We start from the raw sequence: 57,671 nt of genomic DNA, 5'->3' as shown, positions 1-57,671 counted from the left end.
TCGAAAGCGTAGAAAACATGCAAGCAGCTTAATGGTAATTAATGCAAATCGCTCACTTTAGAAAAACGACACAGCTGTCTTTTTTAAAGCGGCGGGCCAAGCCGGCGCCCTACTCAAATCAGCCGACATTCTTTTTAATTTTTTAAAACAGCTCTTCGATTTCTTCCTGAGCTTTCGTATAACTTGTAATCGTAATTTGCTCCGTTCTTTCCACAGCATCGTTAACATACTTCTCGGTCTCGACAAACTGTTCGAACTTATGGGCCTGATCACGTCTCGGTCTCGTTTTTGAATCAGGTGGCAAAAAGATTGTACAGCAATCTTCATATGGAAGAATGGAAATATCATAGGTATCAATTCGTCTGGCGATTTCAATGACTTCCAATTTATCCATCGTAATCAGCGGCCGAATGATCGGCAAATTCGTCACTTCATTAATCGTATTCATGCTGTGCAGCGTCTGACTGGCGACTTGTCCCAGACTTTCCCCTGTTGCCAGGGCGAGAATCTTTCGTCGTTCAGCAATTTTTTCGCTGATTCTCAGCATCATTCTGCGCATAATCGTCATTTGAAAATTACTTGGGATTTGCTGATGTATATGCTTTTGCATATCAGTAAAGGGAACAAGATGAACGACGACGCTGCTGCCAAATTTCGTTAATGTTTTAGCGAGATCAAGCACCTTCTGCTTCGCTCTTTCATTCGTGTAGGGCGGACTGTGAAAATGAATCGCTTCGATTCTCGTCCCGCGCTTCATTGTCAAATAACCGGCAACCGGGCTGTCAATTCCGCCTGACAGGAGCAGCAACACTTTTCCTCCGGTTCCAACCGGCAGTCCCCCCGCTCCCTGATACGTCGTTGAGGTCAGATATGTCGCTGTTTCCCTTACCTCGAGACGAATGTCTAAATCAGGCTGATGAACATCGACTTTCAGTTGATCGGACGAATGACTCAGCACATAGCCGCCAACGTGATGATTGAGCTGCTGCGTATCATATGGAAACTGTTTATAAGCACGCTTTGTCGTAATTTTAAATGTGTTCACCGGCGTTGGATGATCGTTCAAAATCTCCAGCGCTCCTTTTTGGATCTCAGCAAGATCGTTCTCGACCATTAACGCCAGGCTGAACGAATGAATCCCGAAAATATTTTTCAGCTTCTCAATGATCGCTTCATGGTCTTCCCCGTTTAATTCAATGATGATCCGGCCAAACGTCCGTTTATAGCGCAAAGCGGGAAACATCTTTAGGCTCATTTTTATATTCTCCTGGAGGTGCTTTTCGAACAGGGAACGGTTCTTCCCCTTCAAAGCAAGCTCTCCGACACGTACTAATATATGATTATACTTCACGTTTTACTACCTCCAACAATTCAGGGATAACTGCTTGCAGTTCCTTCTTTACCTGTGCAATCTCAGCATCTGTCGTTTCAAACGACAGGCTGAGCCGGATTCCCGCACTTGCTCTCTCCTCGCCAAAGCCCATCGCGGTCAAGATTTGACTCGGCGCGGTCAGCTTCGAGGAGCAGGCTGATTTCGTCGAGACATAGATCTCCTTCGCACTTAACGACTGAACAAGGACCTCCGGCTTGATTCCGGGGACGGAAAAGTTAATAATATGCGGGGCGGCGCTCCCATTTTCAGGTGAATTCACGTAAACCCCTTCTATTTCATGGAGAGCGGCGCGCAATTGCCCGCTTTGCCGAACCAGCTTCGCCAGCTTCTGCTCCTGCTGCTCAACCGACATCCGTAACGCCTTCGCCATCGCCACGACGCCTGCCACATTTTCCGTTCCGGCGCGAATCTGGCCTTCCTGCTGCCCCCCCTGAAAGAGCGGCGTCAGCTGCAGTCCTTTGCGGACATATAAAAAGCCCGTTCCCTTCATACCATGGAATTTATGGGCTGAACAAGTGCATAGATCGACATTCGACGCTTTTACGTTCAACGGCACCTTCGTAATCCCCTGAACATAATCAACATGATAATAGACCTTCGGATATCCCGCGAGTCGTTTTCCAATTTCTTCAACCGGCTGAATCGTGCCGACTTCATTGTTGACATGGATCAGGGAAACGAGAATCGTATCCGGCCGCAGCGCCCGGCTAACATCGTCAGGATCAACCCTTCCTTCCTCTGTTACTGGCAAATATGTCACTTCAAACCCTTCACGCTCAAGCTGTCGGAAGCTTTCCAGCACGGAAGGATGCTCCACTTGACTCGTGATGAGATGCCTCCCGTGACTCCCTCTAGCATAGGCTGTCCCTTTAATCGCTAAGCTGTTTCCTTCTGTTCCTCCAGAGGTAAAGATAATTTCCTGTGCCTCAACCTCAAGCAAATCAGCAATCCGGTTTCGCGCTTCTATCAGCAAATTTTCGGCCTTCATTCCTAATGAGTGCAGGGATGAAGGGTTGCCGAAATAGCTTGTTGCCACCTTCATGTACGCTTCCGCCACTTCTTTATATGGCTGAGTTGTCGCGCTGTTATCTAAATAAATCATCTGACTGCCCCCCTATATCCCCATCTATGTTAGCACAAAATCGCCAAATAACAAGCTTGTTACCTTCAAAGGAAAAGCACGTGGCGCCTTATCTTTTCAAGCCATTCCTGCTCGATTTTATGAAAAAAAGACTTGTTCTAAAAGGTAAGCATTACCCTTTTTAGGACAAGTCCAAAAAAACCGGTCAAATCGAGGGCACTGAAAAACGTCCCTTTTGTCACTCGAAGAACGAAAAAGCTGCTGAAAAAGTGAAAATCGTACTTTTTCAGCAGCTCCATCAAATCTCCTGCTTTAATCCACTTTTCTTGTACATGCTCACATATTCCTCGACCCGCTCCAGCACGTCAGGGTCATAAGGCTTAATAACAGTGACGGCCGTTTCAACCGCTTGTTCATATTCAAACTGACGGAAATGCTGTTCCGCATTCGTCAAGCCTTGCTGCACCTCATGGGAGCGGCTGCGGAAGCGGTTGCCGAATTGAATCACATATTCAGCAAAGGTGGCCAGTTCAATCGTCTCATTGATCAGCTCTTCGCTTTCCTCAACCGCCTTTACTGCTTCCTCGACAAGGACGGTGACCCGGCCCAGCTCCAACGGAACCTGATGCAGCTGCTCGGACGCTTCATCCAGTTTCTGCTCGGCCTTCTGAAGCGTCTTCAGCGCTTCTTCCGGTAACCCGGGAATATTGCTTTTTTTGATCGTCCGCTTCGTATCCAGCAATGTTTCTTGTAAAGAGCGGAGCGTTTCCTTTGCCCGCCATTCGTCTTCGCGCAAAGCAAACAACGCCTGCTTGTCCTCGGCGATGGCCTGGGACAGCTTTGTGATCTCCAGCTTCCATTCCTCTACCATCTCACGGATGGACGTGAATGTCTGGCTTTCATTGGCCGTAATTTCCTGTAACACATCCAGTTGCCTGGTGAGATCAAGCACAGCTTCCTCCATCTTTTTCCTTGCTGCGAGCTTCTCTTTCGAAATATGATAGCTCTGCTGAACCTGAACCGTCTCTTCAAATAAATCATTGATCTGATTTTTGACCTGCTCGCAAAGCTGTTCGAGTTCCGGCAGCTGCTCGGTCACAAACTGCTTGGAATCAACTTCAAATTCGAGCAGCTCATAAATCCCTTCCATTTGAGCGGACACCTCGTGCAGCCGCTGTTCAGCCTCATCACACTTCAATGCCAGCAGCTCTTCCTTCAGCTTATCTAGCTCGCTTTTGATGCCGGCAAGCTGCTTTTCCAATGAAAATGCCTCCAGCTTATAGCCAGCCTCCTCCATTCCCTTCATGCCCTCTTCAATCTCTTTAAGTTCATTGGGAATGGTCGCCTCAGCCTGGACCAGAAGCTTTGGATAGCGTTCCAGGAGGGATTCTGTTTCCTGAAGCCCTTCATTTGCTTCAAGCAAATGATCACGCGCCTTCAGGTAGCTCCCTTCTGCCGTCGCCTCTTCAAATGAGTCCAGCAAGGCCTGGATCTGCTCCATTCGCTGATCAAATCCGGCAACACCCGCGCCAAGAGAGCCGCGGCGTTTCAACAAGGCTGCCTGCAAGTCCTTATAGCGCCTTCTGACATCATCAATTTCAGTCCGGTTTTGCTCTTCACTTTGAACGAGATGATCGATTTCCTCGAGCATTTGCTGTAACTGATTCTCAATTCCTTGAAGTCTCTGGCGTACCGTTTCAGTTTGCAGCTTTGCTTTTTTAAAGCGGTTTTTTGCTGCCAGTTCCTCAATGTCGAATAATTGTTCTTCTATGTTCGGTAAAATGGTTCCGACAATGTCATCCCATTCATTCCGCCACTCTTCGAACTTTTCTTCCGTCTGACCTGACATATGTAATTGTTTCACCTTACCGATTTCTTCAGGTATTGTCCGGTTTAAAATGTCATTTTTCCATTCTTCCAGCTGGTCCACTTCTTTATACGTTTTCCTGCGCAAAATGGCGCTTATTACAATTAAAACAAGGATAATAGCAATTGCTGTATAAACTACATAACGCATGTGAGGACTCCCTTCTATAGCTCCTTGGAATGTTTTGTATTGAAGACCTCAATTTGAGCTTCTGATAAATGTAGCGAATAACTCATCGCACTTTTGTTTTTCTCTACAAAACACAAATATCCTTTATAAATTGACAAATTTATTATTTTTCACGACTTCAATTATGTATTATGATACCATGAAAGTAACACTTTGTACGTTTTTTTCGCGGTTCTTATTTAATTTTAGAAGGAGATTCTACCATGTTACACGATGGACATATTCACAGCCCACTTTGTCCCCATGGCACAAAGGATGATTTTGTCGATTATTGCGAGAAAGCCATTGCGCTTGGCCTGGAGGGAATTACCTTCACCGAACATGCCCCTCTCCCCGCTTCCTTCAATGACCCCACTCCACAGCAGGACAGCGGGATGGACCCGGCCAATTTGCCAAAGTATATCGAGCACATTCAATTGTTAAAGCGAGAATATAATGGAAGGCTCAACATTTTGCTGGGCCTGGAGGTTGATTATATTGAAGGGTTCGAAAAGGAGACGACAGACTTTTTGAACGAGGTTGGCCCTTTACTCGATGACAGCATACTTTCTGTTCATTTCCTCCGCCTTGGAGACGAGTACCTTTGTCTTGACTACAGTCCCGATGTCTTTCAGGCGGCGATTGACCTGCTCGGCTCTACGTCAAAGGTTTATGAGCATTATTATCAAACCGTCTTCGCTTCGATCCAGGCCAAGCTTGGGCATTACAAGCCAACAAGAATCGGGCATATGACGCTCGCCCGGAAATTCCAAAAGCGCTTTCCGGCTCCCGATTCCCATTTGTTCTCAGATGAGATTACGCGGATCCTGACTGCCATACAGCAAAACGGATATCAGCTCGATTACAATGGCGCAGGCTGCGTTAAGCCGCTTTGCCGTGAGCCGTATCCTTACGCAAGCATTATTGAAGAAGCGGTTCGGTTGAATATCCCGCTTGTTTATGGCTCGGACGCCCATTCAGCCAATGCGCTGCTCAGTGGATACGATCAGCTTGTCGCCGCTCCGCTTGCAAAGCCTTAGCTTTCCGAACGACCCTGGGAGACTTAGGCGATTCCTGTTTCCGGCTTTGAACGGCAAAGGGCGGCCTTCACCCATCTTGTAATATGCTCCATATAGCGTTCAACAAAATATGGTTCTTTTGGTGACAGCTGATAAAGCTCCTGAAAATAATGCGGCGTCAAATAAGGCATATTCACCATCGTGCGGATCTGGATGATCACATAGTCGACAGACTGGCGCTGAAACTCTCCGGTTTTCATCCCAAGCTTGATGATTTGCTCATAATCATGCTTTTCCTTCCGTAAATAGGTAGTCATGATTTCCCTGACGAGCACCGAATCGAGCGTCATTTCGCGATGCACCATCCGTGCCGTGTAATGATTTGTCGCCTGATAAAGCAGGAGCTCCCTGATGACCGTAAGCAGGCTGTCCTGAACGGAGTTTGCCTGCTGCCTGATCGCTTGATGCATCGTTTGCAAGTATCCTTCGAGAAATTGAATCAAAATTTTTTCATAAAGCGCTTTTTTCCCTCCGAAATAGTAGGAAACCAAAGCGATGTTTACATTGGCTGAGGAAGCAATATCTCTGACAGAGGTGCCATCATATCCTTGGGTATAAAAGAGTCTGATCGCGGCATCTACCATTTTCTCTTTCGTTGATCCCTTCATGTTTAGTTGTCCCCTTTGTCATAGTCTTCTTCCCCTTCTGCTTCGCCCCGGCGCTGATCAATTCCTCCCATAATCCGTCGACATTGCCTAAAGAACTTTCTACATGTTTTTCCGTCAAAACCAGACAAAAACCTGTTCCCAAAAGGCTCGGGTTTACCTTTTGAGAACAAGCCTGAAGCCATATGCTTTATTTCACAACGACGCGATTTTTCCCTGTTTCTTTCGCTTCATAAAGCGCGGTATCGGCCTGATTGAACAGCAGCTTTAACGACACTTCGTTTTCTCTTGAACTCCAGTGCGAAAGCCCGATCGATACCGTCACCCGGGGACTTGTTTCAATTTCAACTGCTTTAACGATCCGTGCGGCGATCTGCTTCCCGATTGACACGTCAATGTTAGGCAAATAGATGGCCAGCTCTTCTCCTCCCCATCTTGCCGCAATATCCTTCTCACGAATGTTCCGTTTCATAATATTGGCGACCTGGATAATGATATCATCGCCTACTTGATGACCGTACGTATCATTGATTTGCTTAAAGTTATCAATGTCAAGCAGCAAAAATGTCCCCTGGTTCTGCTTATACATCGACTCCTGAATACGCTCGTCTAAATGGTTACGTGAAAACAGCTTCGTTAAGTGATCGGTAATCACAAGACGCTCCAGTTCCTCATGCAGCATTGAATTGGAGAAAGCCAGAGTGGAATGATGGATCAAGGATTGCAGAAGCTTGAAATTATCAAAAGTAAAATGATAGGAGCTTTGATGAACCGTGACAACCATCCCTTTTAGTTCATTATTCTGAATCATTGGTACCATCAGAACTGACTTATAGACATCAAGCTGCATATCCTCATGAAGCTCCGTATCCCCGATGTAAATCGGGTCTTTATCGCGTTTTACCTTTCTTATTAACGGCTCGAGGGCGTCAAGGGAATCCTCATTCATGAAAAATGGTGTACTTCCGTCAAGAACTTCAGCTTCACCATTGGCATGGAACATAATAAAGCCAACCTCTTCCGCTTTAAATGATTCAATGATCTGCTGCGTCATAAAGTTTATCGTATCAGCGAGGCGCAGATTGGAATTAAGCTGGTGGGAGGTTTCGTTAATAAGCTGTAAATCATGAATTAGATTTCTCGATTGCTGATATAGCTCAGCATTTTCTAATGCATTCCCTCCTGTGTCGGCGAGCATTTGAATGAAGTCAATTTCGTATTGGGGCACATGTACATTTTCAGAAGTCATAATTTCCATCACCCCGTATACACCTTGCTTGCCGCGTAAAGGGGCGTAGAGAATTTTTGAATGATCGTCCAGTCCTTTGTCCACCTGGATCTGGCCGGTCAAATAGGCATGTTCCGCTGTACTGTTGCCGCTTTCTGTTCCATACTTCAGCGGCTTAATGGAGATGTTTTCTTTAACTTCCCATTCCTGTGAGAGGAGGAGATGGACATGATAATGAGGATAGGCCCGTTCAATCGCCTCGACGATCTCTCCCAAAACTTCACCGATATCCATCGTGGAGTGGAACTTCTTCGTTACTTGCAGTAGAATATCACGTCTTTGTGCTTCCTGGACATCTTTTTCCTGGATATATGCTTTTTCAAGAATCGGCAAAATTTCTTTGATCGACTGCGCGTATTCATCCATTGCTTTTTGAGCTTCCTGCTCAGTTTCAAATGTAAACAAGAGCAAGGAAACGGGCTTGTTTTCCATTTTAATTGCACAAGTGACGTGGTAGTGGTAATTATTATCAAACAGCTGACTGTCTTTGAACAGCACCAATAGCTCACCGCCGATTTTGCTCTCATAGTGCTGTTGTTGAAAGACCGCGTCAAAATGCTCAAGATTCCAGTGGGACGGATAAAATAAAGGAACGAATCTTTCTTCATTTCGTTCAACGATAATTAGCTTGCCGGAACCGCTCTCGCTTTTCTTGTAACAAGTGTTTAACGCGTTAGCCAGGGGCGTAAACTCCATCTGATAGCCGGCCAAATCCAGCAATTCATTAATTGGAAACATCTTTTTCTTCTTCAACCGGTTCGTCGTCATCCCTAATCCGATCACGATTCCTTCTAAATAGCTGATAATCGGTTCTTCTTCTGTCATATCAGAAAGAACAACACCTAAATATAACGGAACCTCGGTATCAGGGACAGAGAAGGGAACTGCCAGCAAAAGAGAGTCTTTACACTTGCATTTTAGCTTTTGTGCCGAAAAGTTGCTTTCAAAATGGGAAAATGCCTCATCCATCGAAGCCGGCAAATAACCCATCTTGTATGCGGAGAGAATTCCCTCATTTGATGCAATAAAAAAAACAGCAGGTTCAAATAAAGCTGTGTTCTTGTAACCAATTGACACAAGCTCCTCCAAAAATGGTCTATATTGACTATTTTTGCTGTTTCCATTCAGAATATTATCCATTCTCTTACACCACCACATAACATGCATGTTAAATGACTCACATTTGCATTAATTTTTAATGATATACTTAATTTCAAAACTGCAAGGTAGGAAAATATGCCCCTGCCCTTCTTAAAAGATATGAATCATTTACTTCATTAACTGTTCATTCTTTTGGGTCTTTCTACATCTATTATAAAACAACTTATTCCATTTTACTATGTAAGTAGAACGTTCCGATACAAAAAATTATGAATTTTTTTATCCTCTTCTTTAACATCATTCCCTTTCTTGACAAGAGGCGCGCAAATTAATATAATGGAATTTGTGTAAAAAGACAGCCTATGTAAACATACTATGTTTTTCATTTTGTTCCTCGGTGCGGCTGCATAATCGAGGTGCATCTGTAACTTCTAGCTGTCGAAGCGAACATGCATGAAGACAAAATGAACGTAGCTATGAGATTACAATGCGGTTGTTATTTTGCAACAAACAAAATAACAAGGAGGAGTCTATTCATGGCTCGTTATACAGGTCCATCTTGGAAATTATCCCGTCGCTTAGGCGTTTCACTAAGCGGAACAGGAAAAGAATTAGCAAAGCGTCCGTATGCTCCAGGGCAACACGGTCCAAACCAACGTAAGAAGCTTTCCGAATATGGTTTGCAATTACAAGAAAAGCAAAAGCTTCGTCATATGTACGGTGTCAACGAGCGTCAATTCCGTCGCACGTTTGATACAGCTGGCAAAATGACTGGTATCCACGGTGAAAACTTCATGATTCTTCTTGAATCACGTCTTGACAACCTTGTTTACCGCATGGGTCTTGCCCGCACTCGTCGTGCAGCGCGTCAGCTTGTCAATCATGGTCATATCCTAGTTGACGGCAGCCGCGTTGATATTCCATCATATCGCGTAAAGCCTGGTCAAACAATCGGTGTGCGTGAGAAATCCCGCAACCTTGAAATTATTAAAGAAGCGTTGGAAACGAACGATTTCGTTCCTGGTTACGTATCTTTCGACGCTGAAAAGCTTGAAGGCACATATACTCGCCTTCCAGAGCGCGCTGAGCTTCCTTCTGAAATTACAGAAGCGCTTATCGTCGAGTTCTATTCTCGTTAATGAGAACGAACTGAAAAAGAAATGCAAAAAAGCCTTAGAAACGTTGTTATATCAATGTTTCAAGGCTTTTTCTGTTTCATGGTGTTTCGTATTAAAATGCAGAAAAATGAACCTGTTTTCGGCTATATAAGATTACTTAAGAGTTTCACCTAAATAACGAACGTACATTCCTAGCTTTAACCTTCTCAGTAACGTGCTGGGGCAACTAAAAACCTCCATTTAATCAAGTGACGTTTTAAGCACTGGGGCATATGCTGATTTTATAGTCATATGAGTTAGGAGGAATAAAACCATGAATAACCGTTACTATCTGTATCCTTATCATAACTATTATTATGGAAATACTCCAATTCACAACCAAGGAAACATACGTCACTGGCATACACCATCTCCACCCCCATACACTCGAAGCGATACGAACGCATCAGTGGATCACGGAAAGAATCCATTTGTCGTGAATATTAACCAAGCAGCAAAACAAAACGAGACCTATCGTACTGCCATATGGACCGGGGATCATCTTCAAGTGACTTTGATGAGCATTAATGTTGGAGATGATATCGGATTGGAAATTCACCCTAACGTTGATCAGTTTCTTCGTATTGAAAGTGGTCAAGGTCTTGTTAAAATGGGAAAAAGCAAAAATCAATTAACCTTTCAAACACATGTCTCTGATGACTCAGCAATTATGATACCTGCTGATACGTGGCATAATGTCATCAATACTGGCAACACCCCGTTAAAGCTTTACTCAATCTATGCTCCACCTCATCACGCCTTTGGTACTGTTCACAGAACAAAAGCAGATGCCGTTGCAGCTGAAGATTAGAGACCCCGCACTCTACCATAAACAAGAGCTTCTACTTATCATCCAGACGATATTTTTCGGAGATGCTTAAGCTCTTTTTTCTTTGCCTGCAGGATGTCGTTCTACCCTCTGCTTTAGGCGTCGACTCCGCTCTCTGGAAGATGCCTGCCTTTCCCATCGGCAAAAATAATTACTTTAGCGCTTAATAGCAATAAACAGCCCCGCCGTCCCAATGGCTGCAAACATTAGAAATACGAACGGGTATGACGTGCTGGCAATCAATGCTCCCCCAGCTAATGAGCCGAGTGATTGCCCGAGACCGAGCGCCAAAAAAGACAGGCTGACGCCGATGGAAGGCACCGCCGGGAACAAGCGCGTCGCCCAGACGATTAAAGCACCCGTCAACGCGATATACGCGCTGCCGAACAGCAGGGCGGAGGCATAAACCGACCATACAGCCGGGATCGTAATGAGGCCAATCGCCAGCAGCATCAAAACTAAAACGACCCGATAGATCACATCCAGACCAAACTTCCTGATGATGTTTCCCGCCAATCCCCCGATGATACCGGCGGCTCCCATCACCATCCAGAAAGTAATGCTCTCCCGTGTAGTCATCTGATGTACAACAGTTAAATAGCTGCGGGAAAATGCCCAAAAAACCGCTGAACTGAGACCGATCACGAGGGAAGCCGAAAGCAACCCCTTTGCTTTGCTGATGGAACGCCACGATACCTTCCACTCCCAATTGCCCGCTTTCTCCTGCCGGACTGGAAGTGAGAGTGAATTCCAGAGGAACACCGCTAAGGCGATCATGACAAACAGGAGATAAGCCAGCCGCCAATACTCCGTAAACAAAAGAGCGACGGGACCGGTTACAAGCAGGCCGAATCCCGAACCGCTGTTTATCCATATATTCGCGCGATCCTTCTCCGCTTCCTTCAGCGAGTTCGTAGCAATCTGGCTTAATGCGGGCGAGGCCCAGCCACTGCCGAGTCCAGCCACAAACGTACTAAGCACGAGCAAGGAAAGACCTTGTGCCAGCGCAATTCCACTCATCCCGACAATCACTGTGAGGCCAGCTGCCTGAACGAGCCGGAAGGCGCCCACCATTCGAGTTAAAAACGGAGCAGTCAATAGCGCTAATGAATAGGAAGCAAACGCAGCCGATGCAGCGATGCCGGCGGTGCTTTCCTTCAGCTGAAGTGAAGCCGAAATATCAGGCAAATACAGACCAAAGCTAAACCTTGCCAAAGCATAAGTAACAGCAATCATCGCCACACCAGGCCAGACGATTTTCCCCATATTCTCATCTCCTTTAGATAGAACGATCACTCTATTTTGAATCAAAAAACTAAGCCCGTTCTCTATTCTGACTTAGCTTTTTGATCGCTCTCCTGTCTGATTTGTTTCACAAAAAAGAGACATTCCTCAGCAACTTCATCAAGCGGCCTCGTTTCCGCCAAAGCAGTCGCTCCTTCAAAAAGCAGCGCGAGCTGGATCGCGTTCCGAGTTGCATAGCCCTCCGCTTTAAAAAAATCGATTAGCGCCTCCTTATGAGCATCGACATAATCGACAATTTCCTGATTGACATTCGCAAACTCTTCCTTCGCTCTTAAAAACATACAGCCATTCGATCCGTACCTCCGTGTCCAGACAAGATGCGCTTCCATCAGCGCCATAGAAGGCTCCCCATTGGCCTGGTTTATGCACGCCTTCAAGCTGGAAAAGTACCGTGCTTCTCTTCTTTTTAATACTTCAATAATTAAATCCTCTTTCGATTGAAAATGATTGTACAGCGTCATCAGCGCGACTCCAGACTCTGTAACGATTTTCTTCAACCCAATTGCATGAAAGCCGTGCTCATAAAAAAGCTGTTCCGCATGCTCCAGTAAATCCTCTTTTTTCCGGCTCATTTCAACCAACCACCTTTATATAGAACGATCACTCTATTTTTGCATATTCATTTTCTTTTTGCAAGAGAAAACAGTGGCTTCAGGACTGTTCTCCCAAAGCCACTGTCTCACTTTCCTTACAAGCTTAGTTTTACAAACTTACGCTTTCCAACTTGAATCACCTGCCCGTCCTCAACTTGCAGCTGCAACTGAACATCGGTTACTTTTTCTTCATTTATTTTGACTCCGCCGTTCTGAATCATCCGCCTTGCTTCCCCTTTTGAGCTTAGCAGCTTCAGCTCAACAAGCAAATCGACGATCCAGACCGGATTATCGCCCGTCCACTGCGCCTGCGGGATATCGCTCGGTAAAGCACGCTTCTGGAAGACGGTTTTGAAATAATCGACCGCTTCATCCGCCGCTGCTTTGCCGTGATACATCTCCACAAATGTAGCGCCAAGGCGCATTTTCGCGTCTCTTGGATGGACGCTGCCGTCTTTTATCCCACGCTCAAGCTCTTCAATTTCTTCCATTGAAAGATCCGTAGCCAGCTTATAATATTTCACCATCAGCTCATCAGGAATCGACATTGCCTTCCCGAACATTTCATTAGGCGCTTCATCGATGCCGATATAATTGCCAAGTGACTTTGACATCTTCCGTTCCCCATCAAGTCCTTCAATCAACGGCAGCGTCAGCGCGACCTGCTTGTCCTTCCCATAGGCTTCCTGCAAATGTCTGCCCATCAATAAATTGAACTTCTGATCGGTTCCCCCTACTTCAATGTCAGATTCCATTGCCACGGAATCATATCCTTGCATGAGCGGGTAGAAAAACTCGTGAATCGAGATCGGTTGCCCCGATTTATACCGCTTTTCAAAATCGTCACGTTCAAGCATCCGGGCCACCGTCATATTTCCGGCCAGCTTAATGACATCTTCGAACGTCAGCTCTTTTAGCCAAGCTGAGTTGTAGTAAAGCTTTGCTTTATCCATGTCAAGAATTTTTCCATATTGCTCAACATAGGTTTCCGCATTTTTCTTTACCTCTTCATCAGTCAGCTGCTTTCTAGTTTCAGATTTACCGGTCGGGTCCCCGATTCTGCCGGTGAAATCACCGATCAGCATTTGAATCTCGTGACCCAGCTCCTGAAATTGTCTAAGTTTATGCAAGACGACCGTATGGCCTAGGTGAACATCGGGAGCGGACGGGTCCATCCCGAGCTTGATTTTCAATGGCTTCCCGGTAACAACGGACTTTTCGATTTTTCGGCGGAAATCCGCTTCCGGAATAATTTCAACCACTCCGCGCTGTAAATAAGCAAGCTGGCGCTCCACCTCGGTCTGTTGTTCAGCTGTTAACGTTATCTCTTTTTCCATTTGTCTTCCTCCTATTTCGATTCACTTTTACATCAAAGCAGAAAAAAACCTCCTCCCTGAGAAAGGGACGAGGTTTTCGCGTTACCACCCTTGTTGAAGAAGTCAGCCTTCTCCCACTTCATTTCAATAACGGAAAGTTCCGTTCTTTGCTTATCACAAAGAAAGCTCCAGATTGTATTTCATCGTTGCCTGTGTACTGATTCGCACCACCCATCAGCTCTCTAAAACAGGGAAGCAAAGATTACTTCGATCCTTCGTTGCCTATATATATGCTCCATTTACGATGCTTCTTTTTTACCACAATGATTCCCCCATGTCAATATAACCTTCTACATTTTTTGCGGTTTTCATACCCTCCGTCGACATCATTATGCTATAATGTTTCTGATATATAGGAGGTTTGCTATGAAACAGGATTCTGCACTTATAGAGAAACTCAAAGCGTTTACAAGAAGACTCCATGAACTGAAGATCTTTCGGAAAATCGGGATTACATATCAGGTATTCTGGAATCTTTTTCTCATATGTTTAGTCGCAGGCTTTATGTCCCTTTTCTTCATCGGCGGGACAGCAGCCGGATATTTCGCCTCTCTTGTCCAGGACGAAACATTGCGCAGCGCCGATGACATGAAAGCACGGATTTATGACTACGAGGAAACGAGCCAGGTCTTTTTTGCTGACAATGTTTATCTCGGTGAGCTTCCTTCCGAAATCGAGCGGCATAAGGTGGCGCTCGAAGATGTGTCCGATCATTTGAAAAATGCGATTATCGCGACCGAGGATGAGTATTTTTATGAGCATGAGGGCATTGTCCCGAAGGCGATCATGCGGGCAACCTTCCAGGAATTCGCTAACACCACCGTCCAAACCGGGGGCAGTACATTAACACAGCAGCTAATCAAGAACCAAATTTTGACAAGTGAAGTCTCTTTTGACCGGAAGGCAACGGAGATCCTGCTCGCTCTAAGGCTGGAACAATTTCTGGAAAAGGACGAAATCCTTGAAGCTTATTTAAACATCGTGCCTTTCGGGCGTAATTCCTCGGGTCGGCATATTGCCGGTGTGCAGGCGGCCGCCCAGGGGATATTCGGGGTCGACGCAAAGGATCTTTCTATCCCGCAGGCCGCTTATATTGCCGGCCTGCCGCAAAGTCCGTTTGGCTACACCCCTTTTACCGGGGACGGCTCAATTAAGGAAAATCTCGACCCCGGTCTTAACCGGATGAAAACCGTTTTATCAAGAATGTATGAGGGAGGCTTCATTTCGGAGGCGGACTATCAGGAAGCCTTGCGCTACGATATCCGCGAAAATTTAACCGCAAGTACTCCGGCTCCAATCGATCAATATCCTTATCTCACATACGAGGTAATGCGGCGGGCAACCGACATTCTGATTTTGCAGCGCCTCGAGGAGGAAGGAATTTCACTTGATGAGCTGAACGAAGAGGAACGGCTCGAAACCTATAACCGCTTCCGCGATCAGGCTTCGACCCAGCTCAGAAGCGGGGGCTACAGAATTCATACGACGGTTGATAAGAACATGTATATTGCGATGCAGGAGGCCGTGCAAAACGATGCTCTCTTTGGTCCAATGAAGGATGGTGAGCAGGAAGAAGTCGGCGCCATCCTGATTGAAAATCATACGGGAGCGATTAAAAGCTTTGTCGGCGGCCGGGATGAAGGCGGAGACCTGCAATACAATCATGCAACCCAGGCATACCGGCAAAATGGTTCAACGATGAAGCCGCTGTTGGCTTATGCACCCGCGATGGAGATCGGCGCCGTCCAGCCGGGAATTGTCGTCCCGGATACGCAAGCATATTATTCCGGCGGACAGGAAATCACAAACTTTGACAACCAGCACCAAGGCTTGCTTTCCGTCCGGGAGTCGCTTGCCCGCTCACGCAACGTTCCGGCGATTCGCTCCTTTAAGAGAGTACCGCATGAACAGGCGCGGGAAACTTTGCTTAATCTCGGCTTCCGCCTCAACAGCGGCGAGCCTTATGAATCCGCTCCGCTCGGCGCTACTGAGAACAATGTTACTGTCGAACAGAACACGAATGCCTTTGCCACCTTCGCCAATGGAGGGACCTATGTGGAATCCTATCTCATTGAGCGGATTGAAACAGCTGACGGGCAATTGGTATATGAGCACGAGCCTGTAACCAGGGATGTCTTCACACCGCAAACAGCTTATTTGACGCTTGATATGCTGCGGGATGTCCTTCGTCCGGGTGGAACAGCAAGCTCTCTTCCAGGCCGGTTATCATTTTCAGCTGATTGGGCTGGAAAAACGGGGACAACGAGCAATGTCTACGATTCGTGGTTTGTCGGGTTCAACCCGAATGTAACGCTCGGCGTCTGGATTGGCTATGATACGCCGAAAGAGATTCAGCGCACCGTTGGCGGATTACGCTACGGGCCACGGACGCAGCAAATATGGGCCAATCTTGCCAATGCGGCTCACTCAGTTAATCCGGAGCTGCTGGCGCCAAGCGAAAGATTTGAGATGCCGGATGGCATTGTCAGACGTTCCATTTGCAGTTTGACAGGTCTCTTGCCATCGACGATTTGCCAGCAGGCAGGGCTTGTCACAACGGATCTCTTTAACGTCAAATTTTTGCCGTCCGAAACCGATGACAGCTTGGAAAGCGCGCGCTATGTGACGATTGACGGACAAAACTACCTTGCCTTGTCATCGACCCCTGCTGAATTCACCGAACAGGGAGTGGCGATATCAAAGGACTTTTTAGATATCGGCGACCTTTCCAGTTATTTGCCGGAGTCGATGAGAAATATTATTCCTGAAAGGGAAGCGCCAAACAATGGACGGACCCCAGGACAGGTTGGCGGGGTAGCTTTAAATGGACAAACATTGAGCTGGAATAAGCACCCGGACAATGACATCGTCGGCTACCGGATTTACAGAGCTGGCCATGGACAGGACAATTATCAGCTTTTCACAAGCGTGCGTGAAAATACGAATACAAGCCTGACTGTTCAGGCAGGGTCCTTTTCGTACTATGTCACAGCTGTTGATTCGGCAGGACGTGAATCGGCGGCCTCAAACGCCATAGCCGGCAGCGAACCGGAGCAAAATGACGATCAGCCGGATACCGGACAGGAAGAACCGGATTCTGACAACGGGGACAACTCGCCTGGGGGTTCTAATAACGGTAATAACCAGCCTGATTCAGGCAACGGAAACGGCGGTAATACGCCGGGGCAACCGACTGAACCGGATTCAGGCAATGGAAATGGGGGTGGGAACGGAAATAACGGTCCTGGCAATAACCCGCCACCTGACGAATCCCCACCAGAGGATGAAAATAATTAGCTTTAAAAAGGAGCATGTCTTCGCCCTGCTACTCGCCTAGGGCGGAGAACTCTGTTCCTCTCTATGCATCTTTGCAAAAAGGGCTGGGCAAAAGGTAGAAAAAAACACCTTTTGCCCAGCCCTTACGCAATATGCGGACTTATGGCGTGTGGAGCCACTGCCAATAAGTGAAAGCCCTTTTTGCTCAAGTTCTTTTTTGTGTCAATCAAACGAAAGACTTTCGCCCCTTTTTCAGGCAGCAACCGCCCTTCCCTTCCTATCATTAAAGCAACGAAAGAATGAGACTGATGACGACAATCGCTCCTATAATCATCAAAATCGTTCGAATCATAACTAAGCACCCTCTCTTCTACGACTTATTCTTGTTACTGGCTATTCCCTTCCCCAGGCGTTCATAAACCTTACAGAAATGTAACAAGGGTGAGGCCGTAAAAAGCCACAACCGGTGCACTGCTTCATCCCGCATTCTGACAATGTGGCGGCATCAATAAGCCGCAAAGAGCAAAGGTACTTCTACCGAACAAGCTTCGCTGACAAATCCCCACTCACTTCCATCCTGCACACAAAAAAAGAGGATGAGCCACCCTCCTACCCATAAGGAAAGGCTGGGCAAAAGGTCAAAAAACAACCTGTTGGCCCAGCCCCTGTATTTGCCGTTAATCCTCCATTGTCGATAAGTCGCCTGTTGGAAGGTCAAGCTCCCAGGCTTTCAGGACACGACGCATAATTTTCCCACTTCTCGTCTTCGGTAATTTATCCCGGAACTCGATTTCGCGCGGTGCGGCGTGTGCCGCCAATCCTTTTTTGACAAAGTTCCGAATGTCTTCCTGCAGCTCATCGGTCACTTCATAGCCGTCACGCAATGCGACAAAGGCTTTAATAATTTCACCGCGGACCGGATCCGGTTTGCCGATAACCCCGGCTTCGGCTACAGCCGGATGCTCAACGAGCTTACTCTCGACTTCAAATGGACCGACTCGCTCGCCCGAGGTCATGATCACATCATCAATCCGTCCCTGGAACCAGAAGTACCCATCCTCATCCATATAAGCCGAATCGCCTGATACGTACCAGCCCTCAATTTCAAAATAGCTGTTATATTTTTCCTCATTGTTCCAGATCGCACGCATCATTGACGGCCAGCCTTTTTTAATCGCGAGATTCCCCATCCGATTCGGCGGGAGCTCATTGCCCTGATCGTCAATAATCGCCGCTTTGACACCCGGAATCGGTTTCCCCATTGATCCCGGACGAATGTCCATGGACGGGTAGTTACAAATTATCTGCGCTCCCGTTTCCGTCATCCACCACGTATCATGAATACGGAGGTCAAATACTTTCTTGCCCCAGCGAACGACTTCAGGATTAAGCGGCTCTCCTACACTTAGAATATGGCGCAAGGAGGACAGATTATAATTTTTCACGACTTCATCCCCGGCACTCATCAGCATCCGGAACGCGGTAGGCGCACTGTACCAGACCGAAACGCGGTAACGCTCCAATGTCTCGTACCAGTCCTGCGGGCTGAAGCGTCCGCCGCGCACGACATTTGTCGTACCGGTCAGCCACGGACCAAAAATACCATAGGCGGTCCCCGTCACCCAGCCCGGATCAGCGGTACACCAATAAATATCATCATCCTTAAGATCGAGCACCCATTTGGCGGTCTGGTAATGCTGGAGCATTGCGTTATGAACATGCAACACGCCTTTCGGCTTCCCGGTTGAACCAGAGGTATAATGAAGAATCAGGCCGTCTTCACGGTCCACCCATTCAATGTCGAGCTCATCGCTTGCCGCGTTCAAGCGCGTTAAGAAGTTTAAGTATGAACCATTCTCCTCATAGGCTTCATCAACAATTAAAATCGTTTCGAGCTTCGGCAGATCATCAACCGGAACACGCTCAAGCAATGTAGGCGTTGTAACTAATACTTTCGCCTCGCTATCCTCCAGCCGGTCACGTACCGCTCCTTCCATAAATGCTTCGAATAACGGCCCGACAATCGCCCCGAGCTTAATCGCGCCGAGCGTCGCAAAATAAAGCTCTGGCGAACGCGGCATAAAAATAAACACCCGGTCCCCTTTTTTCACGCCCGTTTCCCGCAGCACATTGCCGGCTTTATTGGAATACTGTTTCATTTCATTAAACGTATATTGTTCATCTCTGTTTTTATCGCTATAGTAAAGGGCGACTTTCTCTCCCTTCCCTTCCTCTGCGTGGCGATCAATCGCTTCATAAGCGAGGTTCAGCTTGCCAGTTTTACTCCAGGTGAACCGTTGTTCAACAGAGCTCCAATCAAAGGAAGCAGCCGTCTCTTCATAGTTAACGAGGTTGCTATTTTTGTTTTCAGATGGAAGCGCTTGCATTTTCATTACACATCTTCCTCTCTCTATGTATTTTCATAAACTATTATAATACAGATAGATCCTTTATTCAAATTAAAATTGTTCCACGGAAAAATCTATGAGAAAATAAGCTTATACCCTAGATAAAATAACGGGCAAATTGAGGTGGGGAAAACAGATCATGATTCACTCCAAAACCTATTATTGTGTAGAAGTTTTATTTGATGGGCGTCCTTTGCAAATTGAAGGTCCTGTTCCCGCCGGGGAGCTTGCAACTTACGACTTTCATCCAGGACTTGTCTCGTTTCGTCCGCCGCAGGAGCAAAAGGAAGCGCTCTTAGGCATCGCTGATTTACCGGAAGGTCGAATTAATATTATCCGCGACCAGCAAACGGTTGTCGGCTATGTCACTTTCGTCTATCCGGACCCGATGGAACGCTGGGCTGAAGGCAGGATGGAAAACCTGCTTGAGCTTGGCGCGATTGAAATTGCTCCCGATTACCGCGGGGCCCAGCTCGGAAAGAACTTACTGCGAATGTCGATGCTCGATGACGCGATGGAGGACTATATCATCATCACAACAGAATATTATTGGCATTGGGACTTAAAAGGAAGCGGCCTCGATGTATGGGAATACCGCAAAATGATGGAAAAAATGATGAACGCCGGCGGTCTGGAATGGTACGCGACTGATGATCCGGAGATCTGCTCCCATCCGGCAAATTGCCTTATGGCACGGATCGGCAAACGAATTTCCGCCGAGTCGTTACAGAAATTTGACCAGCTTCGCTTTCAAAACCGATTTATGTACTAGTACAACGAAAGAGGTGGTAATGGTATGCTTATTGAACAGATTATGACGCGGGACGTGATTACATTGGATGCTGATGCGACAATTAAAGAAGCGATGCGTCTGATCGAGCTTCATAAAATCAAACATATTCCAATCGTCGACGAGGATCACCATATTATCGGCATTGTCTCGGATCGTGATATTCGCGATGCAAGCCCCTCAATTTTCCATGCAACCGATCACCTGGAAGACTTTCATAAGCCTGTTTCCACTATTATGAAACGGGGCGTGATTACTGCCCACCCGCTCGATTTCGTCGAGGAAATCTCGAATATTTTTTACGAGCATCATATCGGCTGCCTACCGATTATCGATAGCGGCAGATTAGTCGGCCTGATTACCGAAAAAGATGTGCTCCACACCTTGGTTGAACTGATCGGTGCCAATCAGCCAAGCTCTCATATTGAGATTAAGGTCGAGAATATTACCGGGAAGCTGGCCGATATTGCCACCATCTTCAAGCTCAACAAGGTCAATATTACGAGCGTTCTTGTCTACCCGTACAAAGACCCGGCCTATAAAGTATTAACCTTTCGCGTTCAAACGATGGATCCGCGCCGCCTAATCGCTATTCTTGAGGAACAGGGCTACGAAGTCCTCTCGCCCGGCGAACCGAGGTTATCTTGATGAAGCATCAATCCGTATTTGTATTTTCAGACGAGCAGCAGGCATATCGCTTTAACGAAAAGCATCCTTTTAATCATTTGCGGCTTGCTCTAACCTATGATTTATTAAAGAAAAGCGGCGCCCTTTCTGATGACCAGATCATAAAACCGCGAATGGCAAGTGAAGATGAAATCGCTCTCATTCATGATCAGGCCTATATTGAGGCGGTAAAGGAAGCAAGTGAAGGCCGACTTGCGGAGTCTGTCGCCGGCAGCTATGGTCTTGGAACCGAGGATACGCCGATCTTTCCGCAGATGCATGAAGCTGCTTCCCTTCTCGTCGGCGGGACACTGACAGCCGTTGATCAAGTCATGAGCGGCTCCGCCTTACACGCGCTTCATCTCGGCGGAGGTCTGCATCATGGATTTAAAGGGAAAGCATCGGGATTTTGCATCTATAATGACAGCTCGATTGCGATTGAATACATGCGAAAGAAATACGGGGCCAGAGTGCTGTATGTCGACACTGACGCTCATCATGGCGACGGGGTTCAGTGGGCTTTTTACGATGATCCGGATGTTTGTACGTTAAGCATTCATGAAACCGGGCGCTACTTATTTCCGGGTACCGGGCAAGTGCATGAAAAAGGATCGGGAAAAGGATACGGCTTTTCGATTAATGTTCCGCTTGATGCGTTTACAGAGGATGATTCCTTTCTCGAAGTATATGAGGCATCCATCCGCGAAGTGGCCGACTTTTTCAAGCCGGATGTCATCGTAACGCAAAACGGAGCTGATGCCCACCATCTCGATCCGTTGACTCATCTATGCTCTTCCATCCGGACCTTTCATGAGATTCCAAGAATCGCTCACGACATCGCCCATGACTATTGCGGGGGAAAATGGATCGCTGTAGGCGGTGGTGGCTATGACATTTGGCGTGTCGTACCGCGTGCCTGGGCTTCGATTTGGCTTGAGATGACCGGCCAAACCGCGAAGCGTAGCGAACCTCTCGTCAAAGAGTGGTTACAAGCCTGGGAAAAGCAGGCTGATGTCGAACTGCCGTCCTCCTGGGATGATCCAGCCGACCTGATTCCAGTCATCCCGCGCAAACAGGAAATTACAGAGAAAAACCGAAAAACATTGGAAAAAGCGATTTTTCATATTCTCAATGAAAAAAAGCGATCGTCCTAGCCAAGTGCAAAGCAGAAACCTCGCACGACTAAAAAGCCAGAAGGAAAGTGATTTCTTTCCTCCTGGCTGGTGCAGAACGGAGCCCGCCTCATACTGGATCTCTATTCAGGACTGACCTGATTTAGAACGTTTGATTGTCTTCACTGTTCGGATCAGAAATGACAATGACGACGCGGCGGTTGGTCTGCAGGTTTTCAACCGATGTATTCGGTACGACCGGGCGCGTATCCCCATACCCCGTCGCTACAAAACGCTTCGGATCAAGATCATATGTATCGAGTAAATGGCGGATTACACTGCTCGCTCTCGCTCCGGACAGCTCCCAGTTTGACGGGTAGCGAAAAGTGGATATCGGCCGGCTGTCCGTATGCCCTTCAACCTTGACCATGTTTGGAATCGCTTCAAGTAATGTTCCGACCTTTTCTAAAAAAGGAAGCGCCTCCGGAAGAATATCAGCTTCAGCGGTTTCAAACAGCGTCCGTTCTTGCAGGACTAATACGACCCCGCGGTCATCTCTCGTTGCCGAGATCCCCTCGGTCAGATTGTTTTCCTCAAGGAAATTTTGGACTTCGGCCAGAAGAGCGTCCATATTCACTTCAGCCGTTTCAGCTCCGCTTTCCCCGAACTGTCCGTCCTCAAAAGGATCTTGCCTGTCCCCTTCACGCTCTTCGGCAGTGTTATCAAATTCAATCGCTGAAGGGAGAAACTCGAAAATTTGTCTTTGCTGAAAAGATTCAGCAATCGCGCGAAATTTCTGAGCATCGACAACAGACATCGAGAATAAGAGAATAAAGAATACGAGAATAAGAGTCATCATATCGGAAAAGGTGACCATCCATTTCGGTGCCCCCTTATCGACTTGCCGGCGCCTTCTACGCTTGATCATACTCATCACCTAAATCTTCTTCTTTTTGCTTCGTTTTCAAAATGAATGCACTCAGCTTTTCTTCAAGAATTTTAGGGTTTTGACCAGATTGCACGCCAATAACTCCTTCAATAATAATTTGCTTCACAAAAACTTCTTCATCAGTCTTGTTTACTAGTTTCGTAGCCATCGGCAAAAAGACAAGATTGGCCAGTACCGTTCCATATAACGTCGTTAAAAGGGCGACCGCCATGCTCGGCCCCAATGAACTCGGATCATTTAAATTTTGCAGCATCAGAACAAGCCCGACTAGTGTTCCGATCATCCCCCACGCCGGAGCATATTCTCCCGCTTTTTCGATGATGGCCCGCCCTTTACGGTGACGTTCTTCCATCGCCACGACCTCTGCCATCATAATATCCTTAATGACATCGGGCTCAATCCCGTCAACAGCAAGGAGCACTCCTTTTTTGATAAACGGATCATCCACATCATCAAGACCCGCTTCCAGCGCCAATAATCCTTCACGTCTTGCCTTTCCTGATAACTCGACAAATGTCTCGATCAATTCTTGCAAATCGTGATCTTCCGTCCGAAATGCTTCGCGCACAACTTTCGGCACTGCTTTCAGTTCCGCAAAGGAAAACGTGATCACAATTGCGGCAAACACTCCTCCAGCGACAATTAAAATAGAGGAAATTTGAATAAAGAAAATAAGTCCAGATGGTCCAGAGTTTGAAAAGACAGCCAATAGGAGCACGGAAACCCCTAAAACGAGTCCTATTGGCGTCAGCAAATCAAATTTTTTCATAGTCCTCTCCCTGCCTTACAATCTGCCGCTTACGCTTTCGTTGATTGACGATACTCAATACGGTGAGGGAGCTCCACAATGTGATCAAGCACTTCCTCTTTGTTCATATATTTTGTCAGCAATCTCATCGATACAGCACCAATATCGTAAATAGGCTGTACGACTGTCGTCAGCGTCGGGCGTACCATTACAGCTAATCGTGTATTATCAAAGCCGATCACTTCGAGGTCATCAGGAATGGAAATGCCATTATCCTGGGCAGCGTGAATAATGCCTAATGCCATTTCGTCTGTCGCAGCGAAGATTGCCGTCGGCTTTTCATTCAACTGCAAAAAGGAATGCATCGCTTCAAGGCCCGAATCATATGTATAATCTCCAATGACGACCAGCTCTTCATCGAACTCGATCCCGTTTTCCTCGAGCGCTTCCCGGTAACCGGCAAACTTCTGGTATCCGTTAATTGGATCATCGAGCGTTCCTGATAGCATCCCGATTCGTTGATGTCCTTTTTCAATCAGGCTGTTGATCGCATCATGAACTGCCTGCTTATAATCAATGTTGACAGATGGCAGTTCCTTGTTCGTATCAAGGGTCGCCGCCAGCACAACCGGAACAGGTGAACGCTTAAATTGCTCGACATGCTCTTCAGTAATCACACTGCCCATGAAGACAATCCCGTCAACCTGTTTCTCCAAAAGGGTGTTAATTAAATGAATTTCCTTTTCCTTGTTCTGATCGGAGTTACAAAGAATGATATTGTATTTATACATCGTTGCAATATCCTCAATCCCCCGGGCCAGCTCCGCAAAGAAAATGCTTGAAATATCGGGGATAATGACCCCTACAGTCGTCGTTTTTTTACTGGCGAGACCACGCGCCACCGCGTTCGGACGGTATCCTAACCGTTCAATCGCATCCAGAACCTTTTTACGAGTTGCCGGCTTGACATTCGGGTTTCCATTGACAACCCGCGATACCGTCGCCATAGACACACCCGCTTCTCGTGCTACATCGTATATTGTCGTATTCAAAAGTAATCCTCCTTCAGCGAACTTAATGTATTGTTATCATACGATACTATGAGGAGGTTCCGCAATGTCTTACACTACTTATATCGACCCGCTTATGAAAAATTTTCACAGCATTTTCAATTTCTTTTCAGAAAAGTAGACAGTCGACACTTCTTCTTCCTCCTCCGATGTCTATTCCCGCTTATTATTCTCCTGTTTGACAATAATCATGTGAGTTCATAAAAAAGAGGTGCAGCAAAAGGAAACAGGTCCTTTTTGCCGCACCCTGTACAGAGCCGTCAGTCCGCATTGCGATCTTTTTCAAGCATGCCGGACAGCCCTGAGGCAACCTTCTCGGCATATTACCCTTTATATAAGCCGGAAGCCTGCAATTCATCGATAAAAGCATGGAATTGCGGAATGTCCATTTGCTGTGCTGAATCGGATAAAGCGACAGCAGGATCCGGATGGACTTCGGCCATCACAGCATCAGCCCCAATTGCCAAGGCTGCCTTCGCTGCCGGAAGCAGCAGGTCACGCCGTCCGGTTGAATGTGTCACATCGACAAGAACCGGTAAATGCGTCTCCTGCTTTAAAATCGGCACAGCGGAAATATCCAGCGTATTGCGCGTCGCCGTCTCATATGTGCGAATACCGCGTTCACAAAGCATGAGGTTTGTATTTCCCTTCGAAACGACGTACTCAGCCGCATGAATGAACTCGGAAATCGTTGCCGATAAGCCGCGCTTTAATAAAACCGGCTTTTGAACAGAACCGGCGGCCTTCAGCAGTTCAAAGTTTTGCATGTTGCGGGCGCCGATTTGAATGACATCTAAATATTCCGCCCCGACCTCGACATCGGATGGACTGACGATTTCACTAATGACGACCATATCCAGCTCTTCTGCAACCTGCTTAAGGATTTTCAGCCCTTCGACTCCCAATCCTTGGAAATCATATGGAGAGGTCCGTGGTTTAAATGCTCCGCCGCGAAGCAAATGAATCCCGCGATCCTTTAACGCTTTCGCCACTGTTAACACCTGCTCGTAGCTTTCAACCGCACAAGGCCCCATTACTAACCGCTGCTGACCGTCTCCCATTTTCACCCCTTTGAGATCAACCACTGTGTCCTCAGGATGCTTCTTGCGGGAAACGAGCAAAGCTTTACTATTATCTTCTTCCTGCAGTTCAAGACTGGCCTTGAAGATTTGTTTGAAAATATGTTGAAGTGTTGATGTCTCAAACGGCCCTTTATTATTGGCCGCGATATGATCAAGCATGCTTCTCTCTCTGACAGGATCAAAGCGGTTCACGCCTTGTGTTCCCTTAATCTTTCCGATTTCCTGTACGAGGTGAGCTCTTTCATTAATCAATTCCAGAAGCTTAAGATTCACCTCATCTAACTCGGCTCTTAACTGATCTACTTTCTCGTTACTCACAACTCCCCACTCCCTTTTATCCTTTGGCTTCTTCTTGATTAGGTTTATTATAAAGGATGATTTTCAGAAAGTCACGAACTTTTTCTTTAATAATTAGACGCTTTTAAGCGTTAAAGTGTGATAATATATCTTTCTCTTACGTTCTCCTGCAAACTTTAGTAGAATAAAAGAAACATAAGTATGCCAAAAACTTTAAAAGAACGCAGGTGTTTGACATGATTACTGATCAATCTTCCCCTTTATTCGCGCTTGATATCGGTACTCGCTCTGTTGTCGGTCTTTTGTTACGCCCGGAAAATGGCTCATTTGCCTTACTTGACTCTGTCATTAAAGAACATGAGGAACGGGCGATGCTCGATGGACAAATTCATGATGTGCCTGCTGTTGCCAAAGTGATCGAGACGGTAAAACATCAGCTTGAAGAGCGGCACGGTCCACTGCGGAAAGTCTGTGTCGCCGCTGCCGGACGTTCCCTGAAAACAAAGCGGGCACGCTTTGAGATTGATATCTCGGCAAAGCCGATGTTCGACCGTGATGATGTCCTGCACCTTGAACTGAGTGCAGTCCAGCAGGCTCAATTTCAGCTGGCAAATGAAATCGTGGAAGCATCCACCATCGATTATTACTGTGTCGGTTATTCGGTCCTCGCCTATTCCCTTGATAACGAGCCGATCGGCAGCTTACTTGATCAGACAGGCAAGCTGGCAGCTGTCGAAGTGATCGCGACATTCCTGCCGAAGGTCGTCGTTGAATCGTTGCTCGCCGCCCTTGCCAGGGCAGAGTTAGAGCTTGAAGCTTTGACGTTAGAGCCGATCGCCGCGATAAATGTTCTGATTCCACCTTCGATGCGCCGTTTAAATGTCGCGCTCGTCGATATCGGCGCCGGGACTTCGGACATCGCCTTAACGGATGAAAATACCGTGATCGCCTACGGAATGGTGCCGGTTGCAGGTGATGAAATCACCGAGGCGATTAGCGACCATTATTTGCTCGACTTTCCTGATGCCGAACAGGTTAAACGGCAGCTTTCCACGCAGGAGAGCGTCGAGATCACCGATATTCTCGGCACAGAAATGTCGTATGCGAAAAAAGAGTTCATCGCTCCGATCAAAGGGAACATTCAGCATCTCGCCCGTTCGATCAGCGAAGAAATTATCCGTTTAAATGGAAGAACTCCGAAAGCCGTCATGCTCGTAGGAGGAGGAAGTTTGACTCCTCTTTTACCTTATTATGTCGCTGAGTATTTAGGGCTGCCTGAAAACCGAGTCGCCATTCGCGGCGCCGATGCGATTAAAGCCTTACAGACCAAGCCCGGTGAACCGTTCGGTCCGGAGCTGGTCACTCCGATCGGCATCGCGATCGCCGCTAAAGAAAATCCGATCCAATATATTAGTGTTACGGTAAACGGCCGGACTTTGCGCCTGTTCGATGTCAAAAAACTAACAGTGGGAGATGGGTTACTTGCTGCCGGAATTGACATCGCCCGTTTGTATGGCAAACCGGGCCTTGCACTGATGGTCACGGTTCAGGAGCAACTGATTTCAATCCCCGGTGAATATGGTGGTCCGCCACTTCTGCAAAAAAACGGCGAACCAACAACACTCGATTCTCCGCTGGAAGCCGGTGATCAAATTGTTGTCGAGCGGGGCCAGAATGGCAAGCAGGCAAAAGCGACAATCGCCGACCTGCTTGAGGATATTCCAACGTTATCGCTCGTAATCAATGGCGAAAAACGGGAAATCACAGCAACCATTTTGAAAAATGGAGCCGTCGCTTCAAAAGATGAATTCGTCAACGAACGCGACCAAATTACACTGCTCTCAAAACGAACAGTAAAAGAGATTCTGCAGCTGGAAAACATAGGTCCCCACAACTTTGAGCCGGTGACAATTATCGTTAATGGGGAACGCTGGTCGTTTCAGCCAAAACAGACGAAGCTTCTGCTTAATGGCAGACCAGTCCTGCCAGGCCATGAAGTGAAAAGCGGAGACGAGCTAAGCTGGGAGGTGGCAACGGAAAACCAACTAACCGTTGCGACATTTCTCAGGCAAAACGAGGTGGAGCCCGAAAAAAGCATCACAGTCTTCTATAATAACGACCCTGTGGAAATATCTAAAACGATTGTGGAGGTAAAGCGGGGCGACAGCTTGCTTGCACCGTCCGATGAGCTGCGCGCAAACGATCAGCTTCGGTTGTCGTTTAAAAAAGATGAGCCGTTTATTCTTCAGGATATATTCACCACTGTCGAAATCGACCTGGCTCATCTTTCAGGAAAGAAAGTAACTCTGCGAAAAAATGGCGAAGAAACCAGCTTTAACAGTCCATTAATAAATGGTGACCGGATTGAACTTCTAGTCGGCGAAAAGCTTTCTTTATTCCGTTCTTCTTAAAAAGGGAACATACGTGGCAAGGCCAAGCCCGTTGTGAGAATCCGACAACGGGCTTTTTGTTATGCTCAGTGCCTGCGCCTCATTATAAAAGGCCCTACCGAAGGTTTCCTCCGATAAGGCCCTGATGCAGAACGAAGCCACAATGAAAGCTTGACGTTACTTCGTTTGACTCGCTTCTTCTTCAATTTTCGCCTGGATTTCATCGACTTCCCTTTTGACTGTTTCCTTCACTTCCGCCTGTGCCTCGCCTACCTCGCCAGCCAACTCATCTGCGAGCTCTTTTGTTTCTTCAGCATCGGCTTTCACATTGGAGGTGACTTCCTTTACTTTATCGACTACCTGGGCAGACTGGTCGCTGACGACCTTAGCGATGGAAGCTGATTTTTCCTTTGCATAAGATGCCCATTCATTTCCTTTATCATAAGCGGTTGATGTCAGCTGTGTTGTCTTTTCTTTTGCCAATTGTGCCTGTTCGTTTAAATCATTGCGAAGCTCCTTACCCGATTTCGGTGCTAATAGCAACGCGGCTGATGCCCCTACAATTCCTCCGATTAAAGATCCAATAAGAAAGTCCTTCGTATTCATTTCACTCATTTGGTCTCCTCCTTACTAAGATTTACGTGCTGTTTCCTTTGCTTGAACTTCGTATATAAATCAATCACGACATTGCCCCATTGTACAGCCTGGGCAATATTTTCGGATTGCTTAACCGTTTGTTCGGATACTGTATTTGACACATGCCGCAGTGACTTATTCACTTGACCGACTGAGTCTCCAAGCTCCTTAAACGAAGCAAAGACAGTATTAAAGGATTCGGTTTTTCCTTTTATATCATCAGCTAATTGATTCGTGCGCTGAAGCAGTTCTTCTGTTTCCTTCGTAATGCCGTTAATCTGCTTTTCCAGCCCAGCCATTGTGTTAGCCACATGATCAAGGGTTTTATTAGCTGATTTTAATGTTTTAACAAGTGAAAAAACTAAAATAGCAAACGCTACTGCTACAATCAGCGCACTTATGTACAATAAACTTTCCAAACTAACTTCACCTCCCTGCTGTTGTAACACCTATATGTATACACATTTACCCATCTTTAATGAATTGTAAACATATGTCGTATGAAATAACTTCGCTAATCTCTTTAGTGAATCCTTCTTTCTCACCAAAGTTGTTAAAAATTCCGATTATGTTTACAATAAGTTACATAGTTACATAAAGGAGGCGTTCAGATGAGAGATCCACGTATTACTAAGCTGGCTCATAATTTAATTACATATTCAGTGAACTTGCAAGAGGGGGAGAAAGTATTAATTGAAAACTTCGGCCTGCAGCGTCAGCTCGTGACTGCCCTGGTGGAAGAAGCATATAAAGCCGGAGGGTACCCGTTTGTTTTATTAAAGGACCACCAAATTGACCGCTCTCTTTTGCTCGGCGCGTCGGAAGAGCAATTGGATTTGCTTGCTTCTTATGAGGCAAATGTTATGAAGGATATGGATGCCTATATCGGCTTACGGGCCGGAGATAACATTTCTGAATTAGCTGATGTCCCAAGCGATAAAATGACCCTTTACGGAAAGTCGGTCGGAACAAAAGTCCACCGGGAAATCCGTGTTCCGAAGACAAAGTGGGTTGTACTCCGCTATCCGAGCTCCTCAATGGCCCAGCTTGCCAATACAAGCACGGAAGCATTTGAAGATTTTTATTTTGATGTGTGCAACCTTGACTATAGTAAAATGGACAAAGCAATGGATGCGCTTGTTGCCTTGTTCGACCGTACCGATAAAGTCCAGATTAAAGGACCAGGAACCGACATTCAATTCTCTGTAAAAGACGTGCCGGCAATTAAATGCGCGGGCTTGCGCAATATCCCTGACGGCGAGGTATATACGGCCCCGGTACGCGACTCGGTAAACGGGACCATTACATATAATACACCTTCACCTTATCAAGGCTTTACGTTCGAAAGCATCAGCTTCACGTTTGAAAATGGAAAGATAGTGAACGCGTCAGCAAACGATTCAGACCGGATTAACAAAATTCTCGATACAGACGAAGGGGCCCGCTTTATCGGCGAGTTCGCCATCGGGGTCAACCCGTACATTCAGCACCCGATGAAGGACATCCTTTTTGACGAAAAAATTGACGGCAGCTTCCATTTCACTCCCGGCCAATGCTATGAGGAAGCCTCCAACGGCAACCATTCCGCAATTCACTGGGATATCGTCATGATCCAAAGACCCGAATACGGCGGCGGAGAGATCTATTTCGATGACGTCCTGATCCGCAAGGATGGCCGTTTCGTCATTCCTGAGCTTGACGCGTTAAACCCGGAGAATTTAAAATAACGTTCTCTGTTATCTAAAATCGCGTACGCATATTGCTTAGAGGCTGGAGCAAAAGGTAAAACAACCTTTTGCCCCAGCCTCTCGCTATTCAATGTTCCAACTTTGCATGACATTTTTAAATCAGCTGTGTCGACACTTTGTTTAATTGCCAGCTCTTTTTTAGGTCCATTGGTTCTTCCCTGAAAATCGCTTTGTCCATTTCTTTTAAATGAGGGGATATCACAGGCTTGAACGCCATTTGTGTTAAAATGTCTTTTTCCAGATCAATCCCTGGTGCAATTTCTGTTAACATTACCCCTTCTGCTGTTAAAACAAATACCGCTCTCTCCGTCACATACATTACCCGCTTTTCCCTCGCCGCGGCATACTGACCACTGAATGTAATTTGCTGAACTTCATTACTAAACTTCTTAAAGCGGCCCTCTTGTTCAATCACTAATTGACCGGCTTTACATGTTACCTGAAGTCCTCCTCCTGTAAAGGTAGTACAAAAGACAACCTTCTTTGCGGATTGCGTAATATCGATAAATCCTCCACTCCCAATATGTCTCCCTGCAAACTTGGATACATTCACATTTCCAGTTTGATCAACTTCAGCCGCTCCCATAAAAGTGATATCGACACCCGCCCCATGATAATAATCAAATAGATATTCATGGTCTAAAATAGCCGAGGCATTTCTTGCAATACCGAATGAATTGCCACCTATCGGCACTCCGCCTATAATACCGGATTCAAGCGTAAGCTTTAAATCTTCATTTATTCCTTCTTCACTTGTAATCGGTCCTATTACATCTCCTGGGATGCCAATTCCCAAGTTCACAACCGCTCCTTCGAACAATTCCTGGGCGGCCCGTCTGCCGATCATTTTTCTACTATCAAGCGGCGCCTGCTCGATTTCCTTGACCGGAGTCTTTATATCTCCCGTAAAAACAGGTGAATAAATAGTAAGCGGGGCCTGGCGGTGTTCCGTTTCCGGATTTTCCGCGACCACATATCCGTCAACCAAATAGCCTGGAACGACGACATCCTTCGGGTGGAAAGAGCCCTTCTTAGCCGTGTATTTCACCTGAGCAATCACTTTACCTCCATATGCCTTTGCTGCTTGCGCCGCCGATAATATTTCCAGCTTAATCGGCTCTTCTTCTGTCGTAATATTCCCTTCTTCGTCAATGCTCGTGCCACGGATAAACACGTAATCAAATGGGATCGCTGAATAAAATAGAAATTCCTCGTCATTAATATGAATGAGTTTTACTAAGTCTTCTTTTTCTTTTGTACGCTCGTTAAATTTGCCGCCTTCTATTCTCGGGTCGACAAAAGTCCCTAGGCCGATGGACGAAATATGCCCCGGCATTTTGTTTGCCATCGCGCGAAGCAGATGAGTCAGCTGACCCTGTGGCCAACAGTAGCACTCTACTTTATTTTGTTCAATCAGCTCGCGTGTTTTAGGTGCAAGCCCCCAATGCCCGCCAATGATTTTGGCAATCAGCCCTTCCTCTGCAATATGTTCAATCCCGTTGGTCCTCCCGGATTGCCCGGCAGTATGGTAAATCGTTAATTGATTTGGATGACCTGTCTCTTTAAATTGTTTCCTTAGCTCCTGCAAAATTTTATCGCATTGTCCCATGCCTCCAAAGCCTACCAGTGCAACGGTACAGCCATCTTTTATATGTTGAACAAGTTCAGCAGCCTGATATCGTTTCGCCATTTTGAACATCCTTTCACATATTGTTGACTTTTTCGCGTTCTATTCCTTTTGCCTGCAGCTTTCTCTTTCAATTAGAACCGGTTCTAAGTATAGCTGCGCAGGTTGATATTCATCTTTTTGCTGAATCGCACTTATTAACAATTCACACCCATTTCTTCCTATATCATAGGCCTTTGCATCAATGCTTGTTAAGGAAACCCTGAAGTCTTCTGCAAAAGGAATATTGTCAGAACCGATGACGGATACATCGTGCGGTATCCTATAACCGGCATCCTGCAGTGCTTTAATCGCTCCGAACGCCATAACGTCGCTCGCTGTAAAAATAGCGGACGGTATGTGTCCGCTTTTAATCAATGGTTGAATATCCTGATACGCTTTCTCCATTGAATATTCTGAACTGATCACCCTTTCAGAAGGCAAATAAATCCCCATTGAAGAAAGAGTATCGATAAATGCCTTTTCACGCTCCCAGCTATTTAAGCGATCACCACCGATAAAAGCAATATTTCGGTGACCAAGTTCAGTTAAATAAGTTGCGGCTAATTCGCCGACAAGGAAGCTGTTAATCCTTACTACCGTCCCTTCATATTGTTCAGGAGAGCGGTTGACCAGCACATGTTGCATCCCTATCTTATTTAGAAATGCCAGGCTTTGGGAATGTTGCTGATCGACTGTGCCAAGCACAATCCCGTCGACTCCCTGATCTACCATCGATTGAACGAGCTCATACTCTTTATCAGGATCGTCACCTGTCGTACAAAGAAGAACGTTATAACCGGCCGTAATAGCAGCGTCCTCGACTCCTTTTAACAGCCTCGGGTAAAACGGATTTGTAATCTCCGTCACAATTACACCGATCAAACCGGTTTCTTTCTTTTTTAAGCTTCTCGCTACTTTATTAGGACGGTAGCCAAGTTCTTCGATTGCCTTCTCTACTCTGTGCTTTAATGGCTCACTGACATATTTATTACGGTTTATAACCGCGGACACAGTGGCGATGGACACATTTGCTGCTTTTGCTACATCTTTAATCGTAACCATAGTGTGCACTCCTAGCGAAACGTTTAGCTGGAAAGGTGAAAAAAATTACTAAACGTTTTTCATTAATAGTAGCACGTGATCTTTACATTAGACAATAATGTGTAGCCGCCCGCAGAAAAGGGATTACGATTTTCTAAACTTTCGATAGTCAGCTTTCCTCTTTTCTTGAAATGCCCGCCTTCCCTCCGCCGCCTCTTCCGTTTGGATATACAAGGGCAGGCTCCCCATCGCCAATTGGGCAATCCCTTCTATATTTGCTGAGTCAGCATTAAATGAATACTTAATCATCTTCAGGGCCGTCGGACTTTTGTTGACAATTTTCTCTGCCCATTCGAGCGCTGCTTCCATCAATTGCTCTTCCGGCACTATTTTATTAACCAACCCCATTTCTTTCGCTTCTCTTGCATCATATTGTTCGCATAAATACCAGATTTCCCGGGCTTTCTTTTCACCGATAACCCTTGCCAAATATGCGGTCCCGTAACCTGCATCATAGCTTCCCACTTTAGGACCCGTTTGGCCGAAAACAGCCGTTTCCGCGGCGATGGTCAGGTCGCAAATGACATGCAATACATGCCCTCCGCCGATCGCATAGCCGTTAACCGCAGCAATCACGGGCTTGGGAATTTGGCGAATCATTTGATGCAGAGTTTGTATCTCTAACCCAAGCCCGCCGCCAAGTCCTCCTGCTCCATCATAGCCGGTTTCATTTTTCACTTTTTGATCACCGCCGCTGCAAAATGCCCGTTTGCCACTGCCAGTTAAAATGACGGCTCCAATGCCCTGATCGTCCCATGCCAGTTGAAACGCTTTGATAAGCTCTTTTACCGTCAACGCCCGAAATGCATTCAATACTTCCGGTCGGTTTATCGTGATAATTGCTATGTCATCCTTCTTTTCATAGAGTAGATCGTTAAAATTCATGCTGGCTCCCCCTGCGATTAAGTTATCTGTACGGCCGCCTGATTTTTTTCTTCCTTTAATTTGTTTCCATTCCCGTCATAGTTATAAAAGCCTCTGCCGGTTTTCCGTCCTAAATTACCGGACTCCACCATCTTCACAAGAAGTGGACAAGGACGATATTTCGAATCTTGAAATCCATCGTACAATCCCTGCATCGTTGCCAGGAGCGTTTCTAATCCGACAAAATCGGCTAACGTAATTGGCCCCATTTTATGATTCGCTCCCAGTTTCATTGCCGCATCTATATCCTCCGGGTCTACACCTTCCATAACAAGATAAATTGCTTCATTGACCATTGGAATGAGAAGGCGGTTCACGATGAAGCCAGGATAATCTTTACATTCAACAGCTGTTTTATTAATTTGACTGGAAAACTGCTTCATTTTCTGAACAGCTTCTGCTGAAGTCAAAAGCCCCGGTGTAATTTCCAGCAACTCCATCTTCGTTACCGGAAAAAAGAAATGCGCGCCGACGAACTGTTCAGGCCGCTTTGTTACTGCGGCCATTGCCGTAATAGATAATCCTGACGTATTTGAAGCAAAGACAGCTTCTTTTTTGGCGATTTGATCAATTTCGCGAAACACGCTTTTCTTCAATTCCAAGTTTTCCGGTACAGCTTCAATAATCAGATCAGCATCCTCTAAAGCTTGAATTTGACTGGTTGATGAAATTCGATTCATTACCTTTTCTTTTTCTTGCTTCGTTTTACGTCCTTTTTCAATGTCCCGATCCAGCAGTTTGTTGATTGATTGCATTCCCCTGATCAACTGGTCATCGGAAATATCCACCCATGTTACATCGTAACCGCCTTCTGCTGTTACTTGAACAATTCCTGCCCCCATTAAACCTGCTCCGATCACTCCAATTTTTTGCATGTTACTTCATCCCTTCCTCTATTAATTTATAAACATGCCTCCGTCAACTCTTAGGATTTCACCTGTGACGAATGGCGAATGGGCGATCAGACCGAAGGCGGCCTCTGCTACATCTTCTGGCGTTGCCATTCGTCCAAGCGGGGTTGCCTCACTTAATTCTTTCATTTGCTTTTCGTGCCCTTCAATCCATCTTGTCGCGACTACTCCGGGAGCAAGACTATTGACTCTTACTTCCGGAGCCAGCACTCGCGCTAAAGATTTTGTTATGCTGTTGGCTGCCGCTTTCGAAGCCGCATAACCGATTGAGCTGCCCAGCCCGGTTTGTCCTGCTACCGATGTTATATTTATGATGCAGCCCTTTTGCCTTCTTAACTGGTCGGAAGCCGCCCTACAGCAAAAGAACATTCCTTTAACATTTACACCCATCATATTGTCCCAATATTCAGACCTCATTCCCTGTAAATCATCATGCTCAACGAAATGAGTCGTGCCGGCATTATTTACTAAAATATCAATCTGACCAAATGCCGTAAGCGTTTCGTTTACGAGCTTCTCGGCCGTTCTTTCATCAGCGACAGAGCCTTGAACGACAATACACTTGACTCCCAGCTTCTCAATTTCCGCTTTTACTTCATCTGCTCTGTCTTTTGATGAGGAGTAATTGATTGTTATATTGACCCCTTCCATCGCAAGCCGAAGCGCTATCATTCTTCCAATTCCACTGCTCGATCCTGTTACAATCGCAACTTTGCCTTTCATTGCTCTCCCCCATTATTTGTCTCCTTTTATTTTTCATACTGTCCGCATTGGCGCCTAAGCAGCAGCGCTCACTTACTGGAGCTTGTCATCCTCCTTCAAAAAGTGAATTAACATTTGCTCCCGCTTTTGATTCATCTCTTTCGTAAAGGATTCGGTCCATACATAGAAACCTTCGCCTGTTTTCTGACCATATTTTCCTTCTTTCACCAATGCCCTTATCTCATCATAGGAGTGGTCCGCCTTTGACAAGTCAGTAAACAAATACTCTGAAATAGTGTCAAAAACATCTAACCCGCCCATATCCGCCGTTAAAAAAGGACCTGTTACTGGTAATCTTCTGCCGATGCTGTAAACAACAGCCGCGTCGATATCCTCCTTAGATGCCGCACCAAGCGCTAAGATGTGTTGAGCTTCGCGAAACAGGGCATATTGCAGCCGGTTCACAATAGAGCCTAAAATATCCTTCTTCACTTCAATTGGTTTTTTCTTCATAAAATGAAGTAATTGAAATGTTCTCTCCACTGTCTGATCAGATGTTCGTTGTCCTCTGATCACTTCAACTAACGGAATGAGATGAGCAGGATTCCAGAAATGAGTCACTACCGTCCTTTCCGCCTTGGTTGTTCTCAATGCTATCTCCGTCGGGCTCAAGCCTGACGTATTGCTGGCAAGAATCACTCCTTCTGCACATTTCTCGTCCAGTTTGTGAAATAAGTTTTGCTTCAAGGTAAGATTTTCAGGAATTGCTTCAATAATAAAAGTCGCATTCTCAATTGCTTCCTGCAGCGAGTCTGTATATCGAAGTCTATTCCGTACAGCTTCAGTTTCATCAGATTGGATCAGCCCTTCTGCTGTTAACACATTTAGTTTTTCCCTTACATTCTGTTGCGCCCTTTGTAAATCAAGTTCGTTGATTCCGTAAACCACGGGCGTCATTCCGGCCAGTGCGGCTGAAATGGCAATGGAATGCCCCATTGTCCCCGCTCCTAACACTGACAGCTCCTCCATATCATTCCCCTCCAAATAGTTGTTAGCTTCCTGCCGTCCAGCCACCATCAACCAGCAATGATGAACCTGTAGTCATATTTGATAAATCAGACGCTAAATATAAAATTGCCCCTACTACATCTTTAACGGTTCCGCCCCGTTTCAGTGGAATACGCTCCAATAGATTCTTCCGCGTTTTTTCATCTTCAAAGAGCTCTTTTGTTAATTCAGTCTCGATGAATGTCGGTGCGACGGCATTCACTAAAATATGAGGGGCCCATTCGACGGCCAGTGATTTCGTCAGAAGCTCGACGGCCCCCTTACTGGTACAGTAAACGGATCTGTTACTCGAGCCAACATGACCATATTGCGATGAAATGTTAATAATTTTATTCACTTTCCCCGGATCCATTAATTTCGCTGCTTCCTGTGAGCAGAAAAATGCCCCTTTTACATTGAGGTTTATAATGGTGTCCCATTCTTCTTCCGTTACTTCTATGGCCTTCGTCCTTCTATTTGTACCGGCATTATTCACCAGCACATCAACGGTTCCAAACCTGTTTTTCACCTGAAGAAACATCTCTTTGATTTCGGCAAGAGAAGAGATATCTGCTTTTATCGCGACACTTTCTGGAGAAGAGAGCTTCAGTTCCTCTTCAACCTCGTTCAGCCCTTTTTCATACCTACCAATCACAATGACTTTTGCTCCCATTTTCGCCATCTGCCTTGCACATTCTTTCCCTATTCCTTTTGTACCTCCTGTAATAAGGCAGACTTTTCCTTTTATACTGTTTTCAATGGAATAACTCATTTTCTCTCTCCGTTTCTTTAATTTAAAATTGACGGAAGCCACAGGGACATGATCGGAAGAAAGCTGATGATTAAGACGTCAACGAACAAGATAATGACAAACGGAATGATCGCCCTTGAAATCGCTGAAATTTTTATTTTTGCTGTTTGTGACGCCACAAATAAGTTAATGCCAACTGGTGGAGTGATGAGACCGATAGCCAGATTGACAACCATAATAATTCCAAAGTGAACCGGATCAATTCCAAGGCTTGTGGAAATCGGCAGTAAAATTGGAACTAAAATTAAAATCGCTGCCGCTGCTTCAATAAACATTCCAGTTATCAGCAATAAAATATTTGCTAATATTAAAAAGATGAAGACACTAGATGTAATACTTAAGAAAAACTCTGAAATCATCGTTGGCACACCGAGACGATTAATAAAAAAGCTAAATAATCCAGCCGTTCCAATTACAATCATCACAATCGCGGTTGTAACCGAAGAATCACGGAAAATTGTAACCAGATCCTTCACTCTGATCCGCCTGTAAACAAAGAAACCGATGATAAACGAATAAACAACCGCGATGACCGCTGCTTCTGTAGGAGTGAACACTCCACCATAAATCCCGCCTAATACAATAAGCGGCATTAATAGCGATAGAATTGCCCCCCTGAATGCTTTGAATACCTCTTTAACATTACTTTTCTCCACCCCTTTATAGCCCTTTTTCTTGGCTACAATATATGCTGAAATAAGAAGCGTCCCGGTAACGAACACCCCCGGCAGCACTCCGGCCATAAACATATCACCTACAGACACTTGTGCCGCAATTCCATATAAGATCAAAGGAATACTCGGAGGAATAATGACACCAAGAGCACCTGAGACAGCCTGGTTGGCACTGGCATAACGAACTTCATAGCCTTTGGCGACCATCGCCGGAATCATGATTGCCCCTATTGCTGCTGTCGTAGCAGCTCCGGAACCCGAAATCGCCGCAAAAAACATCGACGTAACGATAGCAACCATCGCCAGTCCGCCACTAATATGGCCGACAAGTGTACTCGCAAAATCAATTAATTTTTGTGAAATCCCTCCTGTTTCCATTAAGTAGCCCGCCAAAATGAAAAACGGAATCGCCATGAGCGGGAATGAATTAATAGAATTGAATACTTGCTGAGGGATGACCTGTAAACTAAATACATCGCCCTGCCAGGCAACAATTGCGGTCGCCAGGCCAAGAGACGTTGCAATGGGTACACTTAAAGCAAACAACAAAATAAGTAGGATAAAAAGAAGTGCAACCATTTTATTTCTCCTCCTTTCCAATCGCCTCTTCAATCATCACAACAACCGTATTCAAGAACAGAAACGTACCACCCACACATACGCTAATCATTGGCCAAAACATGGAAATAGCAGTTGCCGGGGCTCTTTGAAAGGACACGGATTGAGCAATTTCCCAGCCAAAAATAATTAAGATTAAGTAAAAGACAAGGGAAATAAGATGGGCCAGAATGCGAACCGTTTTTTGAGCTACCCCCGTTAAATAATCCGGCAGCAATTCGACCGCTATTAATGTCCCCTGCCTCATCGCATACGCTGCTCCTAAGAGCGTAATCCATATCATTAAAAAGCGGGCGATCTCTTCCGAAAAAGTTAACGAATTTCCAACGACAAACCTTGCAAAAACCTGCCACGTAATCAAAATCGTCATAACCCCAAGCAAAATAGCCAAAATCCAACCAATTATCATATTGACCATATCCATTGCACGTACATATCCTTTAAGGACTCTAGTCATTTTAATTGCCTCCTTTATGATAGGAGATGTGTCAAAAAGGGCTGTTTCCTTTTGACACATCTCCTAAGCGGCGGATAAATGCTGAACAACCGGTTTAAAGGGAACAGAAACGGTGCTTCTTCCTGCTCGCTTTTGCAGCATGGAACCACCGCTTCTTTTCATTGGTAACGGCTTTCTGAGACAACTCTTCTTCTTTTAATATTCAAAATTACGTACTTGATCAATCACATCTTCACCAATTTGCGGAGCCCACTTTTCATAGACTGGTTCTACTGCGGCTTTAAACGCTTCTAAATCGGGTTCGGTTACTTCCATCCCTTCATCTGCCAGCATTTGCTTCATTTCTTCCGCCTGCTGCTGACTTGCCTCACGCTGAATTGGTAACGCAATCTCTGCTGCCTCCATAATGATCGCCTGGTCTTCTGCCGATAAGGAATCAAACAGTTGCTTGCTCATCATGAGCGGTGCCGGGGAATAGACATGCTGCGTCATTGCCAAATAGTCCTGTACTTCAAAAAATTTCACATCGTAAATAGTCGGAAGCGGATTCTCCTGGCTTTCCATCACTCCTTGCTGCAAAGCTGTGTATACTTCTGGCCAGGCCATCGGAGTAGCATTTGTCCCAAGGGCTGTCCATGTATCCACTTGCACTTCTGACTCTTGTGTTCGATGCTTAATATCTTTTAAATCGTCAGGTGAATGAATGGGACGGACACTGTTTGTTTCATGACGAAAGCCATTTTCCATCCATGCGAGAATTTTTACCCCTGCCTGTTCCTCAAGCTTGGCGGCCAATTCCTCTCCAATCTCACTATCGAGTACGGCATATGCATGATCATAGTCATTAAACAGATATGGCATATCAAACATAAAGAACTCCTGAACAAAGCCACCTAATGGTCCGGTCGATGTAATCCCTATATCAATCGAATTAATTGACATTCCTTCAACGACTTCCCGTTCGCCGCCAAGCGAATTATTATGGTGGGATTTAATCGTCAATCGGCCATCTGACAACCGTTCCAATTCTTCTCCGAATGCTTGAACGCCTACATCCTGGTGGGACCCTGGACCGAGTGGGAGACTAACATCGAACTGAATGCTTTCACCAGCCTGCTCTGCTGAACCCCCTTCTGGGTTGTCGGTTCCACTGCTCGCTTCTTCTCCCCCGCCACAAGCCGCCAGTAACAGCAACGTACTGAATCCAAACGCTAGAAAACCATTTCTTTTCATTTTCTTCATCTTAAAACTCCCCCTCACATGTATTGAATTAAGAAAGCCTACAAAATCATTCCTCCACCAACGTTAATGACTTCACCCGTAATATATGAAGCTTGATCAGAAGCAAGAAAGGCAATGCAGTTGGCAACATCTTCAGGTTTTCCGACTCTCCCCAGTGAAATTTTTGAAATCATTAAATCCCACACATGGTCCGGAACACCTTTAGTCATGTCGGTTTCAATAAAGCCTGGACATATCGCATTGACTGTTACGTTCTTTTTGCCCAGCTCCCGAGCTGCTGTTTTTGTAATCCCGACAACGCCTGCTTTAGAAGCCGCATAATTTGCTTGACCTACATTCCCGAGCCAGCTGGCAGAAGAAATATTAATAATACGTCCCGATGTTTGTTCTCTCATGATCTGACTGGCGGGTCGCATCGTATTAAAAACCCCGGTGAGGTTCACATTAATAACAGCGTCCCATTGTTCATGGGTCATTTTATGAAGCAGAGCATCTCTGTTAATTCCAGCATTGTTGACAAGAATATCAAGCTGGCCATGGTTCGATGCTATTTGCTCAATCATTTTCTCAGCTTGTTTTTCGTCTGTCACATTGCACACATAAGCTTCAGCGCTCCAGCCTTGCTCCTCAATGCTATTCACGACTTGATCGATTCCCTCTTCATTCATATCACATACGACAACATGGCTGCCTAATGATGCCAACTTAGTGGCGATTCCACGACCAAGCCCCCGGGCAGCTCCGGTTACAATTGCTGTTTTTCCTGTAAGACTAATCATTGGTGAGCCACCTTTCTATCAATCTGCCATTTCAAAGATAGTCGCAATGCCTTGCCCTCCGCCAATGCACATTGTTGAAATTCCCATCCTTAGCCCACGTCGCTTTAGCTCTGATAGAAGCTTAATGGTAATAATCGCCCCCGAAGCGCCAATTGGATGTCCCAATGCAATCGCCCCGCCATTTACGTTTACTTTCGCGATATCAGCCTCTAATTCGTTAATGACCGCCAGTGCCTGAGCGGCAAATGCCTCATTTAATTCAATTAAGTCGATATCATCCAGTGTCAGGTCGGCTTTTTTCAGCAGTAATTTCACCGCCGGAGAAGGACCGATTCCCATTATTTCAGGATCGACACCCGCTACCGCCTGTTCACGTATATAGGCGATCGGTTTCAACCCAAGTTCCTTTGCTTTTTCACTTGACATTAAGACAAGAGCCGCTGCCCCGTTATTGATTCCTGATGCGTTACCAGGAGTAACCGTTCCCCCTTCCTGAAATGCCGGGCGTAGCTTTGCCAGCTTTTCCAGGGATGTTTGGCGTGGATGTTCGTCTTTATCAAAGACCGAGATCTCTCCTTTACGCCCTTTAACTTCGACCGGTACAATCTGCTCATCAAAGTAACCGCTTTCAATTGCGTGTAAAGCCTTGACTTGGCTGTGATAAGCGAACTCATCTTGTTGCTCCCGTGTAACATTATATTTTTTGGCTACTTTTTCCGCCGTTACTCCCATTGCGTATTTACCGAACGGATCCGTTAACGCTGTCATAAGTCCGTCCTCCAGTTCAGCGTGACCGTAGCGATACCCATATCTTCCCTTCCGAACATAGTATGGATATAAATCCATATTCTCTGTCCCACCAGCAACAATGATTTCAGCATTATTTGTCTGAATCTGCTGAACGGCGTTGTTAATAGCCTGAAGACCTGAACCGCATAATCTGTTTACCGTGTAAGCAGTGCTATCGGTTGGCAGCCCCGCCTTAATGGCACTCATCCTGGCAACAAAGGCATTTTCGGCAACCTGTCCAACGCAGCCCATAACGACTTCATCAACCTGTTGATTTGAAATTCCTGCACGTCGTATAGCTTCACGTATCGCAACAGCTCCCAATTCAGAAGCTTCTACGTCCTTAATCGCTCCCCCCATCGTTCCAACAGCTGTTCGTGCCATCCCTACAATTACGACTTCTTTCATTTTGTTTCTCTCCTTATGAATAGGCTCCGTTGGCTAAACGTTTAGCTAAACGTTTAGCCAACGGGCAAAAAAATAAGCGACTACTTACTAATTTTCCCGCCGTATTTCCTGATCCGCAGCAAGGCTTGCTCCGCATGCCCGGAGAAATTTTCGATTTGACAAAGCCGCGCAGCATATTCTCCAATGTAGACACTTGCTTCCTTTGTTGCTTTTTGATAGGTACATGTTTTCAGAAATTTCCCTACCCATAATCCGCCTGTATAGCGAGCTGCTCCCTTGGTCGGCAGCGTGTGATTCGTGCCGATGACTTTATCTCCATAGGCCACATTCGTTTCCGGACCAAGAAAAAGAGCGCCATAGTTAGTCAAATTCTCTAAAAAGTAAGACGGATTTTCAGTGAAAATTTCAACATGTTCATATGCCAGCCTATCAGCCTCTTTTAAAGCTTCTTCCAGACTATCAACTACTATAATCTGACCGTATTCTTCCCATGAAGTGCCGGCAATGTCCGCTGTCGCCAATGTCTTTAGCTGCCGTTCAATTTCCATAACCGTTTGATCTGCAATCGCTCTTGATGTTGTAATTAATGCGCCCGGAGAGGTCGGACCGTGCTCCAGTTGCCCCAGCAAGTCTGTTGCAATAAACTCCGGATCGGCCGACTCATCAGCAATGATTAACGTTTCAGTTGGTCCGGCAAATAAGTCAATCCCAACCCGACCGTACAGCTGCCTTTTTGCTTCAGCAACATAGGCGTTTCCTGGTCCGACAAGCATATCCACATTATCAATGGTCTCTGTGCCGATTCCCATCGCCGCCATAGCCTGGATGCCACCAAGTATATAAATCTCATCTGCTCCGGCCATATGCATGGCAGCTACTGTTGTTTCCGGAATTGCTCCATTAATCGGAGGCGTACATGCAATAATACGCTTCACACCCGCCACTTTCGCCGTAAGGATGCTCATATGGGCAGAAGCGACCATCGGATAGCGCCCTCCTGGAACATAGCAGCCGACGCTGTTTACCGGGATATTCTTATGCCCTAATACAACTCCCGGTAAAGTTTCCACTTCAACATCCGTGATGGAAGCACGTTGAATTTCGGCAAAACGCCGGACATTGCTTTGCGCAAACTTAATGTCCTCTAAGGCTTGCTTCGGAACCACCTGCATGATGTGATCGATTTGTTCTTCTGTTAAACGAAAGGATGGCGGAGACCAATTATCGAACTGTTCCGATAATTCTCTAACTGCTTGATCTCCTTCTCTCTCCGTTCGTCTAAGAATGTCTCTTACGATTTGAGAGATTTTCTCATCAGTTTCCTTTATTTCTCCTTGGGCCTTTCCTTCCTTCAAAAAAACCGCCACTCACAATCCCCCTTTTTGCATTCGTATGCAAAAATATGAAGTGCATGAGTAAATACTAAAATAAAACGCTTACATTAGTCAACATTTTTTTATTTTAATATTTAAATTGTATTGCGAATAATCAGTTTCCCAGGCAGAAATACAGGGGTCCGCTCTTCAATTTGCCCATTTATTTCGTTTAACAGTTTTTGAATCGTCAAGTTTACCATATCTTCAACCGGCTGCTCCCATGTCGTTAAAGAATAAGAAATCCAGCTTGCCATTTTAATATTATCAAATCCGACAACGGCAATATCCTTTGGAATCTTTACCCCTCTTGCTTTCATCGCATCCATTGCTCCGAATGCCAATACATCGTTCGCTGCAAATAGTGCATCCGGCCGGATAGGACCATTCAACAGATTGCGAGCTGCTTTAACCCCTCCTTCATAGGTATAATCGCCCTCTTCAATAAGCGGGGTAATGCCTCTTGATTTCCACGCATTGAAAAAACCGAGCTGACGGTCATTATTGGTCGACGTGTTTACTTTCCCAGTGATATAAGCCGGAGTTCGATAGCCCTTTTCGTACAAGACGAGCGCAATTTCCTCTGCAGCCTTATAGTTATCACAGCTCACGGCATGACAGGGCATATTAATATTGTAACGGTTAAGCAATACAAAAGGAATCTGATTCGTACTTAATCGCATCGCCACTTCAGATGATAAAAAGGCATCTGTAATAATTACGCCTTCAACACTATACTCCATAAACTTATAAATATCCTCATGCTCAATTTCATCATTCTCTGTATACACAAACAAAACCTGATATCCCTTCTCATGCAGGCCATTCGTTAAGCGCGTAAGCACATCCTGATAAAAAGGATTTTGATTTTCTTTCATCGCAATTCCAACGATGCTCGATTTATTCATAATTAACCCTCGGGCGAGAGCATTAGGGAGATAATTTAATTCTTTTGCTGCCTTCAATACTTTTTGCCTTGTTTTTTCAGCAACATTTGACCCCGGTGTAAATACACGTGAGACAGTTGATTGGGAAACACCTGAACGCTTTGCCACTTCTGAGGCATTTACTGATTTTTTTCTCAAGCTAAACTCTCCCCTCCAGCATTATTAATTCTCATTTTTATTATAGTAAAATAAAGAATGCCTCTGGAATATACTCCAGAGGCATTAGCATTATGTTTTAGATCAATTCTTTTCTGCAACCACTGATTCATATGCCTGCTGGAATTTCTGGATGTCGCCAGCTCCCATAAATAAAACAACACTCTGATGATGCCCGCGCAACTCAGCTGTTGTATCCTCTTCAATCAGCTTGGCTCCCGGGATCAGATTTTGCAAATCATGAATCGACAGCTCTCCGGCCTTTTCCCGGGCTGAGCCGAAGATATCGCAAAGGTAGACCGCATCAGCAGCCCGCAGTGCTTCAGCAAATTCATTCAAAAAGGTTTTCGTTCGCGTAAACGTATGCGGCTGGAAGACGGCAACCACATCATAATCAGGATATTTCTTTTTAGCCGCTTCAATCGTCGCCGCAATTTCAGTCGGGTGGTGCGCATAATCATCAATAAGAATTTGGTCGTTCACCTTCTTCTCACTGAACCGGCGCTTCACTCCAGGGAAAGTCAGCAAATGTTCTTTGACCGTTTCAGCTGAAACATTCTCGTAATGACACAACGCGATGACAGCCAGAGCATTAAGAACATTATGGTTTCCAAACCCCGGAATCATAAATGAGCCATAGAAGCTATTCCGTACGAATACATCAAAGCTGCTTCCTTCTGCGGTTGTCTCTATATTTCGAGCTTGGAAATCATTATCTTCCCCGAATCCATAATAGACCACAGGTACATTCGCATGGATTTCCTGAAGATATTCATCGTCCCCACAAGCGACAATCGCCTTCCTCACCTGCATCGCCATTTCCTGAAAAGCTGAAAAAACATCCTGTACATCCTTGAAATAATCAGGATGATCAAAATCGATGTTCGTCATAATGCAATAATCAGGCTCGTAATTCAAAAAGTTCCGGCGGTATTCGCACGCTTCAAAAACAAAATAAGAAGAGTCTTCTTCTCCCTTTCCTGTTCCGTCTCCAATTAAATACGAGGTCGGAAACGTGGCACCGAGGACATGAGATAACAAACCGGTTGTCGATGTTTTTCCGTGTGAGCCCGTCACGGCGATGCTCGTGAAATTTTGAATGAACTCGCCTAAAAAGGTCGGATACTTCTTCACAGTGAGGCCAAGCTCTTTAGCGCGCAGAACTTCCTCATGCTCTTCTCCATAAGCCGCAGAGACAATGATTTCCTGATCAGCTTCAATATTGTTACGATCAAATGGAAAGAGCGGGATTCCTTTTTGCTCTAAAGGGCGCTGTGTAAAAAATCGCTTTTCAACATCAGATCCCTGTACATCCTCCTTCATATCATGAAGAATTTGAGCAAGAGCACTCATCCCTGACCCCTTTATTCCAATAAAATGATATTTCGTCATATGGACCTCCAAACTTCCCGTGGCTTTTCACAATGAAATATGTTTCGCTGTTTGCATATTCCTTGATTATATCAAAAAAAGCAAGCCATCACTATACGCCTTAAAATTCTCTTTATCCACTAGTATATGTGTGTTTATGTAAAAAAGACCCAACTAATCCTCTACCAACTCCAACCGGGGGTTATCACGGAATCGCCGGCCTGCTTTGGCCTGATGGGTACCATTTAACAAAACGTTATCCCCGGTGAAACCGATTGTGATTTTTAGCAGGCTGCCGCCGACTCCATAAATATCAACCGGGACACCGACTTCTTCATACTCCTTAATCCGCTGGGCATTGAAGCCACCTGTTGCGATGATTTTCACGTGGTGAAAGCCTTCCTTATCCAACGCTTCACGCAAAGCAAAAAGCAAAGTCGGGTTCGCGCCACGTGGGTCAAAGGAGCCCATCACTTCAGGATTTCGGCAAAAATAGCGATCAACCATCGTCCGGGACGTATCGACCCGGACTCCTTTTAAGTCTTCCCCGAATTCCCGGGCCACCTTCAAGGAATCTGTAATCACATCATTATTGTAATCGACGAGCGCCATCAGCTCATCCTGCGGGTAGGTTTCCTTATAGGCTCTCGTCGCTTCAACAACATCGCCTTCGAACAGCTGGATAAGAGCATGAGGCATCGTCCCCATTCCCTGCTTGCCCCACCATTCATTCATCGCGTGGGTCGCCTGCGCCTTGGAACCGCCGATGTACGCCGCATAGCCGTCACCGGCCTGCTGGGTATAATGATCATCACGATCACCCATAAAAATGATCGGTTTTTGCACTCCTGACTGCCTTGCCGCCTTGACAACATTGTACACATTTGTCGCGACCGAGGTCCGTCGTGCGAAAATTCCATCAATAATACCTTCCAAATAACCAAAATCCTCGTATTTACCGGTAATCGTAAATACGGTCTCAAATGGTTTAATCTTGTCTCCGTCCTGTAAGGAGCGCAATTCCAATTTATCGGCATCGTTTGCAAAAGTACGGATAAGAGCAATCACTTCATCCGTTCCGCATAATACGGCATGTTCTTTTTGAAAAAATTGCATGGTGACAATATTATTCGGTCGATACTTCTCAACAATTTCTCTCGTTTTTAAAAAATAAACTGCTGAAAACCAGCCTTCTTTTACACGTTCATCGAATTTAAATGTTTCATTTGTTAGCCGTTTGATTTCGCCATTTAATTTTTTCGTGATTTCTTTCATTCCTTCTATGCTCCCTTACTACCGACCCACTTTTGTCTTTGTTCGCTTATTCTATCAAGAAGACGTTGTCGTTTTTCAAAGCTTGTATCTTCCCTATCATATAAAACCTTCACCCCGAAAACAAGATATAAGATAGAATCCTTTACATTTCATGATGATACAGCCGCTCTTCCAGCTCTATCTCATCGACCAATACATGGCGCGGCTTGCTTCCCATCGCTTGGGAAATAATCCCCCGCTCCTCCATTAAATCAATCAGGCGGGCGGCGCGGTTATAGCCAATCCGGAAACGGCGCTGTAAGCTTGAAGCGGAGGCTCCCCCCTGCTCAAGCACATAATAGCAGGCTTCCTCAAAATATTCATCATCGGCCTCACTATGCTCGGCAACCCGCTGCAGCTGGTTGATTTCAAGCAGATAGTCGGGTTGACGTTGTTTTTTTACATAGGCGATGACGCCCTCAATTTCTTCATCAGAAACAAATGTGCCCTGGACCCGTACCGGCTTCGGCGTTCCATTTTCATGGAATAGCATATCGCCACGGCCGAGCAACCGCTCCGCTCCCCCCATATCCAGGATCGTGCGGGAATCCGTCTGCGATGAGACCGAGAAGGCAATACGCGTCGGAATATTGGCTTTGATCAAACCGGTAATCACATCGACGGACGGACGCTGCGTCGCCAGAAGAAGATGAATGCCGCATGCTCTTGCCTTCTGCGCGATCCGGCAGATCGAATCCTCGACATCCTGCGGCGAGACCATCATTAAATCAGCCAGCTCATCAATGACAACGAGAATGAACGGCATCGCCGGTTTGTCGGGATGCTCCGAATAAAGGTCATTATAACGCCCTACATCGCGTACGCCGCGTTCACTAAAGAGCTCGTATCTCTTTTCCATCTCCTCGACCACCCATTTCAGTGCAGCCGTCGCCTGCTTGGCGTCGGTAATCACCGGGGCAACCAAATGCGGCACGCCATTATAAGGGGCCAGCTCAACCATTTTCGGATCAATTAACAGGATTTTCACTTCATCAGGCGTCGCTTTGTAAAGCAGGCTGACTAAAATCGAATTGATGCACACACTCTTCCCGGAACCCGTCGCACCAGCAACGAGACCGTGCGGCATTTTTTTCAAATCGGTCACAATCGGCTGACCGGAAATGTCGAGCCCCAAAGCAACGGTTAACGGGGATTGCGAGCGAATGAACACGTCTCTTCTTAGAATTTCCCGTAAAAACACCGGCGCAGACGAACGGTTCGGAACCTCGATGCCGATCGTATTTTTGCCAGGAATCGGCGCTTCAATCCGAATATCCTTCGCCGCGAGCGCGAGCTTAATATCATCGACCAGTCCTGTTACTTTATTGACCTTCACCCCGCGTGCCGGTTGAATTTCATAGCGCGTCACAGACGGCCCTTTTGTCGTATGGACAACCTTTGCATCAACATGGAAGCTTTGCAGCGCCTCTTCAAGGATCAACGCCTGCTCATTAAGCCACTCTGTCTCATCCTCCTGCTGCACTTGCGGGTAATGCAGCAGCTGAATACCAGGCAGTTGATAGGCAGGTGCGGGTGCTGCTTCGACACTCTCCGTTTGCCTTTGTTCAACCTTTTGTCTTTGCTTACCTCTGTCCTGCGGCAGCATCATGACGTTAAAAGGTATTGCTGGCTTTTTGACTTCTGATCGTTCGGAAGCACCACGTCCTCCCGTCTCCTTCTCTGTCATTAACTCAGGCTGTTGCTGCAGCTCCGGTGTGGACTGAACAACTTCCATTACTTGCGCTTCACCCTGATCCTCTACATTGACAGGCCCGTGCTCATTTAATGCTTCCTCTTGTTCGCTTTCCCGGTGAGCAGAGGCGGTCGGATTTAAATATTCCTCCTCTGTCACTGCCGCCCCTGTTGCAACTTCCCGCCCTGGCTCATATTCTTTCTCCTTTAACGGCTTCTCTTCTATTTCGACGGGCCATTCATTTTTCTCTGCCCGCTCCATATCTGACTCTGCCGCCCTTTCGTTCTCCTCGGTCGGCTTCTCCTCTGTTTCGGCGGACCATTCATTTTCCTCTGCCCGCCCTATATCTGATTCTGCTATCCATTCATTTTCCACTTCTGGCTCCATGACGGATTGAACAGTCCATTCGCGCTCCTCTTCCGGTCGGGTTATTGGTTGGCTTTCCTTTCCCTCGATTTCGCTCTGTTCTCCAAGGGAGTCAACCTCCGCGACGATTTCCTCTTGCCGGCGCGCAGGAAAAGGTGAGACAGACAAGGTGTCATCCATTTTGCTTCTCGTCTGTTCGCGCTCCCTGAAGCCATAGACAGGAGACGGAACCACTGTCAGCTTGAAATCAGCCTTCGGTGACGGGCGAACAACCGCTTCGGGCTTTGGCTTGCTCTCCACTCGCTTGTCCTCTTTTCCATCAGTGGCCGGACGGTTCATTGGTTCTTCTTCAGGCTGAAAAGCTCTAGCCCTTACATTGCTTGTCCGCGAGCTTTTCCGCTTCTGCTCCTCCGGCTCTACGGCTAAAGGAAAGCGGAATTTCCCCTGTTTTGGATAATGATAGAGCACTTTTGACTCCTGTAAGGCGGGGTCAACTGCTCTCTCAGGAGAAGACTTCGTCCCCCGGGCAGTTTCCCGCTTATTGTGAAGACTTTCCTCATCGCCACCAAAAAAGTACTGCAATCGTTTCATTAAGCGATAAAACGGCCCCATGTTCGTTCACTCACTTTCTCTCTTTAAAATTGAGACACTTGCTCATTGTACTATTGACATCGGCAAAACAAAATGGACCGAACGTTGTAAGCAGAAAGGGGGCGTGCCAAAAGGTCATTCGTCCCTTTTGGCACGCCCCCCGATACTACGAATCGTTCACGTAGTCGATTGCCCGCCTTCGGACTGAATAAACAATGGGAAGACAGTCCATCTTCAGCATTTATACACTTCGTTCAAATACATCCCCTGTGCGATAATCATCAGACAATACAAGAATCCCTTTTTCCTCAGGAGCATCAGGAAGGGCCAGTTCCTTGGCCGAACAGATCATTCCGGAGGACTCCACGCCACGCAGGGCGGCCTGTTTAATTTTCAAACCGCTAGGCATTACAGCACCAACCATGGCAACTACGACCTTCTGACCAGCTTCAACATTTGGTGCTCCGCAAACGATTTGCAGGACTTCTTTCCCGACATTCACTTGACAAATATTTAATTTATCCGCATTTGGATGCTTTTGCTTTTCTTCTACATAGCCTACAACGAAAGCAGGCTTGTCCTCCAGCTCGAGCGTCTCCGTTATATCGTTTTTCCGAAAGGCGTCTGCAATCAGCCGCTTGATGTCGGCAGTCAGCTTCACTGGCCCATGGTCTGCGATCGTTCCATAGCTGGAAGCATTAAAAATATTATAGCCGCTTGTCTCATTTGTTTCTTTATCAAAAATCCGAACGACATCTCCGCTTCTTTCAAATCCGCGCTGATAAACATCGATATCGCGCTCGTTAATGATTAGCGTGTCGCCAATTCCAGGTAAATTATAACATACGTTCATTTGACTTAAATCTCCTTCATCTTCATTAAAAAACTTATCCAATTTCATTGTATCATAAGCAACGATGCGAAAAAGGACCGATTTCCGCTAAAACATATGTCCGCCGCAGAAAATTATCATTTAATCCGATTTCGGCCTACGCTGGGCAAGGATAAAAGTCGGTTCCAGTTCACCATCCTCATACATAAATGGCAGAGCCGTAACCGGAACCCGTCCTTCGCCAAAAAATTGCAGGGCAATCTGAGCAAGCACATCATAGCCTCTCTCATTGACGATGTCAGCAAAAATCAGTACGTCCTGATGAGGAATTGCGACAGCAAGCTGGCCCCCGGCCTGCCTGTCCATTTTTTCCAACAATGATGGGTCAAGGACGCGGCTGGCATCAAATCCGTCCTTCGCCCGCAAGAAATAAAATTTATTCCCTGCCACAACATCCTCCTTTAACGGCTGTGGCAACGAACGGAGGTTAAATAAAGCCATTTCGGCGATTTCCGCTTTTGTATATGGAGAGTCGGCAAGCATGTTTTCATTGATCAATGTATAAGAATCCCCAAGATCAATCACATAGTAAATCCTGGTTTCCGCTGTATGTTCGTCATAGAGTAAAGCGTCTCCGGCTTTTGTTTCAGTCGGAAAGGAGGTTGCCCGAATAACCGGAAAGACTTTTTTTTCATTCCCTTGCAATGCCGGCGTCTGCTTCATTGCGGCAAGTCCTACTTCCACATAACGCAAAGCTTCGTCAACTCCGGCGAAATCCTTTCGTTCCCATTTGGCGAGCAACGGCTTCAAGGCTAATGTCACGCCTTTTTTAAGCTCCTTATCCTCGATGCGCAATGTAGCTTCTTTATGATCATAGATCAGCGACCGGCCTTCCCCGGCCAACCTCGACTCTATTTCTTTGCGAAATTGTTGCATATTCATATATACACGCTCCTTTATCATCCCCCTTAGTGTACCAGAAAGAAAAAACCGTTCCAAATATGAAGAAAGAAGCTGTGCCAAAAGGTTGGTTTTCCTTTTGGCACAGCTTCTAAGCAATGAGCGAAACCGCCACGAGCTTTTAAAACCCGCTGTGAGTGTGTTTCTCACAACGGGCTGTGGCGCGTGAAGCCATTGCAAGTGGAGTCTTCGCACGGTTTTTTAGCCGGAAGGAATGTGCTTTTCTTTCCTTCCGGTAAGCGGAGAACGGAGACGCCGACTGCCTTGGCTCAAAAGTTGGTTTTTCCCTTTTGGCACAGCTCTCTGTTACAGCTTTGCCTCTGCCTTTGTTAAAAATGCTTCAATTTCTTCCTGAGTCTTCCGGTCCTTGCTGACAAAGCGTTCAATTTCAGCTCCGTTGGCATAAGCGATAAAGCTCGGGATCCCAAAAATATCAAGCTCACCACACAAATCAATGAACTTGTCACGATCGACATAATAAAAAGAGAAGCCCGGAAAATCCGCTTCAATTCTTGGGAGTACCGGCTCAATCACCCGGCAATCCGGACACCAGTCCGCTGAAAACAAAAAAACGGCCGCTTCTTTCCTTGAAATCTCCCGAAATTGTTCCACTGTTTGAAGTTGTTCCACTTTCTTTACCTCCTCGTTGTTTAAGATTGTTCAATTTTCATATCGCCGGCTTTAATATAGCCTTTCTTTCTCATCCATTCAGACACAGGCAGACTAATCAAGGCCGGGCCGATGAAATAAAGGACAATGATAGCGATCAATATATTAACTGAAAAACCCATGTCTGTAAAGGTCATGATCGGCCCGACGAGACCGCTCGTCCCCATTCCGGCTCCCGCCGCATTATTTGTCATTTGAAAAAAAACAGTCGCAAACGGGGCGAGTACCATTCCCGCAACCGTTGGCGGGATGAGAATCAAAGGGTTCTTCACGACATTCGGAACTTGCAGCATTGACGTTCCGATGCCAAGCGAGATCAGTCCGGACCAGCCATTTTCGCGATAGCTGCTCACCGCGAAGCCGACCATCTGCGCAGCACAGCCGACCGTCGCCGCCCCGGCGGCAATTCCTTCCAACTCAAGCATGATTGCCAGAGCAGCGCTGGAAATAGGCGCTGTCAAAGCGAGTCCCATTAACGTCGCAACGATAATCCCCATCACGATTGGCTGCTGCTCCGTCCCCCACATGATTAAATAACCAAATTGCTGCATGCCGAGCTGAATCCACGGTCCAATCGCCGAAGCGGCCAAAAAACCGGTCATGATCGTTACAAAAGGGGTGACGATAATATCAAGCTTGGTTTCCTGCGAGACAAGCTTCCCGCATTCAGTAGAAATCAGCGCCGCCACAAACGCACCGGCAGGGCCACCAAGCTCGGCCCCGGCCGCGCCGCTGATAATCGCCGCAAAGATCACCAGTCTTGGCGCCTTTAGCCCGTAGGCAACCGCTACAGCAATCGCCGGTCCCATCATGCTCATAGTCAGAGCGCCGACTTCCTCCAGCCAGCCGCCAAAGGAAGGGAGCCAGAACAGCGAAATCTGCTCACCGGCCGTGCGGATGATCAAGCCGATAATCAGTGAGGCAAACAGGCCAAGCGCCATATAACTAAGCGCTGTTATAAAATATGTACGCCATGACAGGCTAATTCCCTTGCGCTGCAAAAAATCTCTCATCCCGCTCTTCACCTTCTTACTCTGTTCTCACTTCATAGGATAGTAAAATGTCCATCATCACTTCGACATCTTTGACCAGGGAATCGTACGTCGTTACTGTTGACAGTTTCGCTCCCCCTATTGCGGTCATCACATGAAGCTGTTCCTCGTCTTCTTCCTTGATCAAAAAATAAGCGGTATACTCATCGGTTTCAACGACCTGAAACGTGACAGCGTCTCGTTCAAACTCCCGATCCCTTTCAAGATGGATCGTACTCGTTTTCGGTTCTTCCGGCTGATGAAACAGAACAAAAAGCTGTTCGCCCCGCTGGAGTAAAAGATTATACTCCGCTTCCTCGACAATATCAAAGCCCCTCGGCATATAAAAAGCGATGTTGTTCGCCTCTGTATTTGGTACGGATGGTTCCTCCCTGAATTCTGTTAGAAAGGCTTCATAGCTCAGTTCAACCGCCTCCTGCTCGGATACAGAACACCCGCCGAGCCAGCCGGCAAGAGCAAAAATCAGGAGCAAGCCTCCTTTTTTTCTATTCAAACCTCGACACTCCTTTTTTCGACACAGTTCTTCTTAATCATACTCTCCCGTTCCACAGCTGACAAGACACCTTTTTCATCCGACTGCCAGCTTTTCTTATTTTTGCTATAATGAATTCGTACAAACATAATTATGGAGGGTTCTGATATGGAGATAACCGTTTATTTAGCAGGGGAAATTCATAGTAATTGGCGCGAAGAAATCCGTCAAAAGGCCGAGGCGAAACAACTCTCTCTTCTATTTACCGGACCGATGGAAGATCATGATCGCTCCGATCATATCGGCGAAGAAATATTGGGACCGCAGGCAGATGCGGTGGCAAAGGACGAAGCGGCTTCGCAAATTAACAATTTACGAACCCAAGTGCTGCTCGCCAAAGCGGAGGTCGTCATCGCCTATTTCGGACCGAAGTATAAGCAGTGGAATACAGCAATGGATGCTGCGAGCGCGATGACACTTGGTAAGCCTGTCATTCTTATCCGTGACCGCGACAACCATCATGCACTGAAAGAGCTGGCAAACAAGGCCCAGCTTGTCGTGGAAAATGCGGACCAGGCAATCGAGGCACTCGCCTATATTTTTGAATAATCAATGAAAAGGCTGGAACAAAAGGTTTTTTTCCTTTTGCCCAGCCCTGTACAAACACCTGCCCGGTTTTTCAATGCTTTAGTTGCGTAGTGGAAGCCAGGTATTGTCCGTACAGCAATTTGACAATCTGGCTGAACATCTCCTTCCGGCTGACCAAGCCTGAAGTATAAATGCCAATCGCCCATTCTTTCTTCCGGACATCCTCATATCCGGTAATGCTTGACATAATCACACCGAGCTCCTCTCCCTGCTCAAGACGCTTCGCCACTTCATCAGGAAGCGGCAGCCTGGCCCCTCCGGCGATCCAGTGTCTGCCGTCTTCATGATAAAGCGCTCCCCAGTTGCAGAGCATAAGACCGGCAACCGTTCTGACCACTCCGCCTTCAAGACCAAAGCCGAGGACGGCTCCTGTCTGCTCTACCGCCGCTCTCGCCCGGTTCAACGCTCCGGTCATCGTTTCTTCATCCGAGAAAGGCTGCCCCGCTACATTGGAAGGAACATCAACGCTTGTGATATAGATGGTCTCGCGGATAAGCGTATCCTTGACAGCATGGACCTTTGCTGGATTTTTTGTACCGACTGCAACCTTCATCGTTATCTCTCCTTCGATCTGTCTCTCTTTCCTGAAAGTTAATACGCTGTAAGTGACTCTATCATCGCTTTATCACTCGTTTTGACGAGCTGAATCAGCAGTTCCTTTGCTGCTGCGTAATCATCAACATGAATAATCGAGGCAGCCGTATGAATATAGCGGGAACAGATGCCAATCACCGCCGACGGTACACCATCATGCGCCAGATGGACACGTCCCGCATCGGTTCCTCCCTGAGAAATAAAAAACTGATAAGGAATGTCATGCGTTTCCGCTGTATCGAGAACAAAATCCTTTAATCCGCGGTGGGTAATCATCGTCCGGTCAAAAATTCTCAGCAGCGCTCCTTTTCCGAGCTGACCGAAGGCATCCTTTCCTCCTGTAGCATCATTAGCCGGACTTGCATCAAGTGCATAAAACAGATCGGGCTTAATCATGTTGGCAGCCGTTGTCGCCCCGCGCAAACCGACCTCTTCCTGAACCGTGGCACCCGAATAGAGCGTATTTGGCAGCGTCTCGTCCTTCAGCTCCTTCAGCAGTTCGATTGCCAGTCCTACTCCGTAACGGTTATCCCACGCTTTTGCCAGAATTTTTTTCTCATTGGCCATCGGGGTGAACGGACAGATCGGCACGATTTGCTGGCCAGGCTTTATCCCGATCTTCTTGGCGTCTTCAAGGTCATCGGCGCCAATGTCAATATACATATCCTTTACTTTCACAGGCTTCGTCCGCTGGGTAGCTTCCAGCAGATGAGGCGGCGTTGAGCCGATCACACCGATTACCGGCCCGTTGTCTGTCATAATATGGACGCGCTGTGCAAGCAGAACCTGGCTCCACCATCCACCCAGCGTCTGAAAGCGAACAAGCCCCTTCTTCGTAATCGAACTTACCATAAAACCGACCTCATCCATATGTCCGGCGACCATCACAGTCGGTCCGTTCCCGTTTCCCTGCTTTACGCCAAAGATGCTGCCAAGTCGGTCCTGAACGATCTTATCGCTATATTTTTCCAGTTCTGTCCGGACATAGCGCCGCACCTCATGCTCAAACCCGGGAGCTCCCTGAAGCTCGGTTAATGTTTGAAACAGTTTCATCGTTTCCTGATTCATATTTCCGCCCCTTCCTCGTTACATATACGTTTTCTATTCTATCCTGAATGACCTCTGCTTTTCCACAATAAGTAATAATGAATCCTCCGGTCAAACATTTGGAAAGATCGTTTTTTTCGGCTATACTACTTGTGAAGTCTGTATGTTTAACCGCTTTACTCGAAGTCGCCAAACACCAATGGGTACCGTGAACAACCTGCCAAGCAGGTGATTAGCTTTATAAAGTCACTGCCCGGAGTTTGCAACATCAGTCGGAAAGAGAGGATGATTGAATTGGCAATCAAACGCCTTATTGCCGGAGTAGGAATCGGCCTCGCACTAGGCTATATTCTTCGCCCTTCATTGCAAAGTGAACGTCTCACTCCCGAACGGGCTTTGAAGGAAGTGAAAAAAACAGCAAGTCAGGCCTACGCCATATC

Annotated in this window: 50 protein-coding genes and 1 other annotated feature (1 of these 51 cut by a window edge); of the genes, 11 read left to right on the top strand and 39 right to left on the bottom strand. The window is 46.4% G+C overall.

Annotated features, from left to right (window positions below):
• Nucleotides 1–142 precede the first annotated feature (142 nt).
• The 3 genes from thiI to ezrA all read right to left on the bottom strand — a co-directional run bounded on the left by thiI (nucleotide 143) and on the right by ezrA (nucleotide 4,491).
• Complete coding sequence (gene thiI, locus M3212_RS02420) at nucleotides 143–1,351, bottom strand: tRNA uracil 4-sulfurtransferase ThiI (protein WP_251192351.1); 1,209 nt, start codon at nucleotides 1,349–1,351, stop codon at nucleotides 143–145.
• Nucleotides 1,341–2,495: a cysteine desulfurase family protein gene (locus M3212_RS02415; protein ID WP_251192350.1), complete on the bottom strand. Its 1,155-nt coding sequence runs from the start codon at nucleotides 2,493–2,495 to the stop codon at nucleotides 1,341–1,343. The genes thiI and M3212_RS02415 overlap by 11 nt, the downstream gene beginning before the upstream one ends.
• A 277-nt stretch (nucleotides 2,496–2,772) precedes the next feature.
• Complete coding sequence (ezrA, locus tag M3212_RS02410) at nucleotides 2,773–4,491, bottom strand: septation ring formation regulator EzrA (protein WP_251192349.1); 1,719 nt, start codon at nucleotides 4,489–4,491, stop codon at nucleotides 2,773–2,775.
• A 242-nt stretch (nucleotides 4,492–4,733) separates the two neighbouring features.
• Between ezrA and hisJ the strand changes: the two genes are divergently transcribed.
• Complete coding sequence (gene hisJ / locus M3212_RS02405; RefSeq protein WP_251192348.1) at nucleotides 4,734–5,549, top strand: histidinol-phosphatase HisJ; 816 nt, start codon at nucleotides 4,734–4,736, stop codon at nucleotides 5,547–5,549.
• A gap of 23 nt (nucleotides 5,550–5,572) precedes the next feature.
• On the opposite strand, the gene refZ is transcribed toward hisJ, so the two are convergent.
• Nucleotides 5,573–6,196, bottom strand: a complete 624-nt coding sequence (refZ, locus tag M3212_RS02400) for a forespore capture DNA-binding protein RefZ (RefSeq protein WP_251192347.1) — start codon at nucleotides 6,194–6,196, stop codon at nucleotides 5,573–5,575.
• Nucleotides 6,197–6,383: 187 nt separating this feature from the next.
• Nucleotides 6,384–8,621: a sensor domain-containing diguanylate cyclase gene (locus tag M3212_RS02395; protein ID WP_251192346.1), complete on the bottom strand. Its 2,238-nt coding sequence runs from the start codon at nucleotides 8,619–8,621 to the stop codon at nucleotides 6,384–6,386.
• 497 nt (nucleotides 8,622–9,118) lie between these two features.
• On the opposite strand from M3212_RS02395, the gene rpsD reads away from it, so the two are divergent.
• Both rpsD and M3212_RS02385 read left to right on the top strand, forming a co-directional pair.
• Nucleotides 9,119–9,721: a 30S ribosomal protein S4 gene (rpsD, locus tag M3212_RS02390; protein WP_251192345.1), complete on the top strand. Its 603-nt coding sequence runs from the start codon at nucleotides 9,119–9,121 to the stop codon at nucleotides 9,719–9,721.
• 292 nt (nucleotides 9,722–10,013) lie between these two features.
• Nucleotides 10,014–10,550 (top strand): cupin domain-containing protein, encoded by a 537-nt coding sequence (locus M3212_RS02385; RefSeq protein WP_251192344.1) that lies wholly within the window; start codon nucleotides 10,014–10,016, stop codon nucleotides 10,548–10,550.
• Nucleotides 10,551–10,724: 174 nt separating this feature from the next.
• Here the strand turns inward: M3212_RS02385 and M3212_RS02380 are convergent, their stop codons facing one another.
• The 3 genes from M3212_RS02380 to tyrS all read right to left on the bottom strand — a co-directional run bounded on the left by M3212_RS02380 (nucleotide 10,725) and on the right by tyrS (nucleotide 13,803).
• On the bottom strand, nucleotides 10,725–11,834 hold the full coding sequence (locus M3212_RS02380) for an MFS transporter (RefSeq protein WP_251192343.1): 1,110 nt from the start codon (nucleotides 11,832–11,834) through the stop codon (nucleotides 10,725–10,727).
• A 62-nt stretch (nucleotides 11,835–11,896) separates the two neighbouring features.
• Nucleotides 11,897–12,445 (bottom strand): TetR/AcrR family transcriptional regulator, encoded by a 549-nt coding sequence (locus tag M3212_RS02375; protein WP_251192342.1) that lies wholly within the window; start codon nucleotides 12,443–12,445, stop codon nucleotides 11,897–11,899.
• A 116-nt stretch (nucleotides 12,446–12,561) separates the two neighbouring features.
• Nucleotides 12,562–13,803: a tyrosine--tRNA ligase gene (gene tyrS, locus M3212_RS02370; RefSeq protein WP_251192341.1), complete on the bottom strand. Its 1,242-nt coding sequence runs from the start codon at nucleotides 13,801–13,803 to the stop codon at nucleotides 12,562–12,564.
• A gap of 60 nt (nucleotides 13,804–13,863) precedes the next feature.
• Nucleotides 13,864–14,070, bottom strand: a binding site (T-box leader).
• A gap of 138 nt (nucleotides 14,071–14,208) precedes the next feature.
• Between tyrS and M3212_RS21965 the strand changes: the two genes are divergently transcribed.
• A complete protein-coding gene (locus tag M3212_RS21965; protein WP_285873956.1) occupies nucleotides 14,209–17,139 on the top strand; it encodes a transglycosylase domain-containing protein in 2,931 nt (976 codons plus the stop codon).
• Between the two features lie 656 nt (nucleotides 17,140–17,795).
• Here the strand turns inward: M3212_RS21965 and acsA are convergent.
• The gene (acsA, locus tag M3212_RS02360) at nucleotides 17,796–19,511 is read right to left on the bottom strand and encodes an acetate--CoA ligase (RefSeq protein ID WP_251192340.1); all 1,716 of its coding nucleotides are present in this window, start codon (nucleotides 19,509–19,511) and stop codon (nucleotides 17,796–17,798) included.
• A gap of 154 nt (nucleotides 19,512–19,665) precedes the next feature.
• Between acsA and M3212_RS02355 the strand changes: the two genes are divergently transcribed.
• Genes M3212_RS02355 through M3212_RS02345 form a run of 3 tightly spaced genes read left to right on the top strand, consistent with a single transcriptional unit; the run spans nucleotide 19,666 to nucleotide 22,136 of the window.
• The gene (locus tag M3212_RS02355; RefSeq protein ID WP_251192339.1) at nucleotides 19,666–20,298 is read left to right on the top strand and encodes a GNAT family N-acetyltransferase; all 633 of its coding nucleotides are present in this window, start codon (nucleotides 19,666–19,668) and stop codon (nucleotides 20,296–20,298) included.
• 24 nt (nucleotides 20,299–20,322) lie between these two features.
• Entirely contained in the window at nucleotides 20,323–20,964 is a 642-nt protein-coding gene (locus tag M3212_RS02350; RefSeq protein WP_251192338.1) for an acetoin utilization AcuB family protein, read from the top strand.
• The gene (locus M3212_RS02345) at nucleotides 20,964–22,136 is read left to right on the top strand and encodes an acetoin utilization protein AcuC (RefSeq protein ID WP_251192337.1); all 1,173 of its coding nucleotides are present in this window, start codon (nucleotides 20,964–20,966) and stop codon (nucleotides 22,134–22,136) included. The genes M3212_RS02350 and M3212_RS02345 overlap by 1 nt, the downstream gene beginning before the upstream one ends.
• A 121-nt stretch (nucleotides 22,137–22,257) precedes the next feature.
• Here M3212_RS02345 and motS read toward each other — a convergent pair whose 3' ends face one another.
• From motS to M3212_RS02325, 4 genes are all read right to left on the bottom strand, one after another.
• Nucleotides 22,258–23,022 carry a flagellar motor protein MotS gene (gene motS, locus M3212_RS02340; RefSeq protein WP_251192577.1) on the bottom strand — a complete coding sequence of 255 codons (765 nt, stop codon included), beginning with the start codon at nucleotides 23,020–23,022 and terminating at the stop codon, nucleotides 22,258–22,260.
• A complete protein-coding gene (gene motP, locus M3212_RS02335; RefSeq protein ID WP_251192336.1) occupies nucleotides 23,009–23,812 on the bottom strand; it encodes a flagellar motor protein MotP in 804 nt (267 codons plus the stop codon). Before motP ends, motS begins: the two co-directional genes overlap by 14 nt.
• A gap of 29 nt (nucleotides 23,813–23,841) precedes the next feature.
• Nucleotides 23,842–24,843 carry a catabolite control protein A gene (ccpA, locus tag M3212_RS02330; protein ID WP_251192335.1) on the bottom strand — a complete coding sequence of 334 codons (1,002 nt, stop codon included), beginning with the start codon at nucleotides 24,841–24,843 and terminating at the stop codon, nucleotides 23,842–23,844.
• Between the two features lie 341 nt (nucleotides 24,844–25,184).
• Nucleotides 25,185–26,261: a bifunctional 3-deoxy-7-phosphoheptulonate synthase/chorismate mutase gene (locus M3212_RS02325; protein WP_251192334.1), complete on the bottom strand. Its 1,077-nt coding sequence runs from the start codon at nucleotides 26,259–26,261 to the stop codon at nucleotides 25,185–25,187.
• Nucleotides 26,262–26,476: 215 nt separating this feature from the next.
• Here M3212_RS02325 and M3212_RS02320 point away from each other — a divergent pair, with 215 nt between their 5' ends.
• On the top strand, nucleotides 26,477–28,651 hold the full coding sequence (locus tag M3212_RS02320) for a cell division FtsA domain-containing protein (RefSeq protein ID WP_251192333.1): 2,175 nt from the start codon (nucleotides 26,477–26,479) through the stop codon (nucleotides 28,649–28,651).
• A 156-nt stretch (nucleotides 28,652–28,807) separates the two neighbouring features.
• On the opposite strand, the gene M3212_RS02315 is transcribed toward M3212_RS02320, so the two are convergent.
• On the bottom strand, nucleotides 28,808–29,245 hold the full coding sequence (locus M3212_RS02315) for a YtxH domain-containing protein (RefSeq protein WP_251192332.1): 438 nt from the start codon (nucleotides 29,243–29,245) through the stop codon (nucleotides 28,808–28,810).
• Entirely contained in the window at nucleotides 29,242–29,685 is a 444-nt protein-coding gene (locus M3212_RS02310) for a DUF948 domain-containing protein (RefSeq protein WP_251192331.1), read from the bottom strand. The genes M3212_RS02315 and M3212_RS02310 overlap by 4 nt, the downstream gene beginning before the upstream one ends.
• 192 nt (nucleotides 29,686–29,877) lie before the next feature.
• Here M3212_RS02310 and M3212_RS02305 point away from each other — a divergent pair, with 192 nt between their 5' ends.
• Complete coding sequence (locus M3212_RS02305; RefSeq protein ID WP_251192330.1) at nucleotides 29,878–30,993, top strand: aminopeptidase; 1,116 nt, start codon at nucleotides 29,878–29,880, stop codon at nucleotides 30,991–30,993.
• 115 nt (nucleotides 30,994–31,108) lie between these two features.
• Here the strand turns inward: M3212_RS02305 and M3212_RS02300 are convergent, their stop codons facing one another.
• From M3212_RS02300 to M3212_RS02195, 22 genes are all read right to left on the bottom strand, one after another.
• Nucleotides 31,109–32,704 carry an acyl CoA:acetate/3-ketoacid CoA transferase gene (locus M3212_RS02300; protein ID WP_251192329.1) on the bottom strand — a complete coding sequence of 532 codons (1,596 nt, stop codon included), beginning with the start codon at nucleotides 32,702–32,704 and terminating at the stop codon, nucleotides 31,109–31,111.
• Between the two features lie 39 nt (nucleotides 32,705–32,743).
• Complete coding sequence (locus M3212_RS02295; RefSeq protein ID WP_251192328.1) at nucleotides 32,744–33,745, bottom strand: LacI family DNA-binding transcriptional regulator; 1,002 nt, start codon at nucleotides 33,743–33,745, stop codon at nucleotides 32,744–32,746.
• Nucleotides 33,746–33,868: 123 nt separating this feature from the next.
• Nucleotides 33,869–34,669, bottom strand: a complete 801-nt coding sequence (gene menB / locus M3212_RS02290; protein ID WP_251192327.1) for a 1,4-dihydroxy-2-naphthoyl-CoA synthase — start codon at nucleotides 34,667–34,669, stop codon at nucleotides 33,869–33,871.
• A 17-nt stretch (nucleotides 34,670–34,686) separates the two neighbouring features.
• On the bottom strand, nucleotides 34,687–35,583 hold the full coding sequence (locus tag M3212_RS02285) for a 3-hydroxyacyl-CoA dehydrogenase family protein (protein WP_251192326.1): 897 nt from the start codon (nucleotides 35,581–35,583) through the stop codon (nucleotides 34,687–34,689).
• 21 nt (nucleotides 35,584–35,604) lie between these two features.
• Nucleotides 35,605–36,342 carry an SDR family NAD(P)-dependent oxidoreductase gene (locus tag M3212_RS02280; protein WP_251192325.1) on the bottom strand — a complete coding sequence of 246 codons (738 nt, stop codon included), beginning with the start codon at nucleotides 36,340–36,342 and terminating at the stop codon, nucleotides 35,605–35,607.
• 72 nt (nucleotides 36,343–36,414) lie between these two features.
• Complete coding sequence (locus M3212_RS02275; protein ID WP_251192324.1) at nucleotides 36,415–37,350, bottom strand: 3-hydroxyacyl-CoA dehydrogenase family protein; 936 nt, start codon at nucleotides 37,348–37,350, stop codon at nucleotides 36,415–36,417.
• 22 nt (nucleotides 37,351–37,372) lie between these two features.
• Nucleotides 37,373–38,140, bottom strand: coding sequence for an SDR family NAD(P)-dependent oxidoreductase (locus M3212_RS02270; protein WP_251192323.1), 768 nt, complete (start codon nucleotides 38,138–38,140; stop codon nucleotides 37,373–37,375).
• A 17-nt stretch (nucleotides 38,141–38,157) separates the two neighbouring features.
• Nucleotides 38,158–39,432, bottom strand: coding sequence for a TRAP transporter large permease (locus M3212_RS02265; protein ID WP_251192322.1), 1,275 nt, complete (start codon nucleotides 39,430–39,432; stop codon nucleotides 38,158–38,160).
• 1 nt (nucleotide 39,433) lies between these two features.
• On the bottom strand, nucleotides 39,434–39,928 hold the full coding sequence (locus tag M3212_RS02260) for a TRAP transporter small permease (RefSeq protein WP_251192321.1): 495 nt from the start codon (nucleotides 39,926–39,928) through the stop codon (nucleotides 39,434–39,436).
• A gap of 195 nt (nucleotides 39,929–40,123) precedes the next feature.
• Nucleotides 40,124–41,170, bottom strand: coding sequence for a TRAP transporter substrate-binding protein (locus M3212_RS02255; RefSeq protein WP_251192320.1), 1,047 nt, complete (start codon nucleotides 41,168–41,170; stop codon nucleotides 40,124–40,126).
• A 38-nt stretch (nucleotides 41,171–41,208) separates the two neighbouring features.
• The gene (gene fabG / locus M3212_RS02250; protein WP_251192319.1) at nucleotides 41,209–41,949 is read right to left on the bottom strand and encodes a 3-oxoacyl-ACP reductase FabG; all 741 of its coding nucleotides are present in this window, start codon (nucleotides 41,947–41,949) and stop codon (nucleotides 41,209–41,211) included.
• Between the two features lie 18 nt (nucleotides 41,950–41,967).
• Nucleotides 41,968–43,146: a thiolase family protein gene (locus M3212_RS02245; protein ID WP_251192318.1), complete on the bottom strand. Its 1,179-nt coding sequence runs from the start codon at nucleotides 43,144–43,146 to the stop codon at nucleotides 41,968–41,970.
• 80 nt (nucleotides 43,147–43,226) lie between these two features.
• The gene (hisD, locus tag M3212_RS02240) at nucleotides 43,227–44,513 is read right to left on the bottom strand and encodes a histidinol dehydrogenase (protein ID WP_251192317.1); all 1,287 of its coding nucleotides are present in this window, start codon (nucleotides 44,511–44,513) and stop codon (nucleotides 43,227–43,229) included.
• Nucleotides 44,514–44,614: 101 nt separating this feature from the next.
• Nucleotides 44,615–45,604, bottom strand: a complete 990-nt coding sequence (locus tag M3212_RS02235) for a LacI family DNA-binding transcriptional regulator (RefSeq protein ID WP_251192316.1) — start codon at nucleotides 45,602–45,604, stop codon at nucleotides 44,615–44,617.
• Nucleotides 45,605–45,706: 102 nt separating this feature from the next.
• A complete protein-coding gene (murC, locus tag M3212_RS02230) occupies nucleotides 45,707–47,014 on the bottom strand; it encodes a UDP-N-acetylmuramate--L-alanine ligase (RefSeq protein ID WP_251192315.1) in 1,308 nt (435 codons plus the stop codon).
• 153 nt (nucleotides 47,015–47,167) lie between these two features.
• Nucleotides 47,168–48,268 (bottom strand): nicotinate phosphoribosyltransferase, encoded by a 1,101-nt coding sequence (locus M3212_RS02225; RefSeq protein ID WP_251192314.1) that lies wholly within the window; start codon nucleotides 48,266–48,268, stop codon nucleotides 47,168–47,170.
• A 142-nt stretch (nucleotides 48,269–48,410) separates the two neighbouring features.
• Nucleotides 48,411–50,978, bottom strand: a complete 2,568-nt coding sequence (locus M3212_RS02220; protein WP_251192313.1) for a DNA translocase FtsK — start codon at nucleotides 50,976–50,978, stop codon at nucleotides 48,411–48,413.
• 220 nt (nucleotides 50,979–51,198) lie between these two features.
• On the bottom strand, nucleotides 51,199–51,810 hold the full coding sequence (ytpR, locus tag M3212_RS02215; RefSeq protein WP_251192312.1) for a YtpR family tRNA-binding protein: 612 nt from the start codon (nucleotides 51,808–51,810) through the stop codon (nucleotides 51,199–51,201).
• Between the two features lie 120 nt (nucleotides 51,811–51,930).
• Complete coding sequence (locus tag M3212_RS02210; RefSeq protein ID WP_251192311.1) at nucleotides 51,931–52,731, bottom strand: DUF1444 domain-containing protein; 801 nt, start codon at nucleotides 52,729–52,731, stop codon at nucleotides 51,931–51,933.
• Between the two features lie 324 nt (nucleotides 52,732–53,055).
• A complete protein-coding gene (locus M3212_RS02205; protein WP_251192310.1) occupies nucleotides 53,056–53,379 on the bottom strand; it encodes a thioredoxin family protein in 324 nt (107 codons plus the stop codon).
• 20 nt (nucleotides 53,380–53,399) lie between these two features.
• The gene (locus M3212_RS02200) at nucleotides 53,400–54,431 is read right to left on the bottom strand and encodes a PTS transporter subunit IIC (protein WP_251192309.1); all 1,032 of its coding nucleotides are present in this window, start codon (nucleotides 54,429–54,431) and stop codon (nucleotides 53,400–53,402) included.
• A 16-nt stretch (nucleotides 54,432–54,447) separates the two neighbouring features.
• Complete coding sequence (locus M3212_RS02195) at nucleotides 54,448–54,963, bottom strand: hypothetical protein (RefSeq protein WP_251192308.1); 516 nt, start codon at nucleotides 54,961–54,963, stop codon at nucleotides 54,448–54,450.
• A gap of 147 nt (nucleotides 54,964–55,110) precedes the next feature.
• Between M3212_RS02195 and M3212_RS02190 the strand changes: the two genes are divergently transcribed.
• Complete coding sequence (locus M3212_RS02190; protein ID WP_251192307.1) at nucleotides 55,111–55,551, top strand: YtoQ family protein; 441 nt, start codon at nucleotides 55,111–55,113, stop codon at nucleotides 55,549–55,551.
• Nucleotides 55,552–55,621: 70 nt separating this feature from the next.
• Here M3212_RS02190 and M3212_RS02185 read toward each other — a convergent pair whose 3' ends face one another.
• Nucleotides 55,622–56,143: a DUF84 family protein gene (locus M3212_RS02185; RefSeq protein ID WP_251192306.1), complete on the bottom strand. Its 522-nt coding sequence runs from the start codon at nucleotides 56,141–56,143 to the stop codon at nucleotides 55,622–55,624.
• Between the two features lie 38 nt (nucleotides 56,144–56,181).
• Complete coding sequence (locus M3212_RS02180; RefSeq protein WP_251192305.1) at nucleotides 56,182–57,252, bottom strand: M42 family metallopeptidase; 1,071 nt, start codon at nucleotides 57,250–57,252, stop codon at nucleotides 56,182–56,184.
• Nucleotides 57,253–57,525: 273 nt separating this feature from the next.
• On the opposite strand from M3212_RS02180, the gene M3212_RS02175 reads away from it, so the two are divergent.
• A protein-coding gene (locus M3212_RS02175) for a PepSY domain-containing protein (RefSeq protein ID WP_251192304.1) crosses the window boundary here: on the top strand, nucleotides 57,526–57,671 show its beginning. The gene runs 163 nt beyond the window's last position; only the first 146 of its 309 coding nucleotides appear in the window; it begins with the start codon at nucleotides 57,526–57,528; its stop codon lies off the right edge, out of view.

The sequence above is a fragment of the Halalkalibacter oceani genome, assembly GCF_023715705.1.
GTDB lineage: Bacteria > Bacillota > Bacilli > Bacillales > Bacillaceae_D > Halalkalibacter > Halalkalibacter oceani_A.
The sequence above is the reverse complement of the archived record's forward strand: the minus strand, read 5'-3'. Positions and strand labels throughout refer to the sequence as shown.

Excerpts from the sequence above, each read along its gene's own strand:
- M3212_RS02415 (WP_251192350.1), bottom strand. The coding sequence starts at position 2,495 with ATGATTTATTTAGATAACAGCGCGACAACTCAGCCATATAAAGAAGTG.
- ezrA (WP_251192349.1), bottom strand. The coding sequence starts at position 4,491 with ATGCGTTATGTAGTTTATACAGCAATTGCTATTATCCTTGTTTTAATT.
- hisJ (WP_251192348.1), top strand. The coding sequence starts at position 4,734 with ATGTTACACGATGGACATATTCACAGCCCACTTTGTCCCCATGGCACA.
- refZ (WP_251192347.1), bottom strand. The coding sequence starts at position 6,196 with ATGAAGGGATCAACGAAAGAGAAAATGGTAGATGCCGCGATCAGACTC.
- M3212_RS02395 (WP_251192346.1), bottom strand. The coding sequence starts at position 8,621 with ATGGATAATATTCTGAATGGAAACAGCAAAAATAGTCAATATAGACCA.
- rpsD (WP_251192345.1), top strand. The coding sequence starts at position 9,119 with ATGGCTCGTTATACAGGTCCATCTTGGAAATTATCCCGTCGCTTAGGC.
- M3212_RS02385 (WP_251192344.1), top strand. The coding sequence starts at position 10,014 with ATGAATAACCGTTACTATCTGTATCCTTATCATAACTATTATTATGGA.
- M3212_RS02380 (WP_251192343.1), bottom strand. The coding sequence starts at position 11,834 with ATGGGGAAAATCGTCTGGCCTGGTGTGGCGATGATTGCTGTTACTTAT.
- M3212_RS02375 (WP_251192342.1), bottom strand. The coding sequence starts at position 12,445 with ATGAGCCGGAAAAAAGAGGATTTACTGGAGCATGCGGAACAGCTTTTT.
- tyrS (WP_251192341.1), bottom strand. The coding sequence starts at position 13,803 with ATGGAAAAAGAGATAACGTTAACAGCTGAACAACAGACCGAGGTGGAG.
- M3212_RS21965 (WP_285873956.1), top strand. The coding sequence starts at position 14,209 with ATGAAACAGGATTCTGCACTTATAGAGAAACTCAAAGCGTTTACAAGA.
- acsA (WP_251192340.1), bottom strand. The coding sequence starts at position 19,511 with ATGAAAATGCAAGCGCTTCCATCTGAAAACAAAAATAGCAACCTCGTT.
- M3212_RS02355 (WP_251192339.1), top strand. The coding sequence starts at position 19,666 with ATGATTCACTCCAAAACCTATTATTGTGTAGAAGTTTTATTTGATGGG.
- M3212_RS02350 (WP_251192338.1), top strand. The coding sequence starts at position 20,323 with ATGCTTATTGAACAGATTATGACGCGGGACGTGATTACATTGGATGCT.
- M3212_RS02345 (WP_251192337.1), top strand. The coding sequence starts at position 20,964 with ATGAAGCATCAATCCGTATTTGTATTTTCAGACGAGCAGCAGGCATAT.
- motS (WP_251192577.1), bottom strand. The coding sequence starts at position 23,022 with ATGATCAAGCGTAGAAGGCGCCGGCAAGTCGATAAGGGGGCACCGAAA.
- motP (WP_251192336.1), bottom strand. The coding sequence starts at position 23,812 with ATGAAAAAATTTGATTTGCTGACGCCAATAGGACTCGTTTTAGGGGTT.
- M3212_RS02320 (WP_251192333.1), top strand. The coding sequence starts at position 26,477 with ATGATTACTGATCAATCTTCCCCTTTATTCGCGCTTGATATCGGTACT.
- M3212_RS02315 (WP_251192332.1), bottom strand. The coding sequence starts at position 29,245 with ATGAGTGAAATGAATACGAAGGACTTTCTTATTGGATCTTTAATCGGA.
- M3212_RS02305 (WP_251192330.1), top strand. The coding sequence starts at position 29,878 with ATGAGAGATCCACGTATTACTAAGCTGGCTCATAATTTAATTACATAT.
- M3212_RS02300 (WP_251192329.1), bottom strand. The coding sequence starts at position 32,704 with ATGGCGAAACGATATCAGGCTGCTGAACTTGTTCAACATATAAAAGAT.
- M3212_RS02295 (WP_251192328.1), bottom strand. The coding sequence starts at position 33,745 with ATGGTTACGATTAAAGATGTAGCAAAAGCAGCAAATGTGTCCATCGCC.
- menB (WP_251192327.1), bottom strand. The coding sequence starts at position 34,669 with ATGAATTTTAACGATCTACTCTATGAAAAGAAGGATGACATAGCAATT.
- M3212_RS02285 (WP_251192326.1), bottom strand. The coding sequence starts at position 35,583 with ATGCAAAAAATTGGAGTGATCGGAGCAGGTTTAATGGGGGCAGGAATT.
- M3212_RS02280 (WP_251192325.1), bottom strand. The coding sequence starts at position 36,342 with ATGAAAGGCAAAGTTGCGATTGTAACAGGATCGAGCAGTGGAATTGGA.
- M3212_RS02275 (WP_251192324.1), bottom strand. The coding sequence starts at position 37,350 with ATGGAGGAGCTGTCAGTGTTAGGAGCGGGGACAATGGGGCATTCCATT.
- M3212_RS02270 (WP_251192323.1), bottom strand. The coding sequence starts at position 38,140 with ATGAGTTATTCCATTGAAAACAGTATAAAAGGAAAAGTCTGCCTTATT.
- M3212_RS02265 (WP_251192322.1), bottom strand. The coding sequence starts at position 39,432 with ATGGTTGCACTTCTTTTTATCCTACTTATTTTGTTGTTTGCTTTAAGT.
- M3212_RS02260 (WP_251192321.1), bottom strand. The coding sequence starts at position 39,928 with ATGACTAGAGTCCTTAAAGGATATGTACGTGCAATGGATATGGTCAAT.
- M3212_RS02255 (WP_251192320.1), bottom strand. The coding sequence starts at position 41,170 with ATGAAGAAAATGAAAAGAAATGGTTTTCTAGCGTTTGGATTCAGTACG.
- fabG (WP_251192319.1), bottom strand. The coding sequence starts at position 41,949 with ATGATTAGTCTTACAGGAAAAACAGCAATTGTAACCGGAGCTGCCCGG.
- M3212_RS02245 (WP_251192318.1), bottom strand. The coding sequence starts at position 43,146 with ATGAAAGAAGTCGTAATTGTAGGGATGGCACGAACAGCTGTTGGAACG.
- murC (WP_251192315.1), bottom strand. The coding sequence starts at position 47,014 with ATGACGAAATATCATTTTATTGGAATAAAGGGGTCAGGGATGAGTGCT.
- M3212_RS02225 (WP_251192314.1), bottom strand. The coding sequence starts at position 48,268 with ATGAAAGAAATCACGAAAAAATTAAATGGCGAAATCAAACGGCTAACA.
- M3212_RS02220 (WP_251192313.1), bottom strand. The coding sequence starts at position 50,978 with ATGGGGCCGTTTTATCGCTTAATGAAACGATTGCAGTACTTTTTTGGT.
- ytpR (WP_251192312.1), bottom strand. The coding sequence starts at position 51,810 with ATGAACGTATGTTATAATTTACCTGGAATTGGCGACACGCTAATCATT.
- M3212_RS02210 (WP_251192311.1), bottom strand. The coding sequence starts at position 52,731 with ATGAATATGCAACAATTTCGCAAAGAAATAGAGTCGAGGTTGGCCGGG.
- M3212_RS02200 (WP_251192309.1), bottom strand. The coding sequence starts at position 54,431 with ATGAGAGATTTTTTGCAGCGCAAGGGAATTAGCCTGTCATGGCGTACA.
- M3212_RS02190 (WP_251192307.1), top strand. The coding sequence starts at position 55,111 with ATGGAGATAACCGTTTATTTAGCAGGGGAAATTCATAGTAATTGGCGC.
- M3212_RS02185 (WP_251192306.1), bottom strand. The coding sequence starts at position 56,143 with ATGAAGGTTGCAGTCGGTACAAAAAATCCAGCAAAGGTCCATGCTGTC.
- M3212_RS02180 (WP_251192305.1), bottom strand. The coding sequence starts at position 57,252 with ATGAATCAGGAAACGATGAAACTGTTTCAAACATTAACCGAGCTTCAG.